47 protein-coding genes and 1 tRNA gene (1 of these 48 running past the window's edge) are annotated in these 57,671 nt (G+C 44.1%); 30 read left to right on the top strand and 18 right to left on the bottom strand.

All coding sequences use genetic code 11. The features are described 5' to 3' along the window. The 3 genes in view from ACWB0I_RS05600 to ACWB0I_RS05590 are tightly spaced (at most 11 nt apart) and all read left to right on the top strand, a layout consistent with a single transcriptional unit that may run on beyond the window. A protein-coding gene (locus ACWB0I_RS05600) for a glycoside hydrolase family 2 TIM barrel-domain containing protein (protein WP_479387056.1) crosses the window boundary here: on the top strand, positions 1-285 show its 3' end. Its footprint begins 2,232 nt before the window's first position; 285 of the gene's 2,517 nt are visible here — the last part of the coding sequence; the start codon falls outside the window, past its left edge; its stop codon occupies positions 283-285. An 8-nt stretch (positions 286-293) separates the two neighbouring features. Beyond that, complete coding sequence (smc, locus tag ACWB0I_RS05595) at positions 294-3,812, top strand: chromosome segregation protein SMC (RefSeq protein ID WP_479387055.1); 3,519 nt, start codon at positions 294-296, stop codon at positions 3,810-3,812. Between the two features lie 11 nt (positions 3,813-3,823). Continuing rightward, entirely contained in the window at positions 3,824-5,230 is a 1,407-nt protein-coding gene (locus tag ACWB0I_RS05590; RefSeq protein ID WP_479387054.1) for a GWxTD domain-containing protein, read from the top strand. 212 nt (positions 5,231-5,442) lie between these two features. Here ACWB0I_RS05590 and ACWB0I_RS05585 read toward each other — a convergent pair whose 3' ends face one another. Together ACWB0I_RS05585 and ACWB0I_RS05580 are read right to left on the bottom strand one after the other, a co-directional pair. Continuing rightward, the gene (locus tag ACWB0I_RS05585) at positions 5,443-5,646 is read right to left on the bottom strand and encodes a CDGSH iron-sulfur domain-containing protein (protein WP_479387053.1); all 204 of its coding nucleotides are present in this window, start codon (positions 5,644-5,646) and stop codon (positions 5,443-5,445) included. Between the two features lie 169 nt (positions 5,647-5,815). Next, positions 5,816-6,421 (bottom strand): class I SAM-dependent methyltransferase, encoded by a 606-nt coding sequence (locus ACWB0I_RS05580; RefSeq protein ID WP_479387052.1) that lies wholly within the window; start codon positions 6,419-6,421, stop codon positions 5,816-5,818. A 339-nt stretch (positions 6,422-6,760) separates the two neighbouring features. Between ACWB0I_RS05580 and ACWB0I_RS05575 the strand changes: the two genes are divergently transcribed. Both ACWB0I_RS05575 and ACWB0I_RS05570 read left to right on the top strand, forming a co-directional pair. After that, on the top strand, positions 6,761-7,876 hold the full coding sequence (locus tag ACWB0I_RS05575) for a CDP-glycerol glycerophosphotransferase family protein (protein ID WP_479387051.1): 1,116 nt from the start codon (positions 6,761-6,763) through the stop codon (positions 7,874-7,876). Positions 7,877-8,094: 218 nt separating this feature from the next. Beyond that, positions 8,095-8,817, top strand: coding sequence for a phosphocholine cytidylyltransferase family protein (locus ACWB0I_RS05570; protein WP_479387050.1), 723 nt, complete (start codon positions 8,095-8,097; stop codon positions 8,815-8,817). Positions 8,818-8,915: 98 nt separating this feature from the next. Here ACWB0I_RS05570 and ACWB0I_RS05565 read toward each other — a convergent pair whose 3' ends face one another. The 7 genes from ACWB0I_RS05565 to ACWB0I_RS05535 form a co-directional block, all read right to left on the bottom strand. Continuing rightward, positions 8,916-9,038, bottom strand: coding sequence for a hypothetical protein (locus ACWB0I_RS05565; protein ID WP_479387049.1), 123 nt, complete (start codon positions 9,036-9,038; stop codon positions 8,916-8,918). A gap of 140 nt (positions 9,039-9,178) precedes the next feature. Next, positions 9,179-9,901: a Fe-Mn family superoxide dismutase gene (locus ACWB0I_RS05560; RefSeq protein ID WP_479387048.1), complete on the bottom strand. Its 723-nt coding sequence runs from the start codon at positions 9,899-9,901 to the stop codon at positions 9,179-9,181. A gap of 133 nt (positions 9,902-10,034) precedes the next feature. Beyond that, the gene (locus ACWB0I_RS05555) at positions 10,035-11,285 is read right to left on the bottom strand and encodes an Lnb N-terminal periplasmic domain-containing protein (protein WP_479387047.1); all 1,251 of its coding nucleotides are present in this window, start codon (positions 11,283-11,285) and stop codon (positions 10,035-10,037) included. Positions 11,286-11,342: 57 nt separating this feature from the next. After that, on the bottom strand, positions 11,343-11,813 hold the full coding sequence (locus ACWB0I_RS05550) for a nucleoside-triphosphatase (RefSeq protein ID WP_479387046.1): 471 nt from the start codon (positions 11,811-11,813) through the stop codon (positions 11,343-11,345). After that, positions 11,779-12,870 (bottom strand): hypothetical protein, encoded by a 1,092-nt coding sequence (locus ACWB0I_RS05545; RefSeq protein ID WP_479387045.1) that lies wholly within the window; start codon positions 12,868-12,870, stop codon positions 11,779-11,781. The genes ACWB0I_RS05550 and ACWB0I_RS05545 overlap by 35 nt, the downstream gene beginning before the upstream one ends. 751 nt (positions 12,871-13,621) lie before the next feature. Beyond that, on the bottom strand, positions 13,622-14,341 hold the full coding sequence (gene prxU / locus ACWB0I_RS05540; protein WP_479387044.1) for a thioredoxin-dependent peroxiredoxin: 720 nt from the start codon (positions 14,339-14,341) through the stop codon (positions 13,622-13,624). A gap of 77 nt (positions 14,342-14,418) precedes the next feature. After that, positions 14,419-15,318, bottom strand: coding sequence for a hypothetical protein (locus ACWB0I_RS05535; protein WP_479387043.1), 900 nt, complete (start codon positions 15,316-15,318; stop codon positions 14,419-14,421). A gap of 405 nt (positions 15,319-15,723) precedes the next feature. Between ACWB0I_RS05535 and ACWB0I_RS05530 the strand changes: the two genes are divergently transcribed. Beyond that, positions 15,724-16,344, top strand: coding sequence for a DUF2459 domain-containing protein (locus ACWB0I_RS05530; protein ID WP_479387042.1), 621 nt, complete (start codon positions 15,724-15,726; stop codon positions 16,342-16,344). Here ACWB0I_RS05530 and ACWB0I_RS05525 read toward each other — a convergent pair. The 3 genes from ACWB0I_RS05525 to ACWB0I_RS05515 all read right to left on the bottom strand — a co-directional run bounded on the left by ACWB0I_RS05525 (position 16,328) and on the right by ACWB0I_RS05515 (position 22,029). Continuing rightward, on the bottom strand, positions 16,328-17,389 hold the full coding sequence (locus ACWB0I_RS05525; protein WP_479387041.1) for a S1 family peptidase: 1,062 nt from the start codon (positions 17,387-17,389) through the stop codon (positions 16,328-16,330). The genes ACWB0I_RS05530 and ACWB0I_RS05525 overlap by 17 nt on opposite strands. 520 nt (positions 17,390-17,909) lie before the next feature. Further along, positions 17,910-18,866, bottom strand: coding sequence for an aldo/keto reductase (locus tag ACWB0I_RS05520; RefSeq protein ID WP_479387040.1), 957 nt, complete (start codon positions 18,864-18,866; stop codon positions 17,910-17,912). A gap of 739 nt (positions 18,867-19,605) precedes the next feature. Then, positions 19,606-22,029, bottom strand: a complete 2,424-nt coding sequence (locus ACWB0I_RS05515; protein ID WP_479387039.1) for a Lon protease family protein — start codon at positions 22,027-22,029, stop codon at positions 19,606-19,608. Between the two features lie 110 nt (positions 22,030-22,139). Here ACWB0I_RS05515 and ACWB0I_RS05510 point away from each other — a divergent pair. The 4 genes from ACWB0I_RS05510 to ACWB0I_RS05495 all read left to right on the top strand — a co-directional run bounded on the left by ACWB0I_RS05510 (position 22,140) and on the right by ACWB0I_RS05495 (position 23,297). After that, positions 22,140-22,231, top strand: a tRNA-Sec gene (locus ACWB0I_RS05510). A gap of 90 nt (positions 22,232-22,321) precedes the next feature. Then, complete coding sequence (locus ACWB0I_RS05505; protein ID WP_479387038.1) at positions 22,322-22,477, top strand: hypothetical protein; 156 nt, start codon at positions 22,322-22,324, stop codon at positions 22,475-22,477. A 344-nt stretch (positions 22,478-22,821) separates the two neighbouring features. Next, positions 22,822-23,082, top strand: a complete 261-nt coding sequence (locus tag ACWB0I_RS05500) for a hypothetical protein (RefSeq protein ID WP_479387037.1) — start codon at positions 22,822-22,824, stop codon at positions 23,080-23,082. Positions 23,083-23,150: 68 nt separating this feature from the next. After that, positions 23,151-23,297, top strand: coding sequence for a hypothetical protein (locus ACWB0I_RS05495; protein ID WP_479387036.1), 147 nt, complete (start codon positions 23,151-23,153; stop codon positions 23,295-23,297). Positions 23,298-23,300: 3 nt separating this feature from the next. On the opposite strand, the gene ACWB0I_RS05490 is transcribed toward ACWB0I_RS05495, so the two are convergent. After that, positions 23,301-25,769 carry a FlgD immunoglobulin-like domain containing protein gene (locus ACWB0I_RS05490; protein WP_479387035.1) on the bottom strand — a complete coding sequence of 823 codons (2,469 nt, stop codon included), beginning with the start codon at positions 25,767-25,769 and terminating at the stop codon, positions 23,301-23,303. A 640-nt stretch (positions 25,770-26,409) separates the two neighbouring features. Between ACWB0I_RS05490 and ACWB0I_RS05485 the strand changes: the two genes are divergently transcribed. The 6 genes from ACWB0I_RS05485 (at position 26,410) to ACWB0I_RS05460 (ending at position 32,406) form a co-directional block, all read left to right on the top strand. After that, positions 26,410-27,549, top strand: a complete 1,140-nt coding sequence (locus tag ACWB0I_RS05485; protein WP_479387034.1) for an HD domain-containing phosphohydrolase — start codon at positions 26,410-26,412, stop codon at positions 27,547-27,549. Next, positions 27,546-28,442 (top strand): homocysteine S-methyltransferase family protein, encoded by an 897-nt coding sequence (locus ACWB0I_RS05480; protein ID WP_479387033.1) that lies wholly within the window; start codon positions 27,546-27,548, stop codon positions 28,440-28,442. Before ACWB0I_RS05485 ends, ACWB0I_RS05480 begins: the two co-directional genes overlap by 4 nt. A gap of 90 nt (positions 28,443-28,532) precedes the next feature. After that, a complete protein-coding gene (locus ACWB0I_RS05475) occupies positions 28,533-29,195 on the top strand; it encodes a cobalamin B12-binding domain-containing protein (RefSeq protein WP_479387032.1) in 663 nt (220 codons plus the stop codon). Between the two features lie 7 nt (positions 29,196-29,202). Continuing rightward, complete coding sequence (locus ACWB0I_RS05470) at positions 29,203-30,057, top strand: phytanoyl-CoA dioxygenase family protein (protein ID WP_479387031.1); 855 nt, start codon at positions 29,203-29,205, stop codon at positions 30,055-30,057. A gap of 156 nt (positions 30,058-30,213) precedes the next feature. Beyond that, positions 30,214-31,242 (top strand): uroporphyrinogen decarboxylase family protein, encoded by a 1,029-nt coding sequence (locus ACWB0I_RS05465; RefSeq protein WP_479387030.1) that lies wholly within the window; start codon positions 30,214-30,216, stop codon positions 31,240-31,242. 3 nt (positions 31,243-31,245) lie between these two features. Next, the gene (locus ACWB0I_RS05460) at positions 31,246-32,406 is read left to right on the top strand and encodes an ROK family transcriptional regulator (RefSeq protein ID WP_479387029.1); all 1,161 of its coding nucleotides are present in this window, start codon (positions 31,246-31,248) and stop codon (positions 32,404-32,406) included. A gap of 964 nt (positions 32,407-33,370) precedes the next feature. Here ACWB0I_RS05460 and ACWB0I_RS05455 read toward each other — a convergent pair. The 3 genes from ACWB0I_RS05455 to ACWB0I_RS05445 all read right to left on the bottom strand — a co-directional run bounded on the left by ACWB0I_RS05455 (position 33,371) and on the right by ACWB0I_RS05445 (position 38,788). Continuing rightward, on the bottom strand, positions 33,371-34,258 hold the full coding sequence (locus ACWB0I_RS05455; RefSeq protein ID WP_479387028.1) for a Clp1/GlmU family protein: 888 nt from the start codon (positions 34,256-34,258) through the stop codon (positions 33,371-33,373). Between the two features lie 393 nt (positions 34,259-34,651). Beyond that, the gene (locus ACWB0I_RS05450) at positions 34,652-36,409 is read right to left on the bottom strand and encodes an ABC transporter substrate-binding protein (protein WP_479387027.1); all 1,758 of its coding nucleotides are present in this window, start codon (positions 36,407-36,409) and stop codon (positions 34,652-34,654) included. Positions 36,410-36,424: 15 nt separating this feature from the next. Continuing rightward, positions 36,425-38,788, bottom strand: a complete 2,364-nt coding sequence (locus ACWB0I_RS05445; RefSeq protein WP_479387026.1) for a hypothetical protein — start codon at positions 38,786-38,788, stop codon at positions 36,425-36,427. 157 nt (positions 38,789-38,945) lie between these two features. On the opposite strand from ACWB0I_RS05445, the gene ACWB0I_RS05440 reads away from it, so the two are divergent. The 4 genes from ACWB0I_RS05440 to ACWB0I_RS05425 all read left to right on the top strand — a co-directional run bounded on the left by ACWB0I_RS05440 (position 38,946) and on the right by ACWB0I_RS05425 (position 43,473). Further along, the gene (locus ACWB0I_RS05440) at positions 38,946-40,481 is read left to right on the top strand and encodes a UbiA family prenyltransferase (protein ID WP_479387025.1); all 1,536 of its coding nucleotides are present in this window, start codon (positions 38,946-38,948) and stop codon (positions 40,479-40,481) included. A gap of 171 nt (positions 40,482-40,652) precedes the next feature. After that, entirely contained in the window at positions 40,653-41,789 is a 1,137-nt protein-coding gene (locus ACWB0I_RS05435) for a Re/Si-specific NAD(P)(+) transhydrogenase subunit alpha (protein WP_479387086.1), read from the top strand. A gap of 1 nt (position 41,790) precedes the next feature. Beyond that, positions 41,791-42,087, top strand: coding sequence for an NAD(P) transhydrogenase subunit alpha part 2 (locus ACWB0I_RS05430; protein WP_479387024.1), 297 nt, complete (start codon positions 41,791-41,793; stop codon positions 42,085-42,087). 12 nt (positions 42,088-42,099) lie between these two features. Next, positions 42,100-43,473, top strand: coding sequence for an NAD(P)(+) transhydrogenase (Re/Si-specific) subunit beta (locus tag ACWB0I_RS05425; RefSeq protein ID WP_479387023.1), 1,374 nt, complete (start codon positions 42,100-42,102; stop codon positions 43,471-43,473). Positions 43,474-43,504: 31 nt separating this feature from the next. Here ACWB0I_RS05425 and ACWB0I_RS05420 read toward each other — a convergent pair whose 3' ends face one another. Next, positions 43,505-44,251, bottom strand: coding sequence for a ComF family protein (locus ACWB0I_RS05420; RefSeq protein ID WP_479387022.1), 747 nt, complete (start codon positions 44,249-44,251; stop codon positions 43,505-43,507). A 244-nt stretch (positions 44,252-44,495) separates the two neighbouring features. After that, positions 44,496-45,800 carry a hypothetical protein gene (locus ACWB0I_RS05415; RefSeq protein ID WP_479387021.1) on the bottom strand — a complete coding sequence of 435 codons (1,305 nt, stop codon included), beginning with the start codon at positions 45,798-45,800 and terminating at the stop codon, positions 44,496-44,498. Between the two features lie 1,293 nt (positions 45,801-47,093). Between ACWB0I_RS05415 and ACWB0I_RS05410 the strand changes: the two genes are divergently transcribed. The 10 genes from ACWB0I_RS05410 to ACWB0I_RS05365 all read left to right on the top strand — a co-directional run bounded on the left by ACWB0I_RS05410 (position 47,094) and on the right by ACWB0I_RS05365 (position 57,578). Further along, positions 47,094-47,852, top strand: coding sequence for a sigma-70 family RNA polymerase sigma factor (locus ACWB0I_RS05410; RefSeq protein ID WP_479387020.1), 759 nt, complete (start codon positions 47,094-47,096; stop codon positions 47,850-47,852). A gap of 69 nt (positions 47,853-47,921) precedes the next feature. Next, complete coding sequence (locus ACWB0I_RS05405; RefSeq protein ID WP_479387019.1) at positions 47,922-49,052, top strand: hybrid sensor histidine kinase/response regulator; 1,131 nt, start codon at positions 47,922-47,924, stop codon at positions 49,050-49,052. 102 nt (positions 49,053-49,154) lie between these two features. Next, positions 49,155-49,322 (top strand): hypothetical protein, encoded by a 168-nt coding sequence (locus tag ACWB0I_RS05400; RefSeq protein ID WP_479387018.1) that lies wholly within the window; start codon positions 49,155-49,157, stop codon positions 49,320-49,322. A gap of 394 nt (positions 49,323-49,716) precedes the next feature. After that, the gene (locus ACWB0I_RS05395) at positions 49,717-52,455 is read left to right on the top strand and encodes a TonB-dependent receptor (RefSeq protein WP_479387017.1); all 2,739 of its coding nucleotides are present in this window, start codon (positions 49,717-49,719) and stop codon (positions 52,453-52,455) included. A gap of 242 nt (positions 52,456-52,697) precedes the next feature. Continuing rightward, complete coding sequence (locus tag ACWB0I_RS05390) at positions 52,698-53,327, top strand: ABC transporter ATP-binding protein (RefSeq protein WP_479387016.1); 630 nt, start codon at positions 52,698-52,700, stop codon at positions 53,325-53,327. Continuing rightward, entirely contained in the window at positions 53,324-53,983 is a 660-nt protein-coding gene (locus ACWB0I_RS05385) for a heme exporter protein CcmB (protein ID WP_479387015.1), read from the top strand. The genes ACWB0I_RS05390 and ACWB0I_RS05385 overlap by 4 nt, the downstream gene beginning before the upstream one ends. A gap of 51 nt (positions 53,984-54,034) precedes the next feature. Beyond that, positions 54,035-54,715, top strand: a complete 681-nt coding sequence (locus ACWB0I_RS05380; protein ID WP_479387014.1) for a cytochrome c biogenesis protein — start codon at positions 54,035-54,037, stop codon at positions 54,713-54,715. A 2-nt stretch (positions 54,716-54,717) separates the two neighbouring features. Then, entirely contained in the window at positions 54,718-54,852 is a 135-nt protein-coding gene (locus ACWB0I_RS05375) for a CcmD family protein (RefSeq protein WP_479387013.1), read from the top strand. 108 nt (positions 54,853-54,960) lie between these two features. Continuing rightward, positions 54,961-55,332 carry a cytochrome c maturation protein CcmE domain-containing protein gene (locus tag ACWB0I_RS05370; RefSeq protein ID WP_479387012.1) on the top strand — a complete coding sequence of 124 codons (372 nt, stop codon included), beginning with the start codon at positions 54,961-54,963 and terminating at the stop codon, positions 55,330-55,332. Beyond that, positions 55,329-57,578 (top strand): heme lyase CcmF/NrfE family subunit, encoded by a 2,250-nt coding sequence (locus tag ACWB0I_RS05365; protein ID WP_479387011.1) that lies wholly within the window; start codon positions 55,329-55,331, stop codon positions 57,576-57,578. Before ACWB0I_RS05370 ends, ACWB0I_RS05365 begins: the two co-directional genes overlap by 4 nt. Positions 57,579-57,671 lie beyond the last annotated feature (93 nt).

Raw genomic sequence — 57,671 nt, 5'->3', positions numbered from 1 at the left:
CCGCTCATCTGGTTTTTTCCGGTCAGTCTGGTCAGTTATCACTTCCTCCTTTTTCACTATCCACTTAAATGGCTCTGGATTGGTTTTGCCATCTTCATCCTGTGGGTACAAATCCGACTCATCAATGGTATCCACATTCTGTTTATTGCCAAAACATCGAAAGTGTTTGTAATTTTAATGTTGTGTTATTTCATTCCAATTCTTATCTTTTGGGCTCTTTTTAATCCACCTAATTATTGGGTTGATTATTTACAACTGATGATCAATGCGCAAAGTTTGTTTTAAGGAGCACGATGTACTTATCAAGATTGCAACTTCTGGGTTTCAAATCGTTTGCCCAAAAAATTAAATTAGATTTTAATGAAGGCATTTCCTGTATTATCGGGCCCAATGGCTCGGGGAAATCCAATATTGTCGATGCCGTACGCTGGGTGCTGGGCGAGCAACGCACCACGGTTTTGCGCAGCGACAAAATGCAGAGTGTCATATTTAATGGCACGCGCAACCGTAAACCCATGGGCATGGCCGAGGTTTCGCTGACCATTCAGAACAACAAAAAGATTTTGAACACGGAATTTGATGAAGTGGTCATTACGCGTCGTCTTTACCGTTCCGGAGAAAGCGAATATCTGATTAACAATTCGGTGGTGCGTTTAAAAGACGTGCTAAATTTGTTCATGGACACCGGTCTGGGCCCCAATTCCTATTCGGTGATTGAACTTAAAATGGTAGAATCCATTTTAAGTGAAAACAAAGCCGAACGGCGCCTGCTGCTGGAAGAAGCGGCCGGCATCGTCAAATACAAAATCCGCAGGAAATCGGCGCTCAGGAAACTGGAAGAGACGCGTACCGATCTGGTCAGAATTAATGATATTATCAGTGAAGTTGAGAAAAAGGTCCATTCCTTATCCCGACAGGTGGGCAAAGCCAGACGCTATTTAACCTACAGCGAAGAGTTGAAGAAATTGGATGTAGAACTTTGTCGCCATCGCTTTCATGCCCTGTTGGATGAAATCCGTCCCTTAAAGCAACAGTTGCAGGAAGTCAGTAAAATCAAAGAAGAGAGCCACCACCAGATTACCATGGACGAGGCTCTGCTGGAAGATTACAAACGGGAACAAATAAAGCTGGAACAGGAGATTCAACAGTACAATGTACAGATTAGTGAATTAAACCAACAACTGGCTCAACTGAACCAGGAACAGGCCGTAGCTGAAACGCGCCAGGAACAATTAATGCAGAACAAGGCCCGTTACATCGAAGATATTGAGCAGGCCGAACAAAAAATCACTTTGCTACAGGAAAATCTGAAAACTTATCAAAGTGAAATTGACGAGATCAATTTAAAAAAGGAAGCGGCGGAGGAAAAACTGGCAGAGATTGAGGCCCAACGTCAGAGCGATCTGGATATTCTGCAAAAAGAGAAACAGGAGATCGACCAGCTCAATCAGCAGTTTCGCCAAAAATTTCAGTACGTTTCTGATTTTAAAGATCAACAGGCGCAGCGCGCTTATCGATTTCGCTTTCAAAAAGAACAACTAAGCGAAACGGAAGAGAAAACCACAGCCTGGCAACAGGAGATTCAGCATCTGGAGACCGAAATTGCGCGTCTGAAATTGAAACAGAATGAATTCCTGAAACAGGAAAACAATCTGAAAAAAAACATTGAACAACTGGAAGCCCAGGTTGCAACCTTAAGTGAAAAGCGGGATCAGCTGGATCAACAAATGCGCCAGATTATGGGCAACCTGGAAGAGGTACGTTCACGGAAGAACTTTTTTGAGCAGATCGTCACCAGTTACGAAGGCTTCTGGCAGAGCACCAAATACGTAATGACCAACCGCCAGAATTTTCGCGGGGTGCAGGGAACCCTTTCCGACATTATTTCAGCAGATGAAACATTGACGCCCTTGCTGGAAATTTTGCTGGGAGAGGCTTTAAACTACGTACTGGTCGACACAGTTAAAGCGGCGCGCAACATCATCGAGCACGTTAAACAAGAAAAGAAGGGACGCATTACGCTCATCCCTCTGGAACGCATTCCAGAGCTCTCATCTTCTAATCCCCGGCCATCATCGCTTTCCTTTTTGAAAGACAAAATCCGTTACGACGATCAATACGAAGGCCTGGTTCATCTGCTGTTAGGCGATGTCATTGTGACGCAAACACTGGATCAGGCTCTGGAGTTGGCGCAGCAATATCCGCAGTTCCGCTTCATCACAGAAACGGGCGAATTAGTTAACTTCAATCGGGAAATCTCCAGCGGCGAAGTAACCAAAAAAGCGGTTTCCATGGTTGGCCGTAAGGACCAATTAAAAAAATTGGAGAAACAGCTTCACGAGCTGGAAGCAGAAGCGCAAAAGGTGCAGCAAACTCATCAAGACACCGAGCAACAAATTCAGCGCTTGAAGGCTGACATTGAAAGCAAGAGGCAATCTTTGCAACAACTACAGAGCGAAAAGATTGAACTGGACAAAAAAGAGAACCAATTGCAGTACGAAGTGCAGAAATTAACTCAGGAGATGGCCAATGCTCAGCAACGGATCGATCGCTTAAGAAAAGAAAATTTCGATTTACAGAAAGAGATCGAGCGCAATGAAGCTATCCTGGAAGAATTGCAACAGGAATTAAATGAACTGGAAGCCGAAACCATCCGACGCACCTCAGAATATGAGCAAAAAAGCCAGGCCATGGAGTACCTGTTAGAAGAAGTACAAAAAGCGCGTTTACAGAGCAATAATCTGCGCAATCAATATCAGAACCGCCTTTCGGACATTCAGCGCACCGAGCGCTCCATTGCTGACTTAAGAGCAGAGATTGAACGAAAAGGCCATGAAATCAAGCAAATTAATGAAACGCTGACTCAAATTGATGTGGATACGGAACAACGCAAAAAGACACGCGAATTCCTGTGGGAACAGAAAGATCAATTAGAAGACAAAAAACAGATCGTTGAACAACAATATCAGGAATTAAAAGCCAAAATCATCGATCTGGAAGAGCAAACCCGCCAGTACCGGCGGCAACACGATTCTACGGTCGAAAAAAGCAAACAATTGGAACTAAAGATACAGGAAAATGAGTATAAAGCGGAGAACATAAGAGAATACGCTCTGAAGGAGTATTCCGAGGACGTTGAGGTGGGCATTCCTTTTCAGGATTTTAATGAGGAGGAGGCCGAGCAACGCATTGAGACCCTGCGTTTACGCATAAAAAATATGGGGCCGGTCAATCCCCTGGCCGTTCAGGAATACGAAGAGGAAAAAGAGCGACTCGACTTTTTGACCGGACAACGCGATGACTTGCTACAGGCAGAAAAATCGTTGATCGAAACCATCGACAAAATTAACAAGACAGCGCGTAAACAATTCATAGAAACCTTCAATCAAATTAAGAGCAATTTCGAAACCGTTTTTAAATCGTTTTTCGAGAATGGCGAAGGTACCATTGAGCTGGAAGAAGGCGCCGATGTGCTGGAGGCCGACATCATTTTTAAAATCCGCACCAAAGGCAACCGTTTACAGACACTGACCTTGCTCTCTTCCGGAGAAAAGACATTGACGGCCATCTCTCTGTTATTTGCCATCTATTTAGTTAAGCCCAGCCCCTTTTGTATTTTAGACGAGGTGGATGCGCCCCTGGACGACATTAATATTGGCCGTTTTACCGAGGCGCTTAAACAATTTTCGCAAAACACACAATTTATTGTGGTTACGCACAATAAACGAACCATGGAAGCCGCCGAAACGCTTTACGGAGTAACCATGGAAGAAGAAGGTGTATCTAAAATAGTATCAGTAAAATTTAATTAAAAGGTGTAATCATGAAGTTTAAAACCATATCCACATTGGCATTCGTCATTTTACCTCTATTGCTCTTGGCTCAAATGAACTTTGTGCCCATTAATGTGGATTATGCTTCTTTCCATCAAAGCGACAGCAGCGCGTTTGTCGAAGTGTACGTTTCTGTTTTTCAAGGCAATCTGTCCTACACCCCCCAACAGGACAGCAGCCTGCAGGCTAATTTTACCAACCACCTGGAGATTTTTGATCAGAATGGTAATCTGCTGGATCGCTTTGCCCACAACTTTAAAAATACCACAAAGGATACCAGCCGCTTAAACCGCTTTAATCAGTTTGTGGATATTTTTCCGCTTACGCTGCCCTATGGTAATTACAAAGCCAAAATCAGAGTGGTTGACAACATCTCCAATCGCAGCGGGGAGTACGTGTTTGATTTAAATACCATCCAGAATGAAGACCATCTCTACCTGTCTGATCTGGAATTTTGCATGGATCTGAAAAAGGGCCAGGAAAACGACCGTTTTTACAAGAATGGCCTGCGCGTAGTTCCCAATCCGCGACCCGTTTTTGATGTTCTTCAACCCATGCTCTATTTTTATGTGGAGCTCAACAATCTGTCTTACGACCCGGCGTCTGAAAATCATTACCGTTTCTACTATTTTGTAACCGACAAGCAGGGAGACACAGTCAAAACGAGAACACCAGTAGAGAAAAAAATATTGGGCACCAATCTGGTGGAAATTGGCGGTTTTAATGTGATGGCCCTGAAGCAAAGCAATTACATTTTACACATCGAAGTACAGGATTTAAAAAGCGGTCAGATTGCCACCGCTAAAAAAGCCTTTTATGTGTACAAAGGCAAGAAGCAGAAAACAGAGACACAATATGCCGGACAGTCTCCGGAAATAGACGAGGCGCTGGTTCTGATGACCGAGGATCAGTTAAAAAAGGAATTTGACATGGCGCGCTACATTGCCACGCGCCAGGAAGAGAAGATGTTTAAGAATCTGGCCGACGCCAATGCCATGCGCAAATTTCTGACGCAATTCTGGTACCGTCGTGATCAGTTGAATAATACGCCTTACGGAACGTTTCGTATTAATTACCTGCGACGCGCCGAAGAAGCCAACGAACGATTTAAAGCCATGGGCAAAGAGGGTTGGCAAACGGATCGGGGCCGGGTGCTGTTAATCTACGGTGAACCGGACGAGATCGAACGCCATCCCAGCTCCATGGATGTGCTGCCTTATGTGATCTGGTATTACCACAACCTGGAAGGTGGCGCAGAATTCATCTTTGCCGATCAACGCGGTTTTGGAGAGTACGAACTGATTCATTCCACCTATCGCAAAGAGTTACAAAATCCAAACTGGCAGGAAATCATTACCAAAAAGTCAGGTTTAATCCAGCAAAGCGAACGGTATTAAGCTTGTTTAGAAAATTTCATATTAGGGATTACTTTTAAAGGATAAATTATGTTTGAGACATGAGAGTCTGTGCTGACCGGTATTCGGTTTCCCTTACGCTGAAAGCGAGTAGCGTTTTCAAACGTCTTTTTCTGTCCTGCTTTGCTGAAAGCGGAAGGCCCATGGAGGAAATTTTCTCCATGCTGAAATACCAGACCTTTTAAAGAAAGTAATTAAATGATTTTCAATTCACAGGCTTCGGCCTGGAAACCAGCCTTTTTGTGCGAGCCATCGCAAAAGGGCTTATTGGCCGAATGTCCGCAACGACAGAGGGCGACCGTTTTAGCGTTGACTTTTTCCTCAGAGTCGCCTTTTTTTAGTGTGGCTTCAGCACTGTCGATAAGATAGGGGCCGTTTTGCATTGCTTTGATTTTCATGAATCTTTCCTCCTGCTTTAATGATGATGGCTATTAGACAGGGTTAATCCTTTCTGGCATTTTGTTTCTGGGTACAAAAACTTGTCCAAACCGATTCCTCTCTATTTAAACCCAGTACATGGCTGTTCTATTCCTTTGAAAATCTACAAGGTAAAAATGGCGGCTGACTCTATTGGTCGGCTTGCTTAGCCTGCGCTTTGCTAAAAACCAGCAAATAGTGGAATTCAAACAAGTCCCATTCATTTTCGAATTTAAAACCAGCCTGCTCAAACATCGTTTTAACCTGATCTTGCGTCAGGCGGTGGTGAAAGGGCGGTCCCATTTCCATCTCCTGAGCGCGCCAATCGATGACAAAAACCGAACCATCTTGTTTGAGGATGCGCAGCAACTCTTTCAAATAGGCCTGTGGATTGTCCAGCTCATGAACGACATTACTGAGTAATATTTTGTCAACCTGGCCGGTGGCCAGCGGCAAAGGTGACTGTTCGATTTTGATAAAGTCGATATTGGTCAGCCTGGCTTCCTGCGCCCGTTGACGACAGATGGTTAGCATCTCATCGCTGATGTCGACGGCAAAAACCGTTTGCACTCTGGCGGCCAGCGGTAGAGTAAAGTAGCCTGGCCCGGCGCCGAGATCCAGCCACACCTCATTTTTTGCAGGGTGGGCCCACTCGAAAAACGTTTCAACGCGCATTGATTGACTGCGCTTTTCGTCGATCAATTTTTGCCAATCCTTTGCCGAAAATTGTCTGGAATGCTTATCCGAATGAGTCATCGGTTTGTTCTCCTCGTTTTTCAAATTTGTTGTGTGGCGCGCCAGTCCCACAGATTTTGCGTTCAAACTTAAAACATAAAGTATTAATGCGATTTTGGCAACATAAAAATCGAAGCCTGCCTGCTGTCCGATTTTTCCTATGTTTTCAGTCCATTAAAAAGTAGAGTAGCTTGCGGATTCCCTGGCACCAAAAAACGGTTGTAGCCAATTGAGTTCAATGATGGTGCAGAGCGCTATGGTAGTGGGCCATTCGGTTAGATTCGATATTTATTTGAATTCTACTAAAAATACTGATAATTTCTAACGCTTTTTTAATCAAAGATAAACAAAGGGATTTGAATGGCGGAAAAGATTAAATTGTTGTTCAGAATTGGCTATGCCTATCACAAGGCTGCTTTTGATCCGGTGATTGAATATCTTATGGACGATCCGAAGTACGATGTTTATTTTTCGCTGGATGCCGAAAAAAAACGTTATTTTTTTGTGTTTGACGTTCCCTATCAGCAACCGATTATTGAAGAATGGAAGAAACTGGGTTACCGGTTTACAACGCAAAAGGAGGGCTTTGACATCGTCATTACGGGCGATACCCTGCGTGATGCGCACGAATATGGTAAAACTTTACTTTGTTTTCTGAATCATGGCACTGGCATTAAGAATATTCTCTACCGCAATCTGGCAAAATTTCCAGATCATCGTTACCAGATTTTTGTGGAAGGTCCACATCGCGTAAAATCATTGCTCAGTTCGCCGGCCCTGGGCAAAAACGAAGTGCATCTGATTGGGCTACCCAAACTGGATTTCTATTTTCAGGGACGCTTTAACGATCGGGAGAGCATTTTGCGTCGTTGGGGACTGGATCCGCAGAAAAAAACGGTGCTTTACGCCCCCACGTACAAACCGACATCCCTGTACGATATTAAGGACGATATTTTTGAACAGACAAAGGATTTTAATCTGATCATTAAACTTCACCCTTACAGCTGGATGGGGAAGTATGCTCCGCATCGTCAGCACCGTATTTTTGAAAGGCGCGTTAAAAAATACAAACATGCCGTTTTATTACCCTTTGAAGCTTACAATATCGTTCCGTTTTATGCTGTGGCCGATACGATCATTAGCGAGGCTTCCAGCACGGTATTCGATTTTCTGGCGCTTGGTAAGTTTGGCATTGTTTACGATTTGCCCTGTGACGATTTAAAACACTCTGACGGCGAACCGTTGCTGGAAATCGACAATCGTGAGTTTCTAAAAGGCGCTTTTGTCCATATTCAAAATGGGAAACAAATCCATCAGGCTATTGAACGGGCCCTGAATCCCACGGATGAGATGAAGGAGAAAGCAGAGGTCTATCGCAATGAACTATTTTACAAATTGGACGGTAAAGCTACGGAACGCTTTGTGAAAAAGATGGAAGAATTGTATTACGAAGGCGGCCATGAAAATGTGCCGTAACGGCGGAAGACGCAATCGTATTTAAAAATTACGAATTGTTCGAGGCAGGGAAGGGTAAACGCGTTAAAGGGGGAAATGATTGCAATGGATAAGGGATTGAGAGCTAAAAAACGTTGGGCGTTTAGTATCAGAAATGGTAAAGGACGTGGCGACGGATAGTGCTTTTCTACTCGGGAGCCGAATTTAATTAAGAACGAATAGGAAAGGAAATGCAATAGATGAAAGCGGTTATTGTTGCTGCGGGACGCGGCAGTCGGTTAATGAATCATCGTCCCAAGACGTTAATTGAAATAGGTGAGAAAACGATTCTGCAGTACATTTTGCGAAATTTGAGCGCAGCAGGTGCAACTCAGTTTGTGATTGTGGTAGGTTATCAGGCGCAGATTTTGCAGGATTTTCTGATAGAAAATGATTATTTTGGATTGGATATTCAAACGGTTTACAATGAAGAGTGGCAGCGGGGAAATGCGATTTCGGTTCTCACTTCCCAGAGCCTGATTGGCGAGGAGCCTTTCATTCTCTCCATGAGCGATCATATTGTTAGCCCGAGCGCTTTGCAGAGAATCATTAAGGCCGACGACTCGCGCAATCTTTTACTGGTCGATCCCGACGTGCAACGCATATTTGATATCGATGACGCGACCAAGGTACAGTTAAACCAGCAAGTGATTCTGGACATTGGCAAAGAGCTTGACAATTACAATGGTATTGATTGCGGTATTTTCAAATTAAAACCCAATTTTTATCAGGCCATACGCGAACAATTGAAGCAGGGCAAAGAGTCAATCAGCGCAGCGGTACAAAAGCTGATTGCCAGAAAGGATATGGCCGCTGTGTTTATGGAGCCTGAAGAATGGTGGATCGATATTGACACGCCGCAAAGTCTGGAATATGCTCGACAGAAGATTTCAGAAATCGATTATGAACACCTTTCCATTTAAAAATGGAGAATAGGAAGCAGGTCTACGTGGCGTAAAATTTTTGCGCTGCTTTCGGGCTATTTAAATGGTTTAAGAATGATTTGCCAATATCTGTTGAGTCAGAATCCTATGCTTCGGCCACTTTCCCGCAGAGCGTACAAGGCAAAAACGGCGCCGGCGTAACGGCGCTTCCAATAGATGGAAACGCTCATGGTGCCAGGCGGTACCATTGAATCTTTCAACAACTTAACGCTTAAAGAAGTTTTTTCGAGCTAAATCGTGTCTTATGATAGCAAAAATAAAAAAAGCCGACCATTGCTGGCCAGCTTTTGGGTTTTAGGGAAGGGCATGTTTACATAGTGTAACGCCCTGTACAGGTCAATTATTTCCGCAGCGCTAAAATATTTTGCCAGACCTGCTCCCAATTGACAATATTCCACCAGGCTTTAATGTAAGCAGCTCGTTTATTTTCGTATTGAAGATAATAGGCGTGTTCCCAGACATCAATGCCCAGTACGGGTGTGGAGCCCCAGGGCGAAAGTTTTTGCTGGTTTTCGGCCTGCAATACAATTAATCGATCGTCTTGTGGGCGATAGTGCAGCAATCCCCAACCGCTGCCTTCCACAGCTTTGGCTGCTGCCGAAAACTGGGCCTGGAAAGCCTCAAAACTTCCGAAATCCCGTTGGATCATTTTTAATAATTCTCCTTTGGGCTTGCCTCCCCCGCCTTTGCTAGCGGGCGCCATTACCTTCCAGAACATGGAGTGTAAAAAGTGTCCCCCTCCATTAAAGGCTGCTTTGCGCGACCAATACTGAATTAAACCATAATCGCCGGCTGCTCTGGCTTTGGCCAGTTCTTTTTCTGCTTTGTTCAAGCCTTTAACATATCCGGCATGGTGCTTGTCGTGATGTAATTCCATGATGCGGCGGTTGATGTACGGTTCCAGGGCATCATAGGCGTACGGTAATGGAGGTAATTTGTGTTCGGTCACCTGACCACTCATATTGGTGGATGGTTCGGCATTGGCCGCCATCAAATGGGGTGATAGCACGCTGCCGGCCACGACTACGCCGCTTGCTTTTAAAAAATTTCTACGATTTGACATGACGCTCTCCTTAAATTATTTCAAGTCATTCAGATGTAGTGTAACGGTTGAGCAAGAATAAAAATTCCGCTGCCCAGGTAGGATACGGCCAGAATGAAGGGAGGTCCATTCAGGAAGGAGTCCTCTTTTTTAATTAAAGATCATTAACAGTGGCGCCGGGCATGCGCCAAAAACTAAGCGTCATACCAGTTACAACGGGCAAAATGAGACAAAAGGCCAACCAATTGTCCTGATCAAAGGAAGGTAAACTGAATTTCAGGACCATTAATAATAAGGCGCTGGCCAGGTGCAGTATCCACAAAAATTTTAATGAATTAAAGGCCCAGTTTTTCTCTCTAGCTAAAAAGATGGCCAGCCAAGGAATTAAAAGGGTGAGAGGATTGGCCAGCAGAATATTCTCGTTGCCAAAGGTCACGTCATGCTCTGTAAAAAACATCAGAAAAAAGAGAACCATACCCGGAATGCCCAGGGCCAGTCCCAGTAAAAAATTGTACAGGCTGAAGAGCATGGTAAACCAGCGAAAGCCCTTTTTCTTTTGGCGGATTACCAGCAAGAGGGGCAGCAATCCAAGCGCCAGGCCCAGCAGGAGAGTGGGCCATTCGTGTCGCGGAACAGTTTGAGGCACAGGCGTCCGTTTTGCACGAAACACAAAAATGGGAGCTTCTGCAAGAGGGCGTTCCATTCCCCCCGTGTCCCGATAGCGTACCTGTTGCACATAGCTTTCCAGCTCGTCCGGTAAAAACATCTCATCCCACTTTTTAATCGGCTGATCGATGCGATCGCTCATCAGGAACATGAGCAGCCACTCCAGCACAGGATTGCGCGCCACGTAGCGTTTGGTGTGCTGCCGTAAATTGAATCGGGCAGGGCCATTCATGATTTTGTGAAATTGACCATTCACTGCTTCATCAATAAGGTCCCGTAAACGTGTAGAACAGTTGTCGTAATAATGGTGGTAAAGATATTTTTTGTTTTCGGGCAAAATATTCCATTCCAATTTTTTGGCCAGTCGTAACCGGCTGTTTAAAGGAAGGTGTAATTTTGTCAAACGGATATCGCGATTCTCTTTCTTATAGTAATTAAAATAAGAAGCGACGTCTGCCCGTCCGACCTCAAAAATTAATCGGCCCATGGCAAAACGCAGGAAAAAATCGTTATCAAATGAGTACAAACCGTAATTGTAAATGGCGGAACGTTTAAGAAGCGTGTCTTCTACGATCAGGGCAATATGCCCCCAATAGGAAGGGATATCGTCGCCCGGGCCAAAAGTAACCAGATAAAATTGCAGATTTTGCGCCTGGCTTTGTCCGGTTGCCCAGGGCATGGGAGAGGCGTACAGCCCATTGACCCACCACAAAATCAAAAAGATTTTCAGATACTTCATCGTTCCTCGCAAAAAAATTAATGTGCAAATTAAGAGAGAAGTTTATATGGTGCAAGTTTAGGCGGGAAAATCGAAGGGTTGGTAATCGGAAATATGGTAATGTTGGAGGCATTGCTGCAAAAGACTGTGCCGGATGACGAGCAACAGGTTTTGTTCCCGATCCATTTTCTTTACCTGTGCGATAGCCAGGCTTACCTGCGGTTCAAAGCCTGACCCGGCCAATTCCAGCGGGCCAATTTCATCAATAATTAACCAGGAGAAGGGCTCTTGCAAAGCACGGGCGATGATCTTTTTTCCGGTTTCAAAGGTGTTTTTTAAGAATGTAAAACGACCAATCTGAATGGTGCCCGCCCCTTTTTGTTTAACCTGAAAAGGATAAACCTGCTGACTGGCAACATCGATTAATACGCGCAAACCTTTAACATCAGGAGTTAGAATGCCATAGACATTGGCCTGACTTTTGGACCAATCCAGCAATTGGCTTGTTTTGCCGCTACGGATCGCGTCGCTTAAGATAAAAATGCCCATGATCACGATTTCTCAACATTTTGGTGAATCTGGCTGGTCTCGACTGGATGCCATCGAAGGTTAAGCTGATTAAAATCAGGTTTTTTAAAAAATATTTCCAGCGTTTTAAATAACGGTATCTGGAAGATTCTGTCCACAGAACAAAAATGAGTCGTTTCAAATCAGGGAAAATCTGATGAATATCTTCTACTTCCCGAGCATAGGTTTTACTTTTTCGGCTAAGGAAGCGATGCAAATGCTTTAACAAAAAAGGCCCTAAAAACAGATACCAGATTAAAATCAATGCAAAAACGCGTAAAAAAACAAATGCGCCCTGGACATAGCCATTGCTGGATGAAAAGAACGTGAGTGAACCTAGGATGAAGATCAGTACCCCGGCCAGCTTAAAGGCTTTTTTGCGCTTGTTCTTGCGGGATTTTAAGGGAGCGGCATTTTCCGGTGAGGCAATGGCCGATAGATCTGGAAGCTGATCCGGCAAATGATGCATCAGGTTCAAAAATTTGATCGACAGAACGCCAACCAAAATTCCGCCCACCAGATGGATGGCAAAATAGATACCAATAATCCAGGAGGACGCTGAAAAAAAGGCCTGGAGGTTAAAGAATCTTTTCAGGATATAATCAAAGAAAATATCGATGGCCCGCCAAAGCGAGTTGCCGTAGATGATAGTCAGGACAAGCACTTTTTGAACGGCGCCTTCCAATAAGCTTAACATGGCCAGTAGAAAAGCTGCTATTTTAAGATTTTTAAAAAGGCTAAAAATCAAGAATCCCACGATTCCCTGAAACATCACTGCAAAGTAAGCATTAATGGGAGAGTGCGGGCTGGCCACAGCTTTGATGACCAGAACGATTACCATGGATTTTAGAATGATCTTAAAATCAGTTCTGGCAAAGTAAGCAATCAGCGTTATCAAAATAACGGCTGTACCGCCAATAAATACGCCTGTAAACGGAATGCGCAGTGCATGCATCAAGCCACCCAGGCCAGCTTCGTTTAATGCCCAGAGTGCCGTTAACTTTTGAATGAAACGATGTCTTTGATCTGTGCTGAACAAGGTAACCGCTTTTTAATTAAACTTAGTATCGAGTTTAATCATCTATTCAAAAAAGTTCAAATAAAAAGTGTTGAGTGTGTTACTACTTGGCCATAAGGAGTTTTTTGTCTGGATTAAATTAAAGCAGCTTTGCCGTAAGCAAAAACAATTTAAGTAACCACAGAGAGCACCCGTCTGGCAGGCGCAGCCGGTTGTAGCGCAGCGGAAATCCCGATCCTCGGGGACAGGCCCGCCCGTCTGGACGGCTGTCCAGCCGGACAGGTCTGGCAGGCGCAGCCGGGCCTGTCCCCGAAAATAAGGATTTGGAATCTAAGCCTCACTGATTGTCATTTCGACCGATGCGCGGAGCGCAAGCGACGTGCAGAGCAGAGAAATCTTTATCAGGTGTAAGGGTGAAGCATTTTTCCTGAAGATGGTTCTACTTAGTGCAACCTCTTGCGTACAAGTTAAAATTGCTCTTGAGCAAAACTTTGCAAAAAATGCTTCGCCCTTACCAAAGTCTCGAGCTGAAGCTTGAGTTACGACTGAAGCGGGATTCAGAATGACATGCCGGCACAGGCCTTCACCGCCTGGAAACAACTTGCCCTGTTAAAAAATAATTCGTACTTCGTAATTTTTAATTAAAATGGCCTTTTTATGCATTGATGGCTTTAGTGCGTTAACTGGAGTTGATTAATGGTTGTGGCTACTTTGCAGCCTTAGAAAAGCGTTCCCTGAGAGATCAATAAAACGGGTATGGCCAGATGCTGTTTTAAAGATCGTTTTTGGGAGTCCACTCTTTCCAGACATTGCCGACCAAAGCTGGGCCCGGTTTTAAAGTCTTCTTGCCAGGTTTCCATCCGGACGGACAGGCTTCTGCGCCATTGGTGGCACGCACATGCTGGAAGGCCTGAACCTGCCGAATGGTCTCTTCGATGTTTCGTCCGACAGGAGGTGTCAGTACTTCCATGGCCTGGATGACGCCGTCGGGGTCAATAATAAAACGGCCCCGTAATTCCACGCCCGCATTTTCATCGTACACACCGTAAACCTTCCCTAAATTTCCGGCGCCGTCAGCTACCATGGGGAAAGGAATATCCTTGTTAACCATCTTTGACAATTCGTGATCGTTCCACATTTTGTGCACAAACTGACTGTCCACGCTCACAGAAATGACTTCAACTCCCAATTCCTGGAGCTTATCATAATTAGCAGCGACCGCTGCTACTTCTGTCGCTCAGACAAAGGTAAAATCACCCGGATAAAAACACAAAAGCACCCATTTTCCAAGATAGTCTGCCAGTTTAATCTCAGTGAATTCACCTTTGTAATAGGCAGGCGCAGTGAAATCAGGTGCTTTGTCGCCTACTCTTGCTGTCATAAATTTTTCCTCCTCAACAATGGTTTGTTGTTCAACGGTTTCCTGAGAAGGTTGCGCTTCTCCAACACGAGCACCGGTTGGTCGAGCGCAGCCTCCGCTTTTTTCTGCCATAATATGCTCCTTTCTTTAAATACAAACTGGCCATACCCGTTAGTAACAATGCGGTGTTCTAATTTAATACAAATTATTTAACAATAAAAATTATTTTGTTGTAAAAAATCAATCTTTTTCTCTTCATATTCATAATTAATTTGTTGTACTAAACGCTTTTCTGCCGACTGGATAGCGTATTTTTCCTGTCTTGTTTTTCTACCTTTCTGATCGTAATAATACAATTCTATTTTTTCGAATTGATTGGCCTGTAAATGGTAGGAGGTTAATACCTGTCCCTTGCGGTTTAATTTTTTGCTGAAAAACTGACCTCCAAACAGATCGTTGACAATTTCTGTTTTTAAAAGGCCATTTTCGTAATATTCAAAATATTCAGTTCGTTGTAACTTCCAGGCTTTGTCGAACCATAAAATGACTTCAGGTAGGTCCTGGAGCCCATATCGAATCTCTTTCTGAGCCACAAGTTGATGCGCAGCATTGAAAATTTTTTCGGTTGTCAGTTGCCCTACGGCATTGTAAATGAAAATTTTTTGGCGAACTAATTGATTGTGGCCATTAAAATGGCTCTCCTTTTCCAATAGGCCGCCATCTCTGTATTCAAACACCTTGCGCTCTATTAAATGATTAGCCTTGCCCCGTTTTTCGTATTGTTTTAGAAGATCGTTCTCATAGGTCCAGAGATTTCTGGCAATCACCTGTTCCTGATTATTGTAGAACTGCTTTTCAATCAGGCGATGTAAAGGATCATACTGATAGTGTACACGGCTGATCCGTTTACCGTTTCCCTGAAAGGTGGCCGATGATAATATTTTATTCCATTGAGCGTATTCCTTCTTAATAATCAGGCGCAGATCTTTTTGCCCATTGTAGATGAGTCTAATGATCTCCTGGTTTTGAGCGTCAAATTCTGATAGGATCAATTGACGCAGACATTTTTGATTGTTTTCAAGAGTAAAGACTTTTTTGGTGCGTATCACACGGCTCCTATAGAACTGGTTAATTAACACTAAACGTTGACAGGCGGTCTCAATATTCCTTTTTAAATGAACCAGAAACAACAGGCAGCAACATTCTTTTATTTGGAATAGAGGGAAGGAGAGTACCTTTGTTGAAAGATTGGTTCTTGTGTCCAAAGTAAAAGAAAAATTATGGCTGCTCAGCATTGTGATTTGCCCGTTGGCCAGGCATCTTGCATTCCAGAAGAAATTAATTTACATTAAGCCATAACGAAAAATAAATTCAGTCCGTTGTGATGAACCTGTACACCAAATAGAAGAGCGTAAAAACAGACTATGATTAGAAAAGCTTTTTTTGTAGCATTCAGTTTATTCTCCCTTTTATTGATTTTTTCCATTGTGATGTTAAATGTCGACGCAAGGCGTTTGCAAAAGCGGAATGTTTTTCCCGGACAGAAGGCGGTTCACATATTTAATTATGGCTGGCACACCGGTCTGGTTCTGGAAACAAAAGATATCCCGGAGGACTATATGGCTTATTTTGCCATGTTTAAACAGCATGGATTTGTTGAGGTAAGCTGGGGCGATGCAAAGTACTACCAGTATCGCGGTTCCGGGATTAACTGGCTGTTGGCCCTGCGGGCTGTGTTGCTTCCGACGCGCAGCATTTTGCATGTAGTTGGCTTCGATGTTCCCATTGATCATTTTTACAAGTGGAGTCCGTATTACACCATTCGTCTTACCGATGCTGAGTATGAGGATCTTCTTAAGTTTATTTGTTCTTATTTCGCCACAGACAGGAATCACCAATTCGTAATAATTGACCGTGGATTGTACGGTGACAGCTGGTTTCTTAAAAGTAAAGGGGCTTATATCTTCCCCTTTACCTGCAATGTTTGGACTGCCAGAGCCTTAAAAGCGGCTCATTTGCCTCTGACGCCGGTCATCTACCAGTACGCCTCTTTTTTAACCCGCGTCCTCAGGGGCTACTCTCGCAAACAGGCCGAACACAAAGATATTCGCCTGGTTCTTAACGGGCAAATTTAAAGCTGGAATAGGGGAAATTAAACCCCATCTTCTGTATTTTATCTTTACTCTCCTTAATGAAACGTACCATGTTTTCTGCAGAAACGGCAAAGACAATCCCGGAATTATTGCTAACCTGTTGATCGATATAAATTTCACCTTTGTAAGGTTGCTGAGCTTCAAACATCCAGCTTGCTTTGTTAAGGTCGGGACGCAGGTAATACTGCGTTTGAGCGCCCAGGGCAGAGGCAATACCTACGATCTCAAAATTAGGCACGCCATCTTTTATGGCTAACAAAATGCCTCCACTGATCCCCCGAGTTAACGAAGAATTGAACAAAAAGTTGTGGTGCGCATCCCGATTGGGCTGACTTACTAAAGAGTTGGAGAGCATTAGTTTGCCCTGAGGATAGGCCAGCAGATAAATAAAAGTTCCCCAATGCAGGGCAGCAGCTTTCCCAAATGGCACATTCAACACTGGCAGGGCGCTGTTGGGGATGCGATGCAATTTAACTCCAACCAGAGCCAGATCAGAGGTCTCGTCAAAGGCCAATAAAACCGGTTGAGTGGAAGAGGGTATGTTGACAATATTGAGCGTTTCCTTAATTTTAACGGACACGGCATACAGCTCTGAAGAAGGCTCCCGCGGATTGGACTTTTTGGAATAAAATGAGAGAAGCGTGTCGGGGTGATGGACAATGTGATTGCAGGTTAAAAAGAGCAATTCTCGGCCGTATTGCGAAATCAAAGTAGCCGTTCCGGAGGAGGGGCGCTGAAAGATGTAGGTGGTGGTGGCCTTTTTAAATGTTTCCGTATGTTTTAAATCCCCTTTGGTAATCTGATCCTGTGCACGAAATTGATAGGCCTTGTAAAAGGTCATTCCCGATATGAGTTTGACCGCCCTGGCCATTCGATCCAGGTAATGCGAAACCGGTTGAAGAGGAAATTCAGAGTCGTACTGGCCATCCTTTACAATTCTTTCCTGAGGGAGGGGTTTCAAATTGTTTCGACCGGCTGTACACGCCCCTAAAATAATAATAAGAGGTACGATGAACATAATTTTCATAAATAAAATCCTGTTTAATTGCACTGAGTCAATTTAGAAAAAAAATAACCAAAAATTAAATTTATTGTATCTTCGCGGCTTTCCAGAAAATGCCAATACTTTTACAATCTAATACGAAATGGTTTTGTTAAAATGTTACTTAAACGAAAATGGTCGGTTTGTTTGAGTTTCATTGGACTAACATCTCGAACATCCATTGATCGTGAATAAAATATCCAACACAGATGAGAAAATCTTCCTCACAAACCTTCCCCCTCTCCCAGATTTTTATTCTGGGAGAGGGGGATCGAGGGAGGGAGGGCTAATTAGTGAAATGACTTCTGCTGTTGGAGGAGTAAAGTTAAGAGTATATGAGTGTAAGAATTAAAGGATTCCGGGGCACCGGACGATCATTATTTAAAGAAGTTTTTGGGTTGAGGCTATGCTGCCTTAAATAATAAAAGATTAAACCAACTCTTCAACACGTCACCGCTCTAATCGCAGCATTAAAATTTTGAAATTTAAAGCGCTACGCTTTACTCTATAGCTCAGGAATCAGGTCCTGCGGAATGGGCCCTAAATCGGAAGCGGAACAATTCTCTCTCACCTGTTCGGGCGTTTTGGCTCCGGGGATGGCGGTGCTGCAGGCCGGATGGCTGATGCAGAATCGCAAACTGACCTGGGCCATTGTTTGATCAGGGAATTTTTTAAATAGGGGTTTTACTTTTTCCAGGCGATTAAAGTATTCTTCCATCTTTTCCGGGGAAAGGTTCATGCGCCGGTGGTCATCTTCGCTGAACTGCGTGTTACGGTTGAATTTGCCGGTTAAAAAGCCAAACAGCAGGGGAATGCGTACGATGACACCAATGCCATATTCAAGCGCTTTGGGAAAAAGCACTTTTTCCGCCTCTCTTTCCAGTAAATTGTAGCGGACCTGAATAGCATCTAGCAGGTCGTGGTGCAAATCCAGTAAATGGGCCTGTTCGCTCTCTTTAAAAGATTGAATGCTGAGCCCGGCGTGTAAAATCTTGCCGTCTTTTTTTAACTGTTCCAGGGCCTCCCATGGTTCGTCCTGTTCCAGTTTGTCAAGATCGGGACTGTGCAGTTGCAAAATGTCCAGCGCTTCCAGTCCCAGGCGTTTTAAACTTTGCTCCGCAGCAAAAATAATGTACTCTTTTTTGTAATTCTGACGAATTGGGCCATAACCCTCATCGTCTTCTTCGCTGGCAAAATAGAAATCATTGCCGGCTTTTGTGGCGATGATGATGTTGTCTTTGCCTCTCTCTTTAATTACGCGGGCGATCAATTCCTCGGAATGGCCAAAGCCGTACACATCGGCTGTATCGATTAAGGTCACGCCCTGATCAATGGCTTCATTTAAAGCACGGATGGAAATCTGATCATCGGTTTTTCCCCAGTTCATCCCACCAATTGCCCAGGCGCCGAATCCGATGGTTGAAATGACAGGGCCGCGCTTTCCCAATTGTTTGTATTGCATTCGTATCTCCTCCTTAAGAAATTATTTAGAACTCAAAATAGGGATTTGCAGGCAAAAAAACAATAAAAAGCAGTAAACTCCTGGCCTTTATCGCAGACACCGTTTATTCCCATGGCGATTTCTTCTGGTCTGTAAACGCTGTCGGTCCTGGGATTCAATAAAAATCTCTGACCATGGTACGAACTGTAAAAAGCGCAGGTTGAGCGCTTTTTGTTGGTTTCAATGAAATAATAACTGGAAAAGAGCAATTAAAATTTTAGAATGCTTCCTAATATATTGCGCAGGAGCGTGCGAAAATTTTTGTGCTGAAGATCCTAACCTCTCGTCCCCTTCCCTTCTTTAACTAATAAAGGGAAGGGTGAGTAAATTGTGCAGCTTTGCTGAGTTCTATTCCGATATGTTAAGATATTTTACAATTTTCTATTTGCAATCTTTACGCACTTTGTGAATGCTTTGTCCGGCCCCGAAAATCGAGATTTCCGCTGCGCACCAACCGGCAGCATGACGGGCCTGTCTCCGGGATTCGGAGTTTTTGCCTGCATGGGAACAACATTTGTGTAGGTGTTAAGGCAAGTCTCGAGCTAAAGCTCGAGTTACGTTGCGTCTGAAAATTGTCTGCAAGTGTAAGGGATTCTCAGAATGACATGCCGGCCCTGGCCCTCATCGCCTGGGCACAACTTGCCCCTTCGCAAAATAATTCGTAATTTTTAATTCCCTTTCGTAAAGAGCTTGTGCTCCCTCATTCGCCGTTTTCGCCATTTTCTTTTTTGCTCATTTCACTGATTTGTTGACGAAAGAGTTGGGTTTGTCTGGCAAATTCGACCAATTGCTGGCGAACTTTTTCAAAAATGGAATTGGAGGTGTAGGAACCGTCTTTGTGCCTGAGACCGCATTTCTGTCCGGTTAAAATGTAAAGGCCGTCTTCGATGTTGTCCACAGCCCAGATATGAAATTTGCCTTCCTTCACAGCCTGTACCACTTCTTCTTTAAGCAGCAGATTTTTGACATTGGCTTGTGGAATAATGACGCCTTGTTCTCCGGTCAGTCCGCGGGATTGGCAAACTTTGAAGAATCCTTCAATCTTTTCATTAACACCGCCGATGGCCTGCACTTCACCTTTTTGATTCACCGAACCTGTGACGGCAATACCCTGATTGATGGGCACTCCGGAAAGCGAGCTGAGCAGTGCGTAGAGTTCGGCCGATGAAGCGCTGTCGCCTTCCACACCTGAGTAGCTCTGTTCAAATGTAATGGAGGCTGAAAAGGAGAGCGGCATGTCCTTGCCAAATTTTTCATAGAAAAAGCCGGCTAAAATGAGTACACCTTTGTCGTGGATCTTACCGCTGAGTTTTGCTTCACGTTCAATGTTAATGATGCCCCGTGTGCCAATGTAAGCGTTGATGGTAATGCGGTTGGGACGTCCAAACATGTGGTCGCCCAGGTCGTACACGGCCAGCCCATTCACCTGCCCCACTTTGTAACCCGTAACATCAATGTTGATGGTACGCTCACGAATGGCCTCATGAATTTTCTCTTCGATTAGATTGTGGCGGTAGGTCAAATTCTCGATGGCATATTCAACATCTTCCCTGGAAACTACTTTGTGTCGATTTTTTAGAGCCCAGAACGAAGATTCCCGTATGATGCGCACCAGTTCTGCAAAACGAATGGACAATCGTTTTTTATGGTCCGCCAGGCGATAAGCGTATTCCACGATGGCCTCCACACCACTACGATCAAAGTGGAGTAGATGTTCTTCCCGCACCACGCGACTGATGAACTGTACGTATTGTTTGAGGGTGGTAGGCGTTTCTTTGACTTCCACGTCAAAATCAGCGCGTACTTTGAAAATTTTACCAAATTCTTCATCGTAATTGTGCAGCAAACGGTAAAGATAGGCCTGTCCAATGAGGATAACTTTGATTTTAATGGGGATGGGGTTAGGTCGTAATGCCGTTGTCGTAGCCAAACCGATTAACTCAGAATAATCCTCAATACGTAATTCGCCTGAGCGTAAGGTTCGCTTTAGCGATTCATAGGCAAAGGGATGTTTTAGTAACTGCTCGGCGTCGATAATCAGGTAACCGCCATTGGCATTGAGTAAAGAACCGGCTTTGATCATGGTGTAATCGGTGTAAACGAATCCCTGAAAAGCTTTTTTCTCAATGCGCCCAAAAAGATTGGTGTAAGTGGGATTAGTTTCAAAAATAACAGGAGAGCCGTCGTGTTTTTTATGATCAACTACGATGTTGATCTGGTATTTGTCAATTTGCGGCCCTTTAATGGCGGGCAGCGAGGCCTCTTTTTCTGCTTTTCCTAAAAAATTTCCCACGTCTTTAATAATGTCTTCGGCAGCCAGATTCAGGTAATTTTTGATTTCAGGAAAATCGGAATATTTTTCGAGCAGATGCGCAAAGTGATTGTTCACCACATATCTGGCTGTTTTTTGGGTTAATTCTTCTAACTGGTCATGCATTTCGCGATCCAGAATATTGATCTCTTTGACCACCTCCTGAATTCGCTTCTGTACATAAGCCAGATTATTGTTAACGCGCTCTTTTTCTTCCTGAGGGAGTAACTGGAATTCATCTTGACTCAAAGGTTTGCCGTTCTTAGTGGGGATGGTCAAAAAGCCCATATTGGAAGGTTGAATTTGAATATCCAGCGCGTGAGCTTCCACTTCCAGAGTTTGCAAGAGTTCTTGCTTTTGTTTCTGGTATTTTTCAATGACCTTACCCCGTTCATCATCATATTGTTTGGATTCCAGCGATTTCAGCAGATCCATGCGCAGAGTGCGAATCAGTTTTGCAAAACGTGATTTAAACTTACGTCCTTCGCCCGGAGGAAGCAGAATAGCGTACGGTTCATCAGGAGTATCAAAGTTGTACACAAAGATGCAATCTTGCGGCGGAGGCCCCTGCCGGGCAAACCGTTTAACCAGATCCATGACAATGGTTGTGCGACCGCTGCCATAGCGACCGGATACAAAGAGATTGTAACCACTTTTGTCGATCTGCAGGGCAAAATTGATTGAAGAAACGGCACGTTCCTGACCAATAACTGTATCTAAAGGAGGAATGTCTCTGGTCGTTTCAAATTGTAATCGTTTTAGATTGACGGCTTTTTTTAAATCTTCCGGCGTGAGCAAACATTTTTTTAGCATCGTTTTTTCTCCATTCAGTTGGCTGGTTAACAGAAAATACTAAACTACGCCAAATGCTTGCAAACAAATTTTGCTTTAAATCTGAATTTTTCTGAAATTTATGTTTCACTGGGAGTGCATGGGGCCCGGTGGCTCCCCCGGCCTTCAAAGCCGCGTGTGTCCCGCTTGAGGGATAGGTGGGTTCGACTCCCACACACTCCCGCTAATTTTCTTCCTGATTCTGGTCATTCCATTTAAGTATTGGCTCTTTTGAACGATTATTATTGTAAAAGATCAATCAAAGGAGTGAATCATGACCTCAAAAGCACGATGGATGTATTTCAAGTTACGCTATCTAGACATCCCGAAATTGTTTGCCAAGGCTTACTGGTTAAAAATGAGAAGAAAGCTTTCAGGAAATAAAGAAGTAGTAGGAACATTTAAGCTGGATAAAAGCTTTTCTGCTTAACAACTCTGCCAGCGGTCCAAAAACAAGGTCATTTAATTCTGGACTGTAATACCTGCAAAATGAGCATGCTAAGTCAGCACAGCCCCAACCTTTAAGAACCTCAAAGTGCGTCCGTCATACTACCGGCCAGGCAAAAGAGCAATTTTAATTAAAAATTAACAATTACGATTTATTTTGCGAAGGGGCAAGTTGTGCACTGGCGGTGAAGGCCTGTGCCGACATGTCATTCTTCTCCAGCTTTAGCGGGAGAAGAATCCCTTCCACCGGAACACAAGCAAACGCAACGTAACTCGAGCTTCAGCTCGAGACTTTTATAAGGTCGAAATGACAATCATTGAGACTTCGTGCCGAGCGTCATTCCAAATCCAGATCCTCAGGGACAGGCCCGCCAGTCTGGCAAGGCGCAGCCTGACAGGTCTGGCCACCGGTTGGAGCGCAGCGGAAATCCCGATCTTCGGGGACAGGCCCGTCTGGACGGCTATCCAGCCGGACAGGCCATCAAACCATTCAACCAATCAACCATTCAACGATTTTACTCCCTCACACAGCATAAACATTTTCGCATCCCGCAAGACACAATATATCTTTTAAAGAAAATATTCTAAAATTCGCTTTACCTTTTTAATGTGCCGTGATCAGGTACTTCTCTCTGGTTCAAAAAGAGGCCGTCCTAATGGATCAGATGGCGTTGTTTGATCTTTCATCCGGCTACTCGCCACCATCTTTGCCGGGCATTAAACCGAATTTTGTGTCTGTTTTTTTTTTGTTTTTTCCTACTTTTGCCCCTCAGGACAGCCTCTCTATAGCCAATGAAGTGTAAGGGTTACTTAATCAGTAACATACGTTTGGTCAGGGTCCGTTTTCCGGTTTTTAAGCGGTAGAGGTAAATTCCAGAGGGCATCGGTTGACCGGCGTCATTAAAGCCGCGCCAGGTGTACGTGTGTTTGCCTGGTGCAACCGGCCCCTGGTACAAGGTTTTTACCTTCTGCCCCAGGAGATCGAAAATCTCCAATGAAACCAGGTCATTCTCTGAATTTTGCGGTACGATGAAGCTGATCCTGGTAATCGGGTTAAACGGATTGGGAAAATTGCCCAATAAGCGGAAGGTTTCTGCCCTTACAGAAGGATCATGGCCGGCTACTTCTGGCTGCAATTCTACGATTTGGCCGCCTTCGTCCACTTTTACAAAGGCATGAAGAATGCCATCGGCGTCGGTTAGTTGCTGCCAGCCATCCGCTGTTTCCAGAAAGGTCATGCCATCAATTTCGGGGTCTGTATCTTTGGCCATGTAAGGACTGGTGTTCAAACGAGAAAAAGCAATGTAGAACCCTTTCTCATTAATGGTTTGCTCCCGACTGAACTCGATTACATTGTAGCCCATTTTTAAGCCTGATTTATTTTTACGTTGCAGAATAGAACCTGGCAAACCGTCATCGCTAATGGACATCAGGAAAAACTGGCCGGCTAAACCATGGGTGTCTCCGCGTTCCAGGTAAATTCTGAATGTTTTGATGGATACCGGAAAAGTTTCTGGCACAAACTTAACCGCTACCTTTTTACGGCTTTCAGAAGCAATATAGCCATCCGATTCGCCGTCGTCGTAGGCCAGCTCAACGTAACCTTCGGGGATGATGTAAGCGCTAACCGTGTCAGAGGGTTCGGATTGACCGAAGTAATGAGCCACAGCAATGACATAGTAATCATACTCGTAAAAGGGTTCTACATCGCTGTCCGTAAATTCGGTGGCTCCTTTTACATGACCCACCTGCTGAAACACATTAGCCCCGTGATTGCTGCGAAAAACAAAAAAGTCGATGTTGGGATTCATTTCATCCCAGGAAACGACGATGGTGTTATTGCTATTATCGGGGGTGGCCTGCACATTTTGTGGAGGCGGAACCTCGCGCACCGGGCTGTAGATGACCACATCGTCAATCAACAAACCGGGACCGATAGGTTGATCCCAGTCTGACCAGAAACGGAAACGAATCTGAATGGTCTGGCCGGCAAAGCGTGAAAGTTCAAACATGGAAGTGTTCATGGGATAACCATAAGTCCAGGCAAATTCTAACCATTGATCGAATCCAAAAGAATAGACATAGGGCAAATCCTCGATCCATTCCCACTCGGTACTGTCAATATTTTTAACTTCAGGTCGGAAAAATTCCACATCCGGGAAGGCATCGGTATCATAAAAATTGGGAACATATTTGAAGTCCAGATAGATCGGTGCAATAATCGGCAAGGTAATGGGGCCCGATTCAAATACATTGTCCATGTAAGGATTGTAGGTGGAATCGGGGCTGAATGTTCTGCCTCCATTCTGACAGGCGGCTGCGTATCTTCCATTAGGTGTAAATTCCGATAAGAAGGCAGGAATCGGTTCGTCAAATTTTACGATATGCCACAAATCGCCTCCTGGAGGTGGAATAAATTCATTGGATTTGCCAACCATGTCATCCTGAGTGCCGTAATTGCTGAAAAACATGGTGTTTTCAGATTTGACTTCAATATTGTCTATTTGCCAGCCGAACATATCCGGATTGTCAATGGTGCAGTAAGCCATGTCGGAAGCAAAGGCAAAACGAATCATAACAGGTGTGTCCGTGCTGGTAAAGGCCGATAAATCGATGGATTCCATATGCCAGGAATCATTGCGCCCGGCCCAGCCGGGAATACCGGGGCCTTCATTGTGACCCTGTTCTGGATGGCCAAAGGCCCAGATGCTGGAGACATTGTAGGTGTCAAAATTAAGCACCTGCCAGGTTTTTCCGCTGTCTGTGGAGATGCGGACATTCATGCCGTCCCAGGCATCGTAGGGATCGGGCGCCCCGGCCGGATCTTCGGCCCAGTAACGATGGTAAAACGTTAATGTGGCGTTTTCGGTGAGCAAGATGGGGGGCGTATCCAGAACCTGGTACCAGTGGTTGTTGTAACCACCGTGGTTGCCCAGGGTTAAATCGGCACAACGCCACGATTGTCCTTCGTAGGCCTGCCAGTCGTCCAACACCCATTGACTGGGAATGGGATCGGGACGAGGAACGGTCAAATCTTTGCTCTGCCATTGAGCCCAGCGGCGGGGCGTTTCAAAACTTTCCCACCAGATGACTCCGCCCTTAAAACCCAGATTAATCTGCGGGAAAGTCCAGTCTGGCGCGGTTTGAACGGTAAATGAAGAGGTACTGTTTGTACTTTTTGCTTTTAATTGGGATGGATTGGTCTGTTTTGCAGCGAAACTCATCGAACAAAACAAGAGTGAAAATAAAATACTGAATAAAAAGATGAACCTCATACGTATTCCTCCTCTTTTTTTGTGAAAAATGAATGAATCAAATTTTCATCTTTTGGGTGGCAGCCTCCTCTGTTGATGAAACTCGATTGAAAAATATAAAGTGGCCAAATAAGACAGGGCAATTACTGTAGATTAAAAAACAATTCCATTTAAAATGGCTAAAAGTCAGGCAAGTCCCTTTGCGAGAAACTCAAAACATGGCGAAAGTAGTACACAATATACACGATCGATTTTTTAATTACAATATGTTGCTTTTTTTTGGGGCAAAATTGTGATCTATTTGCTAAGGCATCTCTGAACAAAGTGGCACAGCAAAGCTCCCCTCCTGGGAGGGCACGCCCAAAAATCCCCCTCCTGGGAGGGGTTGGGGGGGGCTCCTCAAAAGAAAAAGGAAAAAAGAAAAAAGAAAAAAGATTAATGATGAAAGATGAAGCTTGAGTAAAAAATCGCGCTTTACTGACCAAGGCCATGAGCAAAGCGCAAATCCTGAATTTAGAGTACAGGCCTGGCGTCTGTGGTTAAAAATTTTCCACAACATTTAGATCGCCAAATGAATAAGTAGTTAGCCACCTGCTTTCCTTTTGTTTGCATCGCTTAAATTTTCTCTTAAATTTTATTGCCAACTGGTGGAGATGAAAACATGGAACATATCGATTTTCTACAAAATATCTATGGCCAGACTGGCCTCAACGAAAAATTGGAGTGCATTCATCAATTTGTACGGCAATTTCTTCCTTATGTCGATCGCATTTCATTTGCTTTGTATGAAGATCAAACCGATTTATTGCGCACATTCATAATCAGCGAAACGCAAAGCGCTTCACTGGTTTTGTACGAAGCAAAACTGGCGGATGTGCCTTCGTTACAACAGATGGCTGCTCAACGAAAACCAAGAATTTTAGAAGATATTTCCGGCCTATACAACGAAAACAAAACGCATTCCAGGCGCATTAAAGAAGGCGGCTACCAGGCCAGTTACACATTGCCGCTCTTTTCAGAAGATAAATTATTTGGCTTTATCTTTTTTAATGCCCGACAAAAACGTCCTTTTCGTCAGGAACATCTGGATTTATTGGATTTGATCGCTCATTTGATCTTCAGCCTTGTTTTGATAGAAATTAAACAAACAACCATGTTGCTTTCAGCTGTTCGTACCATCAGTAAAATTATGCATTTTCGGGATCCCGAGACCGGCAAACATCTGGAACGCATGGCCCATTTTTCACGCATTATTGCTAGAGACCTGGCCGAGAGCGGAAAGTATCAGATTGATGATGAGTTCATTCAGTTCCTGTTCGCCCTGGCGCCCCTGCACGACATCGGCAAGATCGCCATTCCCGACCATATTCTGCTAAAACCGCAAAAATTGAGCGATCAGGAATTTCAGGTTATGAAAGAACATACCATCCAGGGGCGAAAAATCATTGACCTGATTATTCAGAATCTGCCCGGTCCTGCGCCGTCTTATTTGAAAATGATGCGCAATATTCCGGAATTACACCATGAAAAACTGGACGGGAAGGGCTATCCGCACGGCTTTGTCGATGGCCAGATTCCACTGGAAGCGCAGATCATTGCCGTGGCCGACATGTTCGATGCCCTGACCAGCGTGCGACCTTACAAAAAACAGTGGAGCAATCAGCAGGCCCTGGAATATTTAAAAGCGCACCCCACACAGGTGAATCAGGATATGGTCCAGGCCCTGGAGAAAAATCTGGATGAAATAACGGAAATCCAAAATAAATTTAAGGATGAAGAACAATTACTGGAGGATGTATGAAGTCTGAAATTCTGGAACGTATTAAACGGAGTGACATTCTGCTCAGCGACGGGGCTATGGGCACCGAACTCCAAAAACGCGGGTTAAAGCAGGGCGCATGTCCGGAGCTGGTAAATATCCAGCAACCGGAACTGGTGCAATCCATTCACAGAGACTATTATCAGAGTGGTTCGGACATTGTAGAAACCAATAGTTTCGGAGGAACCCGGGCCCGTCTGCAAAAATACGACCTGGCTGACAAAGCCTATTTGTTAAATAAGAAAGCAGCCGAACTGGCTAAAACGGTTTGTCCGGAAGGGCATTTTGTGGCTGGTTCCATGGGACCTACCGGGGAACTATTGGAACCTTACGGTGAGTTAAGTTTGGACAAAGCAAAGGATTATTTTAAAGAACAGGCCGAAGCTTTGGCCGAGGGAGGCGTAGATATCTTCTTTATTGAAACGATGATTACCCTGGAAGAAATGGGAGCAGCCATTGAGGCCGTAAAATCGGTAAGCGATTTGCCCGTGGCAGCAACCTTTACTTTTGAATTGAGTCCCACCGGCGTGCACACCAATTGGGGAGTCGATGTGCCCAGCGCCGTAAATTTTTTACGTGATGCCGGCGTAGATATTATGGGCGCCAATTGTGGGGAAGGAACCGAGGTCATTTTGCAGGTCGTTAAGGAGATGCGTCAGCTAACCGATCAGCCGATTTTAGCCCAACCCAATGCGGGATTGCCGGAAATACAGCACCAGGTGATTGTCTATCACGAAACACCGGAAGCCATGGAAAACAAGCTGCGCGCCCTGCTGGAGTTACATCCCAATATTTTAGGTGGCTGCTGTGGCACCAGTGTGCAGCACATTGAGATGATGCGTCGGCTGATCGACGAGTTTAAGCAGGCTGATTAAAAAAATTTTTCTTTTTGTTAAATTGGTTATTAAATTGTTTTTAAAAACAAACCAGTCAGAAACGTACAGCCGGATTGGAAGGAGTTTTTAATGTCTCAAAAGCTATTAGAGCAATTGGGCCTCTGTATTGAACGTGGAAAAGTCGATGCCGATTCCCCTCACCCGGCTGATCTGAAAGGTCAGCCCGGAGCTACGGAGCTGACACAGCAGTTACTGGAACAGGGAATGTCGGCCAATGATATCCTGCAAAAAGCCATGATTCCGGCCATGAAGCGCCTGGGTGATCGTTTTAGTCAGGGACAGGCTTTCATTCCGGACCTGATCATTGCCGCCAAAGCCATGAAGGCCGCCTTACAATGGCTTAAACCCCATTTTGAGTCCGGGGTTGTGGAACAAAAAGGAACGTTTATTTTAGGTACGGTGAAAGGCGATTTGCACGATATTGGCAAAAATCTGGTCGGCATGGTTCTGGAAGGTAATGGTTACCGGGTGATTGATCTGGGAGTCAATGTTTCCAGTGAACAGTTTCTGCAGGCGGTTCAGCAACAAAGGGATTGTTACGTGGGCATTAGCGCCCTTTTAACAACGACCATGCTTTACATGCAGGAAATTGTTAAAACCGTAAAAAGCGATTTCCCTTCTGTTCCGGTTTTTATTGGCGGCGCTCCGGTAACCCAGGAATTTAATAATCAAATTGGCGCCGATGGCTATTTTCCTGATCCACAACAACTGGTTAATTATCTTGAACAATAGGGGGAGTATGCGATCCATTGGTAATTTAGATGTAGATCTGGCTTTAAAGCTTCTTTACACACCCACACCGGAAACCATTCAGAAGCATTATGACACGCCTTATCCTTTACAGGACGAACAGATTAAACGGTATCAGGATCAGGGCTTCATTTATCTGCCTGGAGTAATAAGTAAAGAAGCGTTAGCTTTTTTGCAGCGTGTAATTCAGGCCGCTGTTCTCATTCGTAAAAGTCATGATTTACGGGCCCTCAATGAAAAGAGCATCTACGAACAATCTTTTTTACAATGTGGCTACTTGTGCTGGGATTTTAATCCGGTCAGGGATTTTGTGTTTGCCAGACGATTTGCGCGCCTGGCAAGGGAATTGATGGCCGTGGATCATGTAAGGCTGTGGCACGACCAGGCGTTGTTCAAAGAACCGGGCGGCCGGCAGACCGATATTCATATCGATAGCTCGTACTGGCCAGTGGACAAACCTCAGCTTACTACCACGCTCTGGCTGGCTTTGAATCCGGTGCCAATGGAAAAAGGATGTCTGTTCTTCTATCCCGGATCACACCGATTGCCCAAACACGAATATGTTGATATTTTCAACAATCCTCATGTGCCGCAGGATGTAAAGGATCAACAGCCGGTTTACGTGCCCCTGCAGGCCGGTGATGCCACTTTTCACAGCGGTTTAACCTACCACGGCGCCGGACCTAATAAAACCAACCAGATGCGTGAAGGCATGACCGTAATCTACATGGCAGATGGACTGCGTTTTGATGCCAGCGATCCCCGCAATAATACACACACTTCCTGCCAGGGACTTAATGACGGGGATTTGATTGATACCCGCTTTACGCCCATCCTGGACTAATTCGGATTGTGCTGTCCGGCTTCTGAAAGAGTGGTGGGAGCCAGCATGGTTTTCAATAGACACCGATTTAAAAGAATACCTGCTCTGGCAGATGAAGTCCGGGGGGGAGGAGAACTTAAAGTGCTTTTGCGCAGGAAAATGACACTGAGGTAACAAATGCGACCCAACATTCAGGTTCTACTGGAAACTTTGAAAAGAAAAAAAGCGGAATATGTACCCATGATGGAATTGGGCGTCCATCCAAAGATAAAGGAGCAACTACTCAAACGCCCCATCAGGACGCTTAAAGATGAAGTGGAATTCTGGTACAAAGCAGGGTATGATTACATTAAATTACAACCGGAAGTACAGTTCAGTTTAAGCGGCACCACTCAGGATTCTGCCTTTGGCGCTAAACTGGATGGTACATTGTCTTATGACTGGGCCAATGAAGGGCAGGGACTGGTTACTTCGTTTTCGGATCTGGAGGCCCTGGAACTACCCGACGCCAGGGCCATTAATTATTCCGTTTTTGAACAGATTAAATCTTTGTTGCCAGATGGGATGGGCGTGATCGGGCAGTACGGCGATATTTTTACCATGACCTGGGAATTAATGGGTTTTGAAGGCTTTTCCCTGGCCTTGTTCGAAAATCCATCATTGGTTCAGGCCCTCAATCAGAAAATTGGTGAATTGATTGTGTCCATGTTTGAATTTTTTGCGGACTGTGAGGTGGTGGATGCCATCTGGTACAGCGATGACATTGCCTTTAGCACAGGGCTGCTCATGCCCCCCGATGTTCTGGATCGCTATTTTTTCCCCTGGTTGAAAACGATTGGCGATCTTGCGAAAAAGTCCGGTAAACCTTTCATTTACCACACCGATGGTCTATTATGGGATGTGATGGACAAAATCATTGACTGTGGGGTCGATGCCCTGCACCCAATTGAGCCCAAAGCTATGGATTTAGCCGAAGTGAAAAAGAGGTATGGCGAACAGCTCTGTTTAATCGGTGGTATCGATGTCGATTTGCTGGCTCGTGGCACTCCGCAGGACATTGAAAACGTGGTTAAACACCATATTGAGGTGGCGGCTTACAACGGCGGTTACTGCGTTGGGTCCGGAAACAGTATTCCGGATTACGTTCCATTTGAAAATTATCTGGCTCTGATCCAGGCTGCCCGCCAATATGGAGAACGGCTTTAGATCATGTTTCAGAGTGGGAATCACCAATTTTTAAAAAGCCTCAATCGGAAGCATATTCTCAATTTGTTGCGCATGCATCAGGGACTCTCTGCCAGGAGTTTAAGTCAGATGACCGGTCTGAAAACCGCTACGGTGCTCAATATTTTAAAAGAATTGGAAGCGGAAAAGCAGATTAACAGAAAGGAGATGGGAAGTTCCACCGTCAAAGGTGGAAAGCGTCCGGCCCTCTGGGATATTAATCCCCATTACGGAAAAGCCATTGGCGTGGAGTGGTTGTCCACGCAAATTCGTCTGGCCTTAATCGATTTCAATCTGCAGGTGCTGTCCAAAGAGATCATCCACTTCACAAACCAGACCAGTGATCGTCAAAAGGTTGCCTTTTTTAAGGATCGGCTTAAACGATTTATGACGCGGCACGGTGTGAAGACTCAGCAAATTTTGGGGCTGGGAATTGGACTGGCTGGAGTAGTCGATTTTGAAGGCGGGCTTGTTCTCTCTTCTTATTCCTTTAGTCAGCGCTCTTTCCCTTTAAAAGCCATGATTTCTGCCGGGTTACCCTTTCCCGTCTATCTGGACAATGAATCCAATATGGGGGCATTGGGTCTTAAGTGGATGATGCCTGAGCTGTTTCAGGCGCGCAATATCATCTATCTAACCATTCACCAGTGCTTTTCCGGTATGGGCGCGGGATTTATCTTTGGCCATCAACTCTATCGCGGAAAGCAAAATGCCACGGGAGAATGGCCAGGAGCCCTGTTTGACGATCGTTTTTTCAGCAGTCTGATCCAAAAATTGGAGAGTCCGGATCATCCTTTGATCAAGCTAATAAAGGAAAAGGCCACCTTAAAAGAAGTTCTTGACCTGGCCCAGCATTTAACAAAAAAGGATGATCCCCTGGCCCGACGCTTCTGGCAGTTTTTGCTGGAGCCCCTTGTGCCCCGTTTAGAGTTATTGATTAGCCTGCTGGACCCGGATATTGTGGTGGTTGGGGGAGATATCTTTGACCTGCGGCCGGAACTGGCAACGGATTTGCAGTCCAGAATGGAACAGATAGGGGGCGGGAAAAAATTCCAGCGGCCAGAGGTCATGTGTTCGCCCTTTGGTACGTACACCAATGCCCTGGGCGCTGCAGTGACAGTGCTGAGCGAGGTGTACCAGAGGTAATTGGCAGACAAGTTGTTTCTATGGGAAAGAAAAATCTGTTTTTTAGGAGAAGGCAGCGCTCTTTGCCAGTACCATCTTTCTTTAAAAGCCGGAAATGTTTTTTAGCTTACTTCTTTCAAAAGGTCGAACACCTGAGCGTGTAAAAATTTGTTCCAATGTAGAATGCTTGACCGACCCTTCCGGCTGGCCTATTAGACAGAAATAGGGAAGGGAAATGTTTGTTTAAGAAAAGGTACCCGGCACAGGCCCTGCCTGATTGTCATTTCGGCTAATGTTCCGACTGGGGCGGGACAGAGCGGAGAAATCTTTCTTAGCCGTAAGAAAGTAAGCCAGCGAGAGCCGGAATCCCTTGAATAATGAAAGGGATTCCTTGCCCCCGATAAATTGGAGGCTCCGAATGACATGCCTGCACAGGCACAACTTGCCCCTTCAAAAAATAATTCGTAATTTTTAACTAAGGCAACAGAGCCGCAACCAAAAAACTTTTTTAAAAATGACAGGCCGGTGCCCGGGAACCTTTTAACTATTACACTCATATACTTTAACTTTACTCCTCCAACAGCAGAAGTCATTTCACGAATTAGCCCTCACCTCCTTGATCCCCCTCTCCCAGAATAAAAATCTGGGAGAGGGGGAAGGCTTACCACCTGTGTTGAAGATTTTCTTTCATGGCCCCATTCACGATAAATGGGAATTCTGAATGTCAGCCCGATGCTTATTCAACAAATCAACAAAACATCAATTCAACAATTTTATTTCTTCACACAGCACAAAAATTTTAGCACGCTATTGCATTACATCTTCTGAAGGAAGCATTCTAATCATGCCTTTTGCGGAAAGTTTTTTTGGGTTGCAAGGTACTGATTGAATGAGTAAAGCCACCATCCCTTTTTAGAATAGGGAAGTACATTAAGAAATGAACAGGGAGACAGGCAAGACCAACTTCGAATAGCGGTTAAGATTTTTAGCTGATCTGTCTTGAATGGTCTTCTTTGAGCTCAGGATCCAGGAAGAGGTCACCGATTTGTAAAAAGGTAGCCTTTTCACTGTCAAATTCCGGTACCAGGCAGACACAAATCTGGTCATTATCGTAGATAGAGCGGGCGATTGCCACACGCACTACAAATTTTTCGCTGTCCAGAAAGGCAATGAGCCGCCCACGTACGGTTTGCACGGTAAAGCGTTCCGGAATGGATCCGCAGAGCAACATATGGCTGATATCGACCACTTTCAAATCACTGTTCTGGAAATAATCCCGGAACTTGTTTTCCCGATATTCGCGGCGGACAGGCATGCTGCGGGGCGTAACGTATTGAGAAACCGGTAGTCGACGAATTTCTATGCCATCCAGTTTTGAAATATGATTGGCAAGCGGATCCAATTCATTCTCATGTTCCACAAGGATAACCAGATCGGGCCTTAGCGCTTCGATGATAACTGCCTGAAATTCAACGGCGTGAGGGCCCATGGAATAACCGGAAGAATCCACAACTGTAAATTCACATCCCGATTGCTGTGTTTTCTCCTTTAGTCGTTGTAAGGCAAGCAGGCAATGCAATTCTTTTTGCTGAGGCGTGGTAACGCCAATGAAGCGACTGAAAATCTGTTGTGGGGTTTTCCCGTTCCCTTTTTCAAAGATACCGGCGTTGAGTGTGGTCGGAAGACCGAGATTGGACTGCCCGGGGTCGCAATCGATCAGTCCTACCGTTTTTTCAGGAATCATTTGTTCAATCAGGTAACGGGATAAAGAAGTCTTCCCGCAATCGGTATTGCCAACAACATAGAGTACACCATAGGAGTTCCGTCTAATGTCATCCAGCAGATCGTCCCAAAAAGGTTCTTTTTGAATCATTTTCCAACCAACCAAGTTAGTTGAACTGACAAAAAATGTATTTAAGAAATTTTGAATGCCCTAAATTTTTACTGAGTCTGGTAAATCTGCTAATAAAATATACGCAATTTTGAAGAAAATACAAATCAAATTGCTGTAATCTTCAAATATCCCTCAACTCACCTGTAACTCGAGCTTCAGCTTGAGCCTTGATTCTTTACTCTTTCATCTTTAATCTTGCTTCTTTTTTCCTTTGAGGCGAATCCACCCCTAACCCCTCCCAGGAGGGGGAGTTTGTGGTGCCCCTCCCAGGAGGGAAATTTTGTCTCCCCTCCTTCGGAGGGGACTAAGGGGTGGGTCAAAGCTACTTCAAACCAGCAAAGCCTACCACGGCTTTAATCTTTAATCTTGCTTCTACTTCTCCTTGCGTTCCCGCCATTTTTCAATCGTAGAGAGTTGTGAGGCAACACCGTAAATGTCGATGGATTGGGGATCAAACTGCGTGCTGAAATAGGCCAGCGAGGGTAAAGAAAATAGCCAGCTACCCAGAGCCAATTGGTGTTCCTGTTCATCAATAAAGCGGGCAAAAGCTTGTTTGTCGCCAATTTCGCGAGTGGACATGAAGGTGTAAATGTTTTGCAAAAATTTTACGATTTCCTGACGGTCTTCTCCGGCATGGAGCGCATCCAGTCGGAAGAAATTTTTGTCAGCCTGAAACGATCGTAAGTTAATCGAACGTTGACCATATTCATCAGAATCGGTAATCAGATTGATCTTGTGCGTCGAGAAATCGGGTTCACGTAAAAAGATGTCGTACAAATCGAACAACAGGTTGCTGCGATAGTTGGTTATGGGGACAATTACGGCATCGTAATTGCCCTGTTTAATCTGTTCGTTGTTTACAGCCAGGGCTTTGATTTTACCGCCGCTAATCTGCGGATCGTTCAAAATGCGTACGAGTTCCGCCAGTTCCTCACGAAAGCCGTAATTCAGACAGGTTACGATTCTCAACGAATCCGTCAGAGCAAAAAGGTCGGCAGACGGCGCGTTTTTGGGAGGAATGACAATTTTTTCCTGTACATAATAGGAGGTTGATGGAAAAACGCTGTAATTCAGGTAGTCGTCGTAATTGTCGAAATGACCTTGAAAATCGGTAATGTGTCGTTGTTGTTTTGTGCCCACCTTGTAAAAGCGATTGATGATTTTCTTATTGTCGATCAGCGCTTTCAGGGCCTGGCGCTGGGCTTTGTTCAGGCGTTGTGTGTTGAAGAAGATGGCAAAAAACGTATTGCTGATGTTCGATTTGTAAAAGAAGTCGCTGCTGTCCTGTAAAATAGGTGAAAGGGCGCCAAACGGCGTGCTTAACAGGCAGTTGATGTTCCCGCTGCTCAGTTCGGTGGTAAATGTACTGTTATCGATGTAGGGCTTTAAAACGACCCTGGAAATGTTGGCCTGGCCGGCAGGATTTTTGGGGAAGTAGATTACATCTTTGTATTCACCGGCGTACATGTAGGGCCCGGTGCCATTGGTGTAATTGAGTTGGTTGTAGGTTGCGGTATGGGGTAGCACTTTGAACGAGAGCACTTCTTTAATATCATTTTCATTCCAGATGCGATCTCCCTTAAATTTAAAGTGAATTTCGTTGTTCTCATCCGGACCGCTGAAATCAAAATTCTCTACGGCCTGACCAACCAGAACGTAATCCGGAGAAAGACTACCCAGGCGCTGAATGCGTTTTAATGTAAATCGCAGGTCATTGGCAATAAAGTAAACGGCCTCGGTGGGGGTGATTTCGATATCGTCTTTATGTAAAAAGACCTTAAAACTCTGGTGCCATTTTACCGTTGGTTTCAAGCGCACCGTAACCACGTTATTGGCGTCAATACCAACCAATTCTCCCAGTCCTTCCTCGTAAGTGACCCCACTGGGATTGGCCGAGATATTAAACAGTCCATCGTACAACAGCTCATCAATCTTGTCCGAAATAGGGATATGGCTCGGAATATGGGGATCCATGATCGGTTTTTGATGCGAGATGTAGGGAATAACGATCTGATCTTTTAAATTTTTGGCAAAAATAAAATAGAGAACGACGGCCAGAACAACGACGATCCCTCCGCCGATGAGTAAATATTTTTTATCAACAAAGCCTTTTTGTGACATCACTTGCATCTGAAATCTCCTTCTTTAGTGCTTTTTGATGATGGGCTTTTGAGCCATCACACTAATCTGGTAAACATTGAAAGCGTCTCTGGTAAAACGCACTTCCAGGATATTGTTGCTGGTTTTAATGATTTGTAACGGCCCGACCTGACATTCGTAATTATTTTCTGGGCCGGGAGCCACAATGGTAAAACGATCTTCATTTTTAATCTCTTTACCGTTAAAACGAATTGTCTTGTACCATTGCTGGCTGCCTGCCGTATTGGCTAGCTCTTCGGGCAATTTTAAATAAACGTCAAAAATGGGGTATTGAGCAGGGGAGGGTATTCGCAAATTAATCTTAATCAGGTACTCGTTTTCGCCCGAAAGATTGGAAGTGACAGGTAGGGCAAAAACGCGCCGATAGTGTTTGGGCTTGTCCAGCAGCTTTGGAATATTGGGATCACATTCGGCAATGCGGTTTTTAATGGCGGTGTCGGTCCCCTTGTAATATTGGCCGTGGGCGACAATGGCCCGCGCTTTCAATACGCCGTTCTCTTGTGGGTTGGCTACAAACAGATCGTAAATTTTGCGGATGGCCTTTTCCGGAAAGACCACCGTTTTTAACCGTTCCAGCTCCTGGTGTAAGGCGGCTATTCTTTGCTGATTTTTCTCTTTTTGGTAGGCGTAAAAGGTCGGCTCATGAACCGGGAAAAAGGCCGGATTGTTGTACAGATCATCTACGTTTTCCAGAGTAGTAATGTTTTCGTCAATGAATTTCAGAGCCCGTTGCCTGGACTGGTTCACAATCGCCGTGATCAACGAGTCTTGCAGTTTGGCAATTACTTTTTTCTTTTGAGGCAAAATGGCCTGGTAGTCGACAAAATTACGGTCATTGTACAGCGATTTTAATGTTAGCTCGGCGGCTGTAAAATCGCCCAACGACAGGGCCTTGCGAATACTGTTGGCCTGTGATTTTAATGAGCTCTGGTCAAGGCTGCGGTACATGGGATACAGGAAGTCCAGATCGGGATTCTTTTTGAGTAAACTTAACACGCCGCGAATGTTATTTTGATCGCGCATGACGTTAATTTTGGGCACAATGGAATCGGCCCGACGGTATTTTGCCAGTTTTTGTTTGATCTGAGCGGCGAGTTGTGTTAAATCGTTTTGTAAAAGTTTTACACATCGGAGATGGGCGTAAGGTTTTAATCCCGGATGATTTATTTTGGGCAGGGTGTACTGTAATTTGGAAAGTCGGGTAACGATTTCGGAAAAGAACATGTTGTCGGGCATGCTTTTTCTGCGCTCGGCCTTTTCGACGATTGCCTGGAATGTCTTTCTGGCATTTTCAATTTGATTTACGGTATGATTGTAGCCCTCTACAAAAGCAGCAAGGCGCTTAAAGCCTTCATCAAAGGTTAAGCCGGCCAGAGGAATCAGTGATTTTATTTGAGGCAGAGCCGACTCGATGGCTTTGCTATCCCTTTTTTGAGCGAATTGCGATTCGTAATAGGGCACCACTTCATCCAGGCGATTTTTTAAAACATCACGTACAGCCATCCACACATTTTTACTGAACTGATCTTTTTGCTCAAAAAATTGAATAAAAGCAGGAACTGTGCCAAAGAAGGCTGCCATATCCTGGCGCGTCTGGCGTTCGGAATTGAGCAGGCTGGCCAGAGTCAGGTACTTTTGTTGAAATTCAATCTCTGATTCCAGGGTTTCCTTTAAGGTCAAATAGTTCTGATAGGATTCATCAGTGGTATTTAGAATATTGGCCGGAAATATTTGTTCAATCTTTTTGAGCTCTGTTTGCAGTTTTTTTAAGGCATCTAATTTGCTGGTGACTTCGCTAAGCGCTTTCTGCCAGTCCACTTCATCAGCGCTCAACGAGACCCCCAGGGCCTCATAGGTATCATGAGAGATGGAATTCTCCGAAAGGGTCTGGCTAAAGGAGGCATATTCCCGTTCAAATTTGTAGCGCCAGCGTGCTGTGTAACGATATTCCATGTTTAGAACCATGTCCCGGGTTACCAGATCGATGACCAGATAGTAGCGCAGCAGATGATTGGAAATGGGATAGACCGTCTCTACTTCCGGTTGCGGGCTTTCATCCGGAATTTCCACAATGCGTCCTTTGCCCTGGTCAAATGTTTCGCTCAGGTAGTAATTCAAAAGGTGTTTGTTCTGAATCTTTAGTATCAGGTAGAAATTGGGCTGCATGGACGGTGGGAAAACGATGAAATATTTTTTATCTTTTTTCAATTCAAAGTGTTTGGCGTCCTTTAAAATTTCGATATAGCCATTTTCTACGGGATTAATTTCAGGTTTGGGTTTAAGTTCTTTGTAAGCGGCACAACTAAAAAGCAAGAGTGAAATCAACAGCATACTAAATAGTTTTTTCATCTTGGCTCCCTTTCGATGATTTTTTTAAAAATTAGTTAAAATCTGTTTAAAATACAATGTTCTTTTTTTCTAAATGTAAGTTTATTAAATTCACGAAATAAAACTAAGGCTTAAAAGCGTTTACACAAACTTAGTTCCAGAACGTGGAGGAGCTGCCATGGCAAAAGAAAATCGTTTGGACCAAAATATTGATTCCATCCTGAACGAGGCGGATCGAATGACATTGGCCACTTCGGTGGATGGTAACAGTTCTGCCTCTTCGGTCTTTTTTGCCCGGGATGGCCAGGATTTGATTTTTTTTACCTTTAATCCCACGCGTAAGGCCGAACAAATACGCGTTAATCCCAGAGTGCAGGCTGTCATCTGGCCCAGAGGGATGGAAGGCATCAGAGGCTTGCAGATTGAAGGGCGTTGTTTCCAGATCAAGGATGAGCAACAAATCAAAAAAGCACACGATTTGATTCTGCAAACTACAACTGCCTTTAAAGAGTACATGGACGATCCTTTCCTGATTAAAAATAAGGTTATTGGCTATTACCGAATTAAACCGACGCTTATTAAATACGTGGATTTTTACGCGGATGAAAAATTTCAGTTCAAGGAGCTGCCTCAAAATGAAATCTCATCCGTTTCCGAAGCGCTGCAGTCAGTTCTGAAAAGAATCCTGCTCTGGATTCGCGCCGTTCGGGCTCCATTTTTTACCGCAGCAATTGTGCCAATTTTGTTGGGGGCGGTCATTGCCTTTGGCGATTTGAAATACGCTGGACTGGCTGCCCTGTGGAACTGGAAGTTCTTCTGGCTGACGTTCATCGGGGGGATTCTGGCCCAGGCCGGTACCAATTTGGCCAACGATTACTTTGATCACACTTCCAGAAATGATGAATTCAATAAATGGTTCAGTCCCTTTAATGGCGGAAGCCGAATGATTCAGGCTGGTTTAATCAGGCCGTGGAAAATTTTGTTTGCTGCGGTGTTGGCCTTCGTTTTAACCGTGGCTATCGGCTTCTATTTGAATCGTGAAATTACCGGAAGTTTTCTGGGCAACAGTCCCTTGTTGTGGATTGGTATTGCCGGGGTCTTTTTGGGCATGTTTTACACATGGAGCCCTTTACGCCTGGGTTATCATGGCTGGGGAGAACTATCGATTGCTCTGGGCTTTGGGCCGGTTATGGTGCTTGGTACGCATTTTGTCCTAAGCCAGCCTTTAATACACAACCAGCTAAATCTCTGGCATTTTACGCGGCCTTTGCTGGCTTCTATTCCAATAGCTATTTTAATTATGCTGGTGGTCTGGATTAATCAATTCCAGGATGCCCCGGCCGATGCCCGTGTGGGGAAAAATACCTGGGTGGTCAGATTAGCCAAAATCCGGAATAATCAAATTTTGTACGAGGGGCCCTTTGCTTTTTATGTGGCCTTTAATGTGTTTAGTTTTGCCTTTATTATCTTTTTAGCTGTTCTGGGCATCATCAAACCTCAGCTCTCTACGCCTTATGTGGTCATTGCCCTTTTACCCACAGCGCTGCTTTACAAGGCAGTGCAATGGGGCAAGGAATGGTTAAAAGCCTGGAACAGTCCCAATGCCGATTTTTCCAGGTTGCCTTACGAATTGTTACGCGTAAACGTATCGACCATCGGCTTGCATTTTTTTACCGGAATGTTGCTGGTTTTTGCGTTCTGGTTAGGAAGTTGAGAGCGAATGCATACGAATTGGGCGCAAGATGAATTTTAAAGTTATTTCTAAGAACGCGCCCCATCAGTAGACGAGCTATCCTGGATCGGGGGGAAGGAGATGGTTTTTGGAAATGACCAGTATGTGCAATTTACAGAAATTCAAATGAATCAATAAATCGGGAGGTAAATGTTGAAAGTAGGAGTTCCAAAGGAGATTAAGGAAGGGGAGACACGGGTTGCCCTGGTGCCGGCCATGGTCTCAGCGCTGACCAAAATGAACCATCAGGTGCTGGTTGAAAAGGAGGCCGGTTTAAAGTCCAGTTTTAAGGATGAGGATTACCAGCAGGCCGGAGCAACGATTGTTGCTGATGCGGCCACACTTTTTGAACAGGCGGATGTTGTTTTAAAGGTACAGCCGCCAACTCCGCAAGAGGCCGGAAAAATTAAGGGAAAGGCTGTTTATATCGGTTACCTGGCCCCCTTTAGCAATCTGGAAGTGATTAAAATATTAACCGAGCGTCAGGTAACCAGTTTTGCTGTAGAATTTGTGCCCCGAATTTCGCGTGCTCAAAGCATGGATGCTTTAAGTGCCATGGCAACGGTAGCCGGGTATAAAGCCGTATTGATTGCCGCCAATATGGTCGGCAAAATGTTTCCCTTGTTGATGACCGCAGCCGGCACCATTCCGCCGGCCAATGTCCTGGTTTTGGGAGCCGGTGTGGCCGGATTGCAGGCCATTGCTACGGCCAGGCGTCTTGGGGCGCGTGTAGAGGCTTTTGATCCTCGCCCGGCTGTTCGCGAGCAGGTGCAAAGTTTGGGCGCTACATTTATTGAAATGGAGTTGCCGGAAGAAGAGGTGGAAACCGAAGGTGGGTATGCCAAAGAGCAATCCGAAGCCTTTTTGAGAAAGGAACAGGAAGCCATTGCGGCCCGTTTGCCCAAAACCGATGTGGTGATTACTACCGCACAGATTTTTGGTAAAAAAGCGCCGATTTTAATTACAGAAGAAATGGTCCAATCCATGCCGCAGGGTTCGGTAATTATTGACCTGGCAGCTGAGCAGGGCGGGAATTGCCAGCTGACGCAAGCTGGTAAAACATTTGAAAAACATGGCGTCAAAATCTACGGCGCAGTTAATTTGCCGGCAACTGTACCTGTGCATGCCAGTCAGATGTATTCCAAAACAGTAAGTAATTTATTCAAGCAACTGTTTAAAGAGGAAGCACTCAACTTTGATGATGAGATCACCCTAAAATCTTGTGTTACGCGCGACGGACAGGTGGTTAATGAGCTGGTTTCCCAGGCATTAGAAAAAGGAGGCAAATAAAATGGAAGGTATTTTGGTTTCATTGTACATATTTGTGCTGGCCATATTCGTGGGCTTTGAAGTGATCACAAAGGTTCCGCCGCTCCTGCACACGCCGTTGATGTCGGGTTCCAATGCCATTTCCGGCATTACTATTGTTGGGGCATTGATCAGTGCCGGAGCCGGTCACAATCAACTGGCCAAAATTTTAGGGCTGTTGGCAGTAATCACAGCGACCATTAATGTGGTTGGCGGGTACATGGTCACAGACCGCATGCTGGAAATGTTTAAAAAAGATAAAACTGAGCAAAAAAGGTAGGGGAGCTGAATTATGGTTACGATTACGAATATTGTTTACTTAATTTCTGCCAGTTTTTTTATTCTGGGACTTAAATGGTTAGGATCCCCAAAGACAGCACGCAAGGGCAATTTTTTGTCCATGTTGGGTATGTTAATCGCTATTGTGGTGACTTTGTTAGATAAAAATATCCTGGATTTTACCTATATCATTGCGGGCTTGATTGTCGGCTCAGCCATTGGAGCTTATGCGGCTAAAACCGTAGAGATGACGGCCATGCCGCAGATGGTTGCACTGTTTAATGGCTTTGGCGGCGCTGCTTCGGCCCTGGTGGCCTATTCCGAGTACGTTCGTGTGGGGGCCCACATGCCCTTGGATGTCAGTATTACCCTGGTTTTAAGTTTGTTAATCGGCGTGGTCACATTCATTGGAAGTTTGGTGGCCTACGCTAAATTGCAGGGCCTGATGACGGGCGCGCCCATTACCTTTCCTGGCCAAAAATTCGCAAATGGTTTTCTGCTGATTGTGGCGCTGGCGCTGGGCGGCTTTTTTGTAGCCAATCCCTCGGCACAGACCTTTTTACTGATCATCATTGCCGTGGCTTCTGTTTTAGGCATTACTTCGGTGATTCCCATCGGTGGCGCGGACATGCCGGTGGTGATCTCTTTGTTGAATTCCTATTCGGGGCTGGCGGCCGCCATGACCGGTTTTGTGCTTTCCAATAATGTCTTGATTATTAGCGGCGCGTTGGTAGGCGCTTCGGGAATTATTTTAACCAATATCATGTGCAAGGCCATGAATCGTTCGCTGACCAATGTGCTGTTTGCTGCAGTTGGTACAGCTGATGGGGGCAGCGGAGCGCGCAAGGACAAAACGGAAGTGACGCAGTACACGGCCGAAGATGCCGCTGTTGTATTGGACGGCGCCCGCTCGGTCATTATTGTCCCGGGATATGGCCTGGCCGTGGCGCAGGCACAACACGTGCTTCATGAGCTGGCTCAGTTGTTAATGGAAAAAGGCATTCAGGTGCGGTATGCCATTCACCCCGTAGCCGGTCGAATGCCCGGACACATGAATGTCCTCTTAGCCGAAGCGAATGTGCCGTACGATATGCTCTATGAAATGGATCAGATAAATGATGATTTCCAGAACACGGATGTGGCCCTGGTGATTGGGGCTAATGATGTGATTAATCCGGCAGCGCGAACCCAAAAAGATAGTCCATTGTACGGCATGCCCATCTTAAATGTGGACAAAGCACGTACAGTTATGATTATTAAACGAAGTTTGAGTCCCGGGTTTGCCGGAGTTGACAATGAATTATTTTACGATCCTAAAACGATGATGCTCTTTGGCGATGCCAAAGAGATGGTGACCGAACTGGTGAAAGAAATCAAAAACATCTAAAATAGATCGGGTGCGGTTGATCGGACCGCACCTATTTATTAAAAGTTTCCAGAAAGGGCAAGGTATCATTTAATTCAGAAACATCATCCGATTGAAAAAAATCTGTTGGCGTGGCCAGGGCTGCGGCCGTAACCCAGGCAGCGCCATTTTCCTTCAGTTCTTTTGCGCATTCATTTAAGGTGCTGCCGGTTGTAATCACATCATCGATGAGTAAGATGCGTTTCCCTGCCACTTCCCCCTGTACTGCAAAGGCATCCTTTACATTTTTTTTGCGCTCTTCGCGGGTTAGTCGCGTTTGCGTTTGTGTGTTTCTGGTGCGCGCAAGCAGATGTGTTGAAAGGGGGATGCGGGTAATATCAGAAAGGTGACGGGCGATCAGCGCACTTTGATTGTAGCCCCGCTCCTTGTAACGGGCTGGATTGAGCGGCACTGCAGTGACCAGGTCAAAATTTAAGGGGACAAATTGAGCCAGCGTTTCTCCAAAAAATTGGGCGATTGATTGCTGCCGCTGATATTTGAGTAAATGAATCAAATGCTGAAATACCGGATCAAAGGGATGACACACGATCAGATCGTCAAAATAAGGCTGCTCAATCTCATCCCGCAAATTTTCCAGGTAAATTGGATCTAACATGGGTAACGTGTTTGCACAAGAAGGACAGAGTACTTTACTGCTCTGAATAAGCGGTTCCCCGCAAATTAAACATTGGGCCGGTGCTACAAACGACAAAACCGGCTCTACCACCCAATCGTGAACCACATTCTTCAAATTAAACATAATGAACCCCCACCCATCGATTAAACGGTTAAGATTAAATATTAAATCTTTTCAGAACACAGAGGCACGCGGTCTGGCCTTTTTGTGGGACTTGTACAGTCCCGCTTTTATCCTACAACCTTTTTACAAAGGTTTAAAAAAGGGAGAAAAAACTGCCATTAAATGCTTCTTTTCCAGACCATCCTCTGCAATTTTTAAGCTTCTCCTCCACGTTAATCAATTTGTCTCTTTCAACGGACTTCATTTAGAACGGCATCGAAAAGCTGACCTGTGGCATAATCCGTTCTATGGGTTTGTACTCGCCTTTTTCTTCATCATAAATAAAGTTCCAGCGATAAACCATGGAAATCAAAAAATAATTGAACGTTCTGTAACCAATAATAGCCTGAGCCACAGAACGATAGTCCAGAGTAAAAACATCTTTGAATTTCCCGATGCCAACTTTGTCATAGGTGTATTTGAGTTCTACACTGGGCACCAGATCTTTAGAACGGGCTTCTAAATGCAGAATACCACTATTTTTGAGGGACTCATTCTGTTGATAATTTCCCACCAGCCGGATTTTGCCTAAAATTTGCCCGGCCAGCTCGCCAAAGATGCCGTTGGTCTTGTCTACATAGTTTAAATATTGTTCTTTTGTCAGAACGCTGGTCATGGGGTTGTCTAATTTGTAATAATCTGCGGCCAATGCATTGCGCTCTAATTCGTACAAACTGTTGAAATAATTGGGCAGGAATTCCTGGCTGAGGAAACGGCGTTCCAGTTTGGCGTAAATGCCAAACAGTCCGATTACATTAGGGATGTAAGCCAAAATACCAACCGCTTTACCATCGCCATGGTTGTTGATTTTGGCGTAATCGGCATAAATCGTAGTGGTTAACAGCTTGCTTTTAATGATGGGCAACCCCAGATCAAGGCCCCATTCTGTCACAGCATCATGGGTGCTTTTTCGTCCATCAGGATTAAAATCGCCCACATAGGTAGCGCCGACTTCAAAGTTTTTGAGAATCGGAATGCTTGTTGAAGACAGGGGGCGGTAGTAAAAACGTCCTCCTAAAATTTCCAGATTGCCCAAATTGCTGGTTACGGATTCAAAACCGAATTTGTTGAAATCGATATCTAACACCAAACCGATTTTCCGGTAGTCGTAATTAGCCTGATTTGTGTAATAGCCCATGATAAAACCATGCCCCAGGATAGCGCCATCCAGGGTACCGATGCGCGTGTACAGCGGATCGTTTTTGTGGCCCCAGCGAATGTAGCGGATCATGCGCAGGGCTCCTGCGCCTTTGTCCCAACCCGTTTTGCGAAATTTAAAACCTTCCGAATTATTGAAAAGTAGTTCAATATTCAGTCCCATACCAAACTTACCCAGTGCCAGTTCCGGTGTTAAAGTAAAGGTGGTGTAAGCCGTTCCGTCAATCCAGGTCATTCCAAAGCCGCCATTAAAGTAACTCTGATTTTCTTCTCCAAAGGGATCTACACCCTGTGCAAATAAAAAGCTAAAACTTAGGATCAAAATCAGCCAAAATGTGCTTGCCCGGTACATAAGCATCCCCTTCAATTTTTCATATTGTACATTAAAAAAGATGTGTGCCAATACAAGAGTTTCTCAAAACGTAACATCGCTGCTCCTGAAAATTATTGATGTTCTAAGGATAGTAAATTGATGAAAAAAACGCAAGTGTTTTGGTCAAAAAAATAGATTTTATGTAAAGATTTTTTTAACGCCTGAATCGGGCGTTTCAAAGTTAGACGGGCTATGCCCTAAAAATCCGATTTTAAGGTAATAAGCGAGTTTTTAGAATTAAGATATTGCGTATTAGCGTGCGAAAATTTTTGTGCTGTGTGAGGAAGTAAAAAGGTTGAGTTGTTGAGTTGTTTAAATGTTGAATGGCCTGTCCGGCTGGATAGCCGTCCAGACGGGCCTGTCCGGCTGCCACGTCCAGACCTGTCAGGCTGCGCCTTGCCAGACTGGCGGGCCTGTCCCTGAGGATCTGGATCTGGAATTACGCTCGGCACGAAGCCTCACAGATTGTCATTCCGACCGATGCGCGGAGCGAAAGCGATGTACAGAGTGGAGAAATCTTATGGCCAGGTATCGTCCCCAAAGGTGTCATTCCGGCCGAGCACAGGCGAGAGCCGGAATCTATTTGATCATGTAAGGGATTCTTCTCCCGTTGAAGCGGGAGAAGAATGACATGCCGGCACCTGTCCTTCCCTAAGTGTCATTTCGACCGAAGTGTGAAGCGTAAGCGAAACGCTGAGTGGAGAAATCCTTATTGGCCCTTACAAGAGTCCCTGGCTAAAGCTCGAGTTACGTCTGAAGCGGGATTCAGAATGAAGGCTGCTCGTGTCCTGACCACCTGGTCACAATTGGCCCTTTCGCAAAATAATTCGAAATTCGTAATTTTTAATTAAAATTGCTCTTTTGCCTATCCGGCCGTCCAGACGGGCCTGTCCGGCTGCCACGGCCAGACGGACGCTCTTTGCGGTTTTTTATAACTTTCGGCTTTGCTGCCTTAGTTTTAGGATAGGCACAATCCCAGAACGGTGCAAGATAATATACCTGCTCTACACAAATTTGTTTTATCGTTGATAGTCGCTGTCGGTATTCTATTCGCACGTAGAAAAAGTGTATGAAATCCATACAGTAAAATGTTCATAATTTGGACTATTCTTGCTTGTTGAATGAAATTTCAACTTTTTTCAAAGTATATGTTTTCTTGTTTAACATGAATAAAAACAACAAATAACAAAGATCAAAATTTTTCCAAATATAAAATTGGCACAAAACATGCAAAAATATGAGAAAAGAAAAGAATTAATGGAGGAGTGAGAAATGATGCAAAGTTCTGTTGATACCATCTGGTTAGACTATAAGAACAATAGAAGCCTGAAGAGCCGTCAGCAACTGTTGCTTAAATATATGGGACTGGTTAAATATGTTGTGCGCAAAATGATTAAAAATTATCCTCAGGCTCTGGAAGAGAACGATTTGTACCAGATTGGGGTTGTAGGGTTAGCGGAGGCGATTGACCGCTTTGACCCGGAATATGGCATCAAATTTGAAACCTATGCCATTCCTCGTATTAAGGGCTCCATAATTGATGAGCTGCGTAAATTAGACTGGGTTCCACGTTCCCTGCGCGCCAAATTAAACCATTTTCGTGAAAAGAGTGTTGAATTAGAACAGAAATTTTCAGGAAACTTTACGGATGAAGAAGTAGCCAACGGATTAGGCCTGAACGAAAAAGATGTAAAAAATATTAAAAGAGATTTAAATTCCGCTACACTGTATTCTCTTGACAAACCATTAGACAATAATGGCAAACAAAACCTTTATGATCTCATTGAAGATCAAGATTATGTAAGAGCAGATGAAGTAATTGAAGAAGAAGAGATGAAAAGAGTACTTTTAAGAGCCATCAAAAAATTACCGGAAAAAACGCGTTTAGCCATCACCTTGTACTATTATGAAAAATTGACCTTCAAGGAAATTGGAAAAATTTTAAATGTTTCCGAGTCACGCATTTCACAAATCCATTCCGAAACGATGGCCAAATTGCGTAAAGAAATAACCAAAATGATGTACGTTTAACTTGACGTATCCTGAAATTATTCATAAGTTGCCGGTAAAGTTTGCAATTTAAAAGAAGAAGATTGGTGTATGGATAATGAGCCTAAAGTCCTGATCGTTGATGATGACAAGGAAAACGTAGATCTGATTGCCTATTTTTTAAAACCACAAAATTACAAGATTATTACAGCGCATGATGGTGTGGAAGCTCTCAAGCTGGTGGAAAAAGAGACCCCGGATATTATTTTACTCGACATAAAGTTACCAAAAATGGATGGCTTTGAGGTTTGCGAACGAGTCAAGAAAAAAGAGCCCTCCAAGTTTATTCCCATTATCATGATTACCGCCCTGAAAGATTTGAAAAGTAAAATTCGTAGTCTGGAAGCCGGAGCAGATGACTTTATTTCCAAACCCTTTGAAAATATTGAACTACTTACCAGGGTCAAATCTTTATTACGGATTAAAAAATACCACGATGAATTAGAGGCTAAAAACAGAGAGCTGCAGGAAAAGAACCAGGCTTTGAAGCGCATGGATCAGTTTAAAGAGGAACTCAGCCATCTCATCGTGCACGATATGAAGAATCCCATCTTTGTTATCCAGGGCAATCTGCAAATGTTGATGATGGGGCTGGACGACAGCATGTCCAATTTAAAGAAATATGTGGATCGGATTGATCGCAGTACACAAAATCTTTTGCGCATGGTGATGAATTTAATCGATATAACCAAAATCGAGACCGGCTCCATGTCCTTAAAACTAGAATTGGCCAGTCTGAATGATGTTGTAGAAAATAGCTTGGCCCGAATTAAAGATTTTCCGGAAGCGGCAGACAAACAGATTAATATCGATTTTGTACAGCAGATGCCTTATGTAAAAATGGATGTTTCTGTTATGGAACGAGTTATCGATAATCTGCTAAGTTTTGCCCTGGCAAATGTGCCTTCCGAGGGGCGTGTCGACATAAAGACCTTTAAATCAGACCATGCAGTGGGCGCCTCATTTCATGATTTTGGCCAACAAATCCCATTGAAATACGGTGATAATGTTTTCAATAAATTCCGCCAGATGGAGATAAAAAAAGAAGGATATCGGGTCGGTCGTGGATTAGGCCTTACCTTTTGTAATTTAGCGGTTGAGGCCCATGGCGGAAAAATGTATCTGGATAAAGAAAATGATGTCGGCAACAAAATAATATTTGAGATACCCATCAGTAAATAATCCCTTTACAGGTTTACATCTTCTCCTAAAGTTATAAATAAGCTTTCCGAATATCTCTACAACAGTTTAATAAGGCCTATACGAATTAAAGGTAGGGCAGTTATGGTTTTAGATCAAAATTATAATGGAAGAGATGTAGATATGTCAGAATTAGAGAGAAAAAAAATTGAACTAATCAAGTTGCGTATTAAAAATAAATATTACGATCGTGAAGAAATTTTAGAGAAAGTCGTTCGAGAGATTATTAAAAATGAAATGAAAAATAACTGAGCTGGCAGAATGCCTATCCGTTAGCTGAACCCATTTCAAGAATAACCGCCGAAAAATTCATTTATGTTACACGTAAAAATTTTGATCATTTTAATCGAGTTTCCATTTTTATTCTGATGAAATGGGAAAATATACATAAACATGAATATGAATAATTAAATAGAAAAAATCATGAGCCTTCCTTTTATTAATTTTATTGAAATTATCCCTTTTATTAGTTAAGTTTCTATTCATATTAAATACATTAGGTTAATTTTGAGTGATAGGCATTGTCTTTGATGATATTTTTTTTTAATATGATTCTAACGAAATTTTAATATTTGGGTCTGATATTAATGGACTCAGATATTGACTAGTTATAGTTGTTGTTTCACTTAACCAATGAGGGGGTTCTATGAAGGCCTTTTTACTCTTCTTTCTCACACTCTTTCTCGCCAGCAATGTGTTTGCCGGATCTGTTGCCGGAAAGGTAACCGACAAAGCGACCGGTGAACCTCTGGCCGGAGCCAATGTCTATCTAAAGGGAACTACCATGGGTGCTGCTACCGATCAGAATGGTATGTATTACTTTAAGGCACCGGATGGTACCTACACTCTGGTCTGTGACTATGTGGGCTATGCCACGCAAGAAGTCAAGATCGAGGTAAAAGGCGAGGTGCGTCATGATTTCGCTTTAACCGAATACCTGTTTGCCAAAACGATAGAAGTGTTTGCGGATCGCGCCAAAGAAAGAGAAACACCGGTGGCCTTTACCAATGTTGAAAAAGAAGCCATGGAGTTGCGGCTGGGTTCCCGTGACATTCCTCTGGTCTTAAACACCACTCCAAGCGTTTATGCGACCCAGCAGGGTGGTGGCGCTGGTGATGCTCGTGTTAATGTACGCGGTTTTAATCAAAGAAACGTGGCCATTATGATTAACGGTGTTCCGGTAAACGACATGGAAAATGGTTGGGTTTACTGGTCAAACTGGGATGGTGTTGGCGATGCAACGGCTTCCATTCAGGTTCAGCGTGGTTTAAGCGCCGTGAACCTGGCCACGCCTTCGATTGGTGGTACGATGAATGTGATCACCGATCCCACGCAGGTGACACCTGGCATTACGTTTAAACAAGAATACGGAACCGGAACCTTTTTGAAAACAACGGTAGTAGCCAATACAGGTTTAATTGCCAACAAATTTGCTTTTAATGCTGCTTTTGTTCGTAAAACAGGCGATGGCATTATTGATAAAACCTGGACCGATGCCTGGGCTTATTATCTGGGCGCCAGCTGGGACATTAACAAGAGTAATCGTATAGAAATTTATGCGCTTGGCGCTCCTCAACGTCATGGTCAGAACCTGTACAAACAAAATATTGCAGTATATGATTCGGCTTATGCCGCCAGCCTATCTGATTATGACCCTGCTGCGTTCAGTAAATTTAAAGAGCGCGGCAGAACGTTTAATCAGAACTGGGCTCCAGTTAGTTCCAGTTACAAAGGTAAACAGGCCTGGAACGAAAAAACAGGCGATCGTTTTGCTTCCAATTTCATCAATGAACGGGAAAATTTCTTTCATAAACCGATTGTGAATTTTAACTGGTATTCGCAGTTAACCAGTAAGATGGCTTTGTACAACGTGTTCTATTATTCCGGAGGCCATGGCGGCGGAACCGGTACCTATGGGAAATTGTACCGAAAAGATGCCAATGGCAATCTGGGCGATGACGATTACAAATTCTATTATGGTCCTTCTCCCTGGCAGTGGGATTGGAATAAAACCATCGAGATGAATAGCGGCCCGGCCGGTACTTATTACGTGGACAAAAAAGCTTTAACCAAAGACGATGGACAATCTTTAGGCATTTTGCGTAATAGCCGTAACAATCAATGGACCATTGGTGATATTGCCAAGATCAATTATAAAGTAAACGATCACATTAAAAGCACTTTCGGAATTGATTGGCGCAAGGCAGAAATTGAACACTACCGCGAAGTTCGTGATCTATTAGGTGGTAAATACTATGTGGATAATTCGGATGAGTTCCATCCCAATAAAAAGGTAAAATTGGGCGATAAAATTGCTTACTATTTTACCAATACAGTGGATTGGATTGGCGGTTTTGGGCAAATGGAATATACCAAAGATCGTACAAGTGCTTATGGAATGGTTGGCTATTCTGGCATTCAATATTCCTACACAAACCATTTCCGAAAAGATCCGAACACTGGCGGGGAATTAAAAGCGAAAACGGATGTGATTACCGGGTATCAGGTTAAAGGTGGCGTAAGCTACCGCGGTACCGAGCAAACCACCGTTTACGCCAATGCCGGTTATGTTTCCAAGGTGCCTATTTTCGACGACGTTATTGACGATTACAACGGCTTAAAGAACGAAGATCAAAAAAATTCAACCTTTACCTCTGTTGAATTCGGAATGAACTACACCTCACTGAATCGCCAGTTTGTTCTTAAAACCAATGTCTATTACACCAAATGGAACAATCGTACCGAACGCCGTAGCGACTTCCCGTTTGAAGGTGAAGAGATTTTGATCTATCTATCCGGTGTAAATCAGGAACATTACGGTTTCGAGTTTGAAGGTGCCTATCAACCTTCAAAGCTTTGGAGACTGGATTTTGCCGGCTCCATCGGTCACTGGTCTTACACCAAAGATGTCCACGGCGAAGCACGTTGGGTAGGTACAGATAAACGAGTTCCTTTCGATTTTTTTATTCGTGATTTGATGGTTGGGGATGCTCCGCAAACACAGTTTGCTCTGGCTGGAAGCGTATTCCCCATGCAGGGCTTAAACGCTCAGTTAGTTTACAAATACTATGCTCGCTACTGGTCTGACTTTAATCCTTTTGATCGTACCAATCCTGGTGACAGAGTACAGCCCTGGAAAGTACCTGATTATGGTGTTCTTGATTTTCATGTCAAGTACACTTTACCGTTCCATCTTTCTGGCGTTAAGTTTCAGTTGTTTGGCCATGTTTACAACATCTTAGATCAGATCTACATTCAGGATGCTGTGGACAATAGTCGTTACAATGCCTACACCAGCAATGGCAAAACCCATTCCGCTGATGACGCAGAGGTCTTTCTGGGTCTGCCAAGATTCTTCAATATCGGCATCCAGGTTCGTTACTAACAGATAATTCAAACGACCACATTTTAAGGCCCTCCTTTGTGAGGGCCTTTTTCATTTCGATAATATCATATTTGAAAGATGGCTTAATCCACTGAACTTTTTGACTTTAAAAGAAAGTGCCAGCCTATACAATCGAAAGCTTTTTACCGGTTCATTGTTTGGTTAATCCGAATTATTTGTCAATTTCCATAATTTTATTTAATTTAATACTTTAATTTTAAAAGGAGTTTTGGCGTATATTGTTGAATACGGGCATGGAATTAACGGCAGAAAAAATTGTCAAACGATTTGGGCATTTTTTAGTCCTTAAGAATATCAGTTTTTCAGTAAAAAGCGGGGCAGCTCTGGCAATAACCGGACCTAATGGTTCGGGCAAGACCACGCTGGTAAAAATTTTGTGTAATCTGATGGCTCCCACGCGTGGCCGGGTGATCTACCAGAACCAGCATGAACAAATCGAACGTGAACATATTTTTCAATTCATTGGCCTGGTTGGCCCTTATTTGCAACTTTATCAGGAACTCTCAGCCCGCGAAAATATTGATTTTTTTGCCCGCATGCGCAATTTAAAAGATTATTCATCCAGGGTAACAGAGTTGCTGGAGGTTTTTAATCTTTCAGGGCGTGAAGACGATCCTGTGAAGACCTATTCCTCGGGCATGCAACAACGTTTAAAATATGTTTGTGCCTTGCTGCATGAACCGGAAATCCTTTTTGTTGATGAGCCGCGTTCCAATTTAGATCAAAAGGGAATTGAGGCCGTCTATCAAATTTTGCGTGAACAAAAAAAAGGGAGAATTCTGGTCATATCAACCAATGACCAGGAAGACCTTGCTCTGGCGGATCAGGTCATTCAGGTAGGGAAAGTATGAAACAGGTCTGGCTTATTTTTGTCAAAGATATTCAGCAGGAATTTAAAACGCGCTACGCTATTAATGCCATTTTTTTGTTTGCGATTGTCACTTTGAGCGCCGTTTCGTTTTCCATTGGAGCCTACACAGCCACGGCCAGAATATTGTCGGCTCTTTTCTGGGTCATCCTTTTTTTCTCCTCCATGTCCGGTTTATCGCACATTTTTATTCGGGAAGAAGAAACGCAAACCGCAGATACGTTAAAGTTAGTAGCCCGACCGGCCAATATTTATTTGGGTAAATTTTTGTTTAATTTAATTTTGTTGATTGTACTGGAGATCATTTTAATCCCATTGTTCATTGCGGTAATGAATTTTCAGATTATGAACTTTCAGATTTTTCTTCTGACCATGTTCCTGGGAAATTTTGGCCTGGCTGGAGGGGGAACCATGGTTGCAGCCATTATTTCCAAGGCCAGTACAAAGGGAGCCTTGTTTACAGTCTTATCTTTTCCCATCTTATTACCGATCTTGATTAGTGGGATTAGCGCTACGCGCAAAGCGGCGGAATCTGCTACCTTGTTCGAAGCCCAAAATGAACTTCAGGCCTTACTGGCATACGGCATTATCATCATTGTAGCCAGTATTTTGCTGTTTGATTTTGTCTGGAACGAATAAAATAGTAATTTAAATCGTTTAGGAAAGTAAAAGAACAAAGGATGGTATGGAATGGCAAAGTTCTGGAAGGTAATTCTTTTCTTGGGTCTGGCGTTAATTATTATCGGTGCGTTTACCTGGGCCCCTCTGGAGCCTAAAATTTTAAAGGAGTACACGCGCATTTTTTATTTTCACGTACCTGTAGCCTGGATTTGCGTGGTATTTTTCCTTATGGCAGCCTACTACAGTTTTCGTTATTTACGCACCAAGGATTTACTCTACGACGCCTATGCTAAAATCAGTAATGAACTTGGTATCTTGTTCGCCATTTTAGCTACCGTGACCGGTTCTATTTGGGCTAAAGTGACTTGGGGATCATTCTGGAATTGGGACCCGCGTGAGACTTCCATTTTTATTCTATTGTTAATTTATGGCGCTTATTTTTCATTACGTTCGGCCGTGGAGCAAGAAGATCGGAAAGCGCGCCTGGCCGCGGTCTATTCGTTACTGGCTTTTGTAACGGTGCCTTTTTTTGTTTTTGTCGTGCCCAGAATCTACTTTTCTTTGCATCCCGATCCTGTGATTAATGCCCAGGGGAAAATTCATCTAGAAATGCGCCAGCGCGTGGTCTTTTTTTCATCGCTGATCTTTCATACTATCCTGTATCTGTGGCTATTTCAGGTGCGCAAAACACAGGTCAGGCTTCAAATGATTTTGCGTCAATACAAAGAAAATAAAATGTTGGAGGAATAAAAATGAATCCGGAATTTATTGTGATGATTGTAAATCTGGTAATCTGGACTGGCGTCTTTTTTTATCTTTGGCGTACGGACCAGTCGATAAAAAAGTTGAAACAAGAATTTGAAGATCTGCATTTAAGTGAGAAATAATAGGCTGAAAAGGCAAAAAACAGTTGCTTAAATTGCTAGGTTAAGGATTTGAAAATTTTTTGAAATGTGTAAGTTAAGTCGGAGTAAAACAAAAAAGGATTGTGTATTATGCGTTCTAAATATATCATTGGCGGGTTGATTATTGTAGGATTTACCATTTGGGCGGCCATTTCGTTTAACAGTTCTTTAACACCTTATGTTTCGATTAGCGAAGCAAAGGCCAGCAACGAAACAGTGCAGGTTAAGGGGGAACGAGTTGGCAATGGCCAGTTTGACGTACAGGAAAATGTCTTTAAATTTCAGATCCGTGATGAAAACGGCGAAATTTTGAATGTGGTTTATGATGGCGCCAAACCTGGCAATTTTGATCAAGCCTCTCACATTGTTTGTGTGGGAAAGTATGAAAATGGCGTTTTCCATGCTAAAGAATTGCTGGTAAAATGTCCTTCCAAGTACCAACCCGAAGGGAGTAATCTATGATTTTAGGTATTTCGGCTACTGCCTTAACCTTTGTTGCTTTGATGTTAAGTGTAGTGGCTTATTATTTATATGACAGACGTGGCGAACAGGCTTTGCTCACGTTTGCCAGAACATCCTTCTACACAGCGGGCATTTTAATCGTTTTTCAGGTTGTGCTTTTGCTGTACGGAATTCTAACCCACCATTTTGAGTGGAGTTACGTTTTTAGCTATTCTTCTCGTGACCTTAGCCTTTTCTACCTCATTTCTACTTTCTGGGCCGGGCAGGAAGGCACTTTTTTGCTCTGGCTGCTTTATGGTTTTATTTATGGGCTGTGGATCATTCGATTACGTAAAGAAGAGGAGCCCATGGTTATGAGCTTCTTTAATCTGGTCCTGGCCTTCATTGCCATTATTTTGATCAAGAAAAATCCTTTTACCTATATCTGGGAGATCAATCCCGCATCGTTTCCGGTGGGCGTAGTCCCTGCGGATGGAGCGGGTTTAAATCCTTTATTACAAGATCCATGGATGGTTATTCATCCGCCAATTTTATTTGCTGGATATTCCTCTACCATGCTGCCTTTTTCTTTTGCTATGGCGGCCTTGATTAAAAGGAATTACGATCGTTGGGTGAAGCCGGCCTTTCCCTTCGTAGTCTTTACAGGTATGGTGTTAGGAACAGGGATCATCCTTGGGGGATATTGGGCCTATACCACCCTGGGCTGGGGTGGCTACTGGGGCTGGGATCCGGTAGAAAACAGTTCACTGGTTCCCTGGTTGTTCAGCTTGGCTTTAATTCACGGCCTCCTCATCCAGCGGCGACAGGGAGGGATGAAAAAAACTAATATTTTGCTGGCTCTGATGACCTTTATTTTAGTTTTGTGGGGAAGTTTACTTACCAGAAGCGGCATTCTCACCGATTTTTCCGTGCACTCTTTTGGCGAATCCGAAATAAGTTCTTACCTGGTGGGTTTTGTTGCCCTTTTTGGCGTGATGGCCCTGTTAACCTTTTTGTTCCGCATTAATGAGGTCAAATATCAACCGGTGCACACCGATTTAGCCACGCGGGAAAGTTTTTTGAATCTGGGCATGCTGGTGCTCATTTTAATGGCTATCTTTACCTTTGTGGGGACCTCCTGGCCCCTATTTAGCGGACTGTTCAAAGATAAGGCCGAAAGTTTTGCTACAGAATATTACAACTATATGGCCGGGCCAGGCGCGGTTTTAATGGCTTTACTCATCGCTCTTTCGCCATTGATGCGCTGGAAAACGACAAGCTGGGATAAATTGCGATCGGTCCTATTACATGGCATTACCAGCGTTCTGTTTGGCGTGGTCTACTTTTTGTTGGGCGTAAAGCAGCCCATCCCTTTACTGATCATGATCCTGTCTACTTTCCTCATTCTGATTAACGGACAAATTGTGATTCGGTTCTGGCGCAAAAAGAATTATGGCTTTGGTGGATATCTGGTTCATACCGGTGTGGGACTGATGTTCATCGGTATTATTACTTCATCTGTTTACGACCGGTCCGTAAAATTAACCTTCCCCAAAGATACGCCCAAGGAGGCCTTCGGTTATCAGATCGTTTATAAGGGGCGTTTGCCTGGTCCAGATGGTAAAGATCGAGTTTTATTGGAAGTGAATGGCAATCGTACGCTGGCTAAGTTTTATTGGAGTGATTATAGCCAGGCCTGGATGGTTGGTCCTTCGGTTCAAAATAAATGGATTCACGATCTTTATATCTCTCCCATTCAGATTATCCCGCCTGAAGAGAGCATGTCTTCAGGACATCAGGTAAATCTGGTAAAAGGGCAGAAGACGGCTTTTAATGATTATCAATTGCTTTTTACAGGCTATGACATGAATGCCCATCAGATGGGAGGCGATGAGATTCTATTGAAGGCGATTGTGGAAGTTTACGATAAAAACGGAAAACTGGTTGGGGAAATACGCCCGGGCATTCACATGAAAGGAAACGATCGTCAGCCGGAACCCGCCACTTTTGTCGATGGACAATCCAAAGTCTTTTTAAACGGTGTTAATGTAGAAAAACGTTCCATTGCCATCGTCGTTTCCGAGAAGAACGAAAGTCCTGAAGCGGGCAAAGAAATTTTGGCTGCCGAAGTTTCTATTAAACCGTTAATTAATCTACTCTGGTTGGGTACACTGATTATGATTGCCGGATTCCTTTTTTCGTTGTATAACCGTTTTCGAGAAAAAAGAAATGGGTTCAGTATAAAAACCACGAATTTCACGGATTAACACGAAGATATTTGATGTAATTTAAATAAAAACAATAGGCAAATTTAAATAAAATTCGATAATAATACCTTTTTAGAGTGGACTCACGAATTA

Source organism: Caldithrix sp. (genome assembly GCF_056497305.1).
The sequence above is the reverse complement of the archived record's forward strand: the minus strand, read 5'-3'. Positions and strand labels throughout refer to the sequence as shown.

Coding starts and splice junctions, on each gene's coding strand:
- ACWB0I_RS05455 (WP_479387028.1), bottom strand. CDS start 34,258: ATGATTCAAAAAGAACCTTTTTGGGACGATCTGCTGGATGACATTAGA.
- ACWB0I_RS05445 (WP_479387026.1), bottom strand. CDS start 38,788: ATGAAAAAACTATTTAGTATGCTGTTGATTTCACTCTTGCTTTTTAGT.
- ACWB0I_RS05505 (WP_479387038.1), top strand. CDS start 22,322: ATGACCTCAAAAGCACGATGGATGTATTTCAAGTTACGCTATCTAGAC.
- ACWB0I_RS05450 (WP_479387027.1), bottom strand. CDS start 36,409: ATGCAAGTGATGTCACAAAAAGGCTTTGTTGATAAAAAATATTTACTC.
- ACWB0I_RS05480 (WP_479387033.1), top strand. CDS start 27,546: ATGAAGTCTGAAATTCTGGAACGTATTAAACGGAGTGACATTCTGCTC.
- ACWB0I_RS05395 (WP_479387017.1), top strand. CDS start 49,717: ATGAAGGCCTTTTTACTCTTCTTTCTCACACTCTTTCTCGCCAGCAAT.
- ACWB0I_RS05490 (WP_479387035.1), bottom strand. CDS start 25,769: ATGAGGTTCATCTTTTTATTCAGTATTTTATTTTCACTCTTGTTTTGT.
- ACWB0I_RS05555 (WP_479387047.1), bottom strand. CDS start 11,285: ATGAAGTATCTGAAAATCTTTTTGATTTTGTGGTGGGTCAATGGGCTG.
- ACWB0I_RS05570 (WP_479387050.1), top strand. CDS start 8,095: ATGAAAGCGGTTATTGTTGCTGCGGGACGCGGCAGTCGGTTAATGAAT.
- ACWB0I_RS05440 (WP_479387025.1), top strand. CDS start 38,946: ATGGCAAAAGAAAATCGTTTGGACCAAAATATTGATTCCATCCTGAAC.
- ACWB0I_RS05575 (WP_479387051.1), top strand. CDS start 6,761: ATGGCGGAAAAGATTAAATTGTTGTTCAGAATTGGCTATGCCTATCAC.
- ACWB0I_RS05380 (WP_479387014.1), top strand. CDS start 54,035: ATGGCAAAGTTCTGGAAGGTAATTCTTTTCTTGGGTCTGGCGTTAATT.
- ACWB0I_RS05420 (WP_479387022.1), bottom strand. CDS start 44,251: ATGTTTAATTTGAAGAATGTGGTTCACGATTGGGTGGTAGAGCCGGTT.
- ACWB0I_RS05425 (WP_479387023.1), top strand. CDS start 42,100: ATGGTTACGATTACGAATATTGTTTACTTAATTTCTGCCAGTTTTTTT.
- ACWB0I_RS05550 (WP_479387046.1), bottom strand. CDS start 11,813: ATGGGCATTTTTATCTTAAGCGACGCGATCCGTAGCGGCAAAACAAGC.
- smc (WP_479387055.1), top strand. CDS start 294: ATGTACTTATCAAGATTGCAACTTCTGGGTTTCAAATCGTTTGCCCAA.
- ACWB0I_RS05560 (WP_479387048.1), bottom strand. CDS start 9,901: ATGTCAAATCGTAGAAATTTTTTAAAAGCAAGCGGCGTAGTCGTGGCC.
- ACWB0I_RS05430 (WP_479387024.1), top strand. CDS start 41,791: ATGGAAGGTATTTTGGTTTCATTGTACATATTTGTGCTGGCCATATTC.
- ACWB0I_RS05525 (WP_479387041.1), bottom strand. CDS start 17,389: ATGAAAATTATGTTCATCGTACCTCTTATTATTATTTTAGGGGCGTGT.
- ACWB0I_RS05495 (WP_479387036.1), top strand. CDS start 23,151: ATGGATCAGATGGCGTTGTTTGATCTTTCATCCGGCTACTCGCCACCA.
- ACWB0I_RS05465 (WP_479387030.1), top strand. CDS start 30,214: ATGCGACCCAACATTCAGGTTCTACTGGAAACTTTGAAAAGAAAAAAA.
- ACWB0I_RS05410 (WP_479387020.1), top strand. CDS start 47,094: ATGATGCAAAGTTCTGTTGATACCATCTGGTTAGACTATAAGAACAAT.
- ACWB0I_RS05460 (WP_479387029.1), top strand. CDS start 31,246: ATGTTTCAGAGTGGGAATCACCAATTTTTAAAAAGCCTCAATCGGAAG.
- ACWB0I_RS05385 (WP_479387015.1), top strand. CDS start 53,324: ATGAAACAGGTCTGGCTTATTTTTGTCAAAGATATTCAGCAGGAATTT.
- ACWB0I_RS05375 (WP_479387013.1), top strand. CDS start 54,718: ATGAATCCGGAATTTATTGTGATGATTGTAAATCTGGTAATCTGGACT.
- ACWB0I_RS05405 (WP_479387019.1), top strand. CDS start 47,922: ATGGATAATGAGCCTAAAGTCCTGATCGTTGATGATGACAAGGAAAAC.
- ACWB0I_RS05520 (WP_479387040.1), bottom strand. CDS start 18,866: ATGCAATACAAACAATTGGGAAAGCGCGGCCCTGTCATTTCAACCATC.
- ACWB0I_RS05580 (WP_479387052.1), bottom strand. CDS start 6,421: ATGACTCATTCGGATAAGCATTCCAGACAATTTTCGGCAAAGGATTGG.
- ACWB0I_RS05370 (WP_479387012.1), top strand. CDS start 54,961: ATGCGTTCTAAATATATCATTGGCGGGTTGATTATTGTAGGATTTACC.
- ACWB0I_RS05365 (WP_479387011.1), top strand. CDS start 55,329: ATGATTTTAGGTATTTCGGCTACTGCCTTAACCTTTGTTGCTTTGATG.
- ACWB0I_RS05585 (WP_479387053.1), bottom strand. CDS start 5,646: ATGAAAATCAAAGCAATGCAAAACGGCCCCTATCTTATCGACAGTGCT.
- ACWB0I_RS05470 (WP_479387031.1), top strand. CDS start 29,203: ATGCGATCCATTGGTAATTTAGATGTAGATCTGGCTTTAAAGCTTCTT.
- ACWB0I_RS05415 (WP_479387021.1), bottom strand. CDS start 45,800: ATGTACCGGGCAAGCACATTTTGGCTGATTTTGATCCTAAGTTTTAGC.
- ACWB0I_RS05590 (WP_479387054.1), top strand. CDS start 3,824: ATGAAGTTTAAAACCATATCCACATTGGCATTCGTCATTTTACCTCTA.
- ACWB0I_RS05485 (WP_479387034.1), top strand. CDS start 26,410: ATGGAACATATCGATTTTCTACAAAATATCTATGGCCAGACTGGCCTC.
- ACWB0I_RS05515 (WP_479387039.1), bottom strand. CDS start 22,029: ATGCTAAAAAAATGTTTGCTCACGCCGGAAGATTTAAAAAAAGCCGTC.
- ACWB0I_RS05400 (WP_479387018.1), top strand. CDS start 49,155: ATGGTTTTAGATCAAAATTATAATGGAAGAGATGTAGATATGTCAGAA.
- ACWB0I_RS05475 (WP_479387032.1), top strand. CDS start 28,533: ATGTCTCAAAAGCTATTAGAGCAATTGGGCCTCTGTATTGAACGTGGA.